Here is a 56792-nt window from a genome sequence, read left to right on the forward strand (position 1 = left end):
CGATGTCCTGGTCTCCTGCAAGCTGGCGTTCCCGTCCCATCGTCCAGGCTCCATCCTATGCGGATGAAGCGGCGCTTGCTGCTGTCGAAGCTCGTCTGCATCGATACCCCCCGCTGGTTTTTGCGGGTGAAGCCCGCCGCCTCAAGACGCGCCTGGCCGCAGCATCGCGCGGAGAAGCCTTCGTTCTGCAGGGCGGCGCCTGTGCCGAGAGCTTCGACGAATTTACCGCTGACATCGTGCGCGACACGTTCCGTGTTCTGCTCCAGATGGCCGTCGTGCTGACGTTTGCCGCCAAGGTCCCGGTCGTGAAGATCGGCCGCATGGCGGGGCAGTACGCCAAACCGCGTTCGTCCAATACCGAGACGGTCGATGGCGTGACGCTGCCCTGCTACCGTGGTGATATCATCAACGGTCCCGAGTTCACGCCCGAGGCCCGTATTCCCGATCCCGCCCGTATGGAGACCGGATATTTCCAGTCCGCCGGCGTGATGAACCTGCTGCGTGCCTTCGCGCATGGCGGTTATGCGAATCTGCATCAGGTTCATCGCTGGAACCTCGGATTCGTCGAGCGTTCCCCGCTGGCCGCCCGTTATCAGGATCTGGCCCATCGCATTGACGAGACGCTGTCCTTCCTCCGCGCCTGCGGTTTCGACGGTTCGGCCGCGCAGATCGACGAGACGGAGTTCTACACGTCTCACGAAGCCCTGCTGCTGCCCTATGAACAGGCCCTGACCCGCGTGGACAGCACGAGCGGCGATTACTACGACTGCTCGGCGCATTTCCTGTGGATCGGTGACCGTACCCGCCAGCCGGACGGTGCGCATGTCGAGTTCCTGCGCGGCGTGCAGAACCCGATCGGCATCAAGGTCGGGCCGACCACGACTGTTGCGGACCTCGAAAAGCTGCTCGAAATCCTCAACCCGAAGGATGAAGCCGGCCGCATCACGCTGATCTCGCGCATGGGCAAAGACAAGGTGCGCGAGCATCTGCCGCCGCTGCTCGATGCCGTGAACCGCACGGGCCGCACCGTGACCTGGCTGTGCGATCCCATGCACGGCAACACCACGACCACGGCCAGCAAGATCAAGACCCGCTCTTTCGACAACATTCTGGGCGAGGTTCTCGGCTTCTTCGACGTGTTCGAGGCCATTGGCCGTCGTCCGGGTGGCATCCATCTGGAAATGACGGGTCAGGACGTCACGGAATGCATTGGCGGCGCACAGTGCCTGACTGAGGCCGATCTGGGCGGCCGCTATGAAACATTCTGTGATCCACGCCTTAATGCCGAACAGTCACTTGAAATGGCCTTCCTTCTTGCTCAGGAATTGACGGGACGAGCAGGAAAGAAAGAATGACCGCCTCCGATCCCCAGAATACTCCGCAAGTCGCGCTCCAGCGCGCGCTTGGCACACTCGGTCCGCTGGACGAGAAAACAATCGAAGCGCGGACGGATGCCTATTTCGGGCGAACGCGGCACATCGTGGAGCATTTCGGGGATTCCCGCGTCACCTATGCGGTGTTCATCCGCCGCCCGGTGATCGCGGCCTGCGGGCTTGTCGTCCAGTGGCTGAAGAACGTGGCGAAGGCCCAGGGCTTCGAACTGGACTGCCGGGAGATGTATGCCGAGGGCGAATGGGTCGGCGCGGGCGAACCGCTCCTGTACCTCACCGGAAGTTTCACCCGGCTGGCCCCGCTTGAGACGCTGGTGCTCCAGCGGATCGGTTCCACCTGCGTGGCCGCGCATAACGCCTATCAGATGGCCATGGCTCTGCCGACCATCCCGTTTCTTGCCATGGACGCCCGGCACTGCGCGGGTTTCGAAATGCAGGAACAAATGGCCTATGCCGCAGGTGTGGGTTCCCGCGCCGCGCAGAAGGAAGGGGCCCGCGGTTTCATCGGTAATGCCAATGACGCCACGGCCGGTTTCTTCGGCCTCGATGCCGGTCTGGGCACCATGCCTCATGCCCTGATCGGCTATGCAGGCTCCACGCTGCGTGCGGCGGAGATGTATGACGAGGTTTATCCGAACGATCCGCTGACGGTTCTGGTGGATTACTTCGGGCAGGAAATCACGGATGCGCTCGCCGTGTGCCGCCGCTTCCCCGAGCGGGCTGCGAAGGGCCATCTGAGCGTCCGGCTCGACACACATGGCGGTCGCTTCCTTGAAGGACTGGACCCCCAGACCTCATATGGTGTGCTTGAGCGTCATACACCCGGCACCATCCGCCGCTACCGTTCCGATCAGGAACTGCGCGATCTGGTGGGAACGGGTGTGTCGGCCGCAGCCATCTGGCGGATGCGCGAAGCTCTGGATCATGCCGGTTTCCACCATGTGAAGATCGTCGCATCCTCCGGCTTCAACGTCGCCAAATGCTCGACGATGCGGGACGCTCATGCCCCGATCGACGTGATCGGCAGCGGGTCCTTCATTCCCGACCGCTGGTCCGAAACCTATGCAACGGCTGATATCGTGGCCTATGACGGGCAGCCCCGCGTCAAGCTCGGACGCGAGTTCCTGCTCCAGAAGGCCCGTGACAGCCAGGAGACATCATGACCGACGATACGATTGACCCTGTCGAAGGCGTACCCGGAAACGGCGCACAGCCGGGTTCGTGGAGTGTACGCATCATCGACCTGTCCGGCGCGTCGGAAGACGAGGACGACACGGTCGAAGTCGTGAAAGACTTCATCGACCTGATGCACGCCAATGCTTATGCCCGTGCCTATGTCCGCGACAGTATCGAGCGCTGCCGCACGCCGGGCGCGAGCAGCAAGGAAGTGCTCGAAAACTGGTTCGCCTTCGGTGAAAATGCCGAAGTCGTGGATGCCGGCGAAGACGGCTGGAAGTCGTCCACGGAACTGGAAGACTTTGCGGCCAGCCGCGCCACCCCGATGGAGCGTGACTGGCGTGCCATCGATCCGCGCCGCCTCGTCGATGACGAGGAAATCAATGGTCCGCCGGATGATGATGACGACGAGGATGACGAAAACCGTCACGAAGTGATCCGTCACTGAAACCCCGGTGCAGGGAAGGGGCATGGTCCCCTTCCTTCGCACGGTCCTTCATAAAAACCTGCTCTGGCAACGCGGCGCATCATGCGGCATTAAGGCGTCATGAAACTGCGCTTCGCTCCGTCCCCCACCGGTTACCTGCATGTTGGCAATGCGCGCCTTGCCGTCGCCAACTTCCTTTTCGCGCGCCATAACGGCGCCAAGTTCCTGCTGCGGATCGATGATACCGATACCAGCCGTGGCAAGCCCGAATATGAAGAAGCCATTGGCAAGGACCTGTCATGGCTGGGGCTGAAATGGGACGAGTATGTGCGCCAGTCCGAGCGTCTCGACCGCTATGCCGAAGTCATTGAAAAGCTGAAGGCGTCTGGCCGTCTCTATCCCTGCTTCGAGACGGAATACGAGCTCAACGCCAAGCGCGAAGCCCGCATCCGTGCCGGCAAGGCGCCGATCTATGATCGCGCGATGCTCAAGCTCACGGCCGATCAGCGCGCCCGCGCCGAAGCCAACGGCAAAACGCCGCACTGGCGCTTCCGCCTCAGCGATGGCAGCCGCAAGTGGCAGGATCTCGTCATGGACGAGTGCTCGGTCAAGCTGACGGCCATTTCTGATCCGGTTCTGGTGCGTGGGGATGGGACGATCCTCTACACCCTGGCCTCCGTCATCGACGATCTCGACATGGGCATCACCCATATCGTCCGCGGCGAAGACCATGTGACCAATACCGGCGTGCAGATCGACATCGCCGAAGCCCTCGGCGCAAAGCCCGACCATTTTACCTTCGCGCATCTGCCGCTTTTGCTGGATTCCGGTGGCGGAAAGCTGTCCAAGCGGTTTGACTCGCTGGCGCTGAAATCCCTGCGTCAGGACGGGCTGGAGCCGATGTCGATCGTCTCCTATCTCGCCCGCGTGGGCTCCTCGGATGATCCGCAGGTCATGACGATGGATGAGGCCATTGCGGCCTATGACATCTCGCATGTCTCCAAATCGGCCGCCCGCTTCGATATGACGCAGCTTCTCGCCCTGAACCGGCGCGCTCTGCACAACCTGCCGTTCGAAGCCGCAAAGATCCATCTTCCGCCCGAAGCTGACGAAACGTTCTGGCACGCCGTGCGTGGCAATGTGGATCTGTCCGCCGAAATCCCGCATTGGTGGGATGTGGTGCATGGCACGATCATTCCGCCGTCCCAGCCGGAAGACCGCGCCTTCCTTCAGCAGGCTCTCGACACCCTCCCGGCCGAGCCGTGGGGCGAGGACACCTGGAAGGACTGGACCAACGCGCTTAAGGAACTGTCTGGCCGCAAGGGCCGCAGCCTGTTTATGCCGCTGCGTCTGGCCCTGACGGGGGAGGATGCAGGACCGGAACTGCATGTCCTGCTCGGCCTGATGGGCCGTGAGCGGACGGTCGCGCGCCTGCGGGACGCCATTCAGGCCTGATCCTGTTGCCCGTCGCGCCGTTCAAAAAGCATGACGGGCTTTTTTTTCAGATTGCCCTGACGGACCAGAACGCCGTCCAACTCTCACCCGGTTTCAGATGCAGCAGACCGGGCTTGCATGAAAAATCATCCGCAAATCCCGCCGGTGTCGCATATCCATACCAGGGTTCGATGCACAGGAATTCCGCGCCCGGCTTTGTCCACAGACCAAGTTCCCGGAAGCCGCCCCAGACGAACCGGATGCCATGCCCGTCCGGATCCACCATATCCACGGACCGGCTTTCCGGCTTCTCCAGAATGAGGGCGTCTTTTGCGAACAGCGCATCCGTCAGGGGAAGAATATTCTCCCTGACCGGGGTATGGAACTTCTCCGGCAGCATCAGCCCATCGGCACCGATCCGACGGACGGGCAGAGGCTCGTCATATTCGAAGACCAGCCTGTAGCTCTCTTTCGCTACACCGTCCTTCAGCGGCCAGCGGAACGCCGGATGCGCGCCCAGCGAAGCATGGAGTGTCTGGCTGCTGTCCGGGTTGTGCAGGTGGTACGAGACCCGCAGCGTGGCGTTCTCGATCAGATAGACCACCCGCAGATGGAACGCGGCAGGGAAGAGGGCGCGGCTTTCCGCGTCGTCCACGAGCTCCAGCGTGCAGCCTTCCGCCGTTCGCGAAATCCATCGGAACGCCCGGTCCCGCGCCAGTCCGTGTTGTTTGAGATGCACGGGCTGTCCATTGAGCGTGGCCCGATCATCGGGGAGTTTACCGATGATCGGGAACAGGATTGGCGAATGTTTCGGCCATGCCGGCCCCGCGTTCCAGAGCAGGTCTTCCGATCCGCTGCGCAGGGCGACCAGCTCGGCGCCATGACGTCTCACCGAGGCCTTCAGCAGGCCGGTGCCGAAATCATGTCTGTCATCCGTCATGTGTTCAGTCATGGGATGTCTCCTGTCGGGGGGTAGGATCAGGTGCCTTGGGCGTATCACCCGGTTCGGTCGTATGGAAGCGACGGAAGTCGACCTCCACCCGGCCATCCGGACGATTTTCGATCATATCCGAAAAACGGTATCCGTGTTTCACATGTCCGATCTCATAGGCGTGACGGGCAAAAACGGTCTGGGAGGAAATCTCGTCCGTACCGTCCATCGTGATGATGATTTCCGCGTTCTGGCCAATCAGTGTTTCTGCAGTGAGGCCGTAAAGCGGGCTGTGGTCATCGATCAGATGCGTCGCGTTCAGGCTGATCCGGAAGATCGGCATGTGCGACTGCACCAGTGTCAGCCGATCGAACCGGCGCACCAGACGTCCACGCTCATCGGGCATCAGCCGCGTCAGCGTCATTTCGATATTGGCCGAAAGAATCAGCGTACGGCGCTGGTTGGCCAGGCGGATCGTCAGTGTTGGGATCACGTCGTCATAGGAGACGACCGCCACATGGCTGAACAGCACCCGTGCGCGGGGGCGCGAGAAACGGGCAAACACCAGCCCCGTCGCCAGGGCATTGAGCATCATGCCCGCCAGAACTTCGAAAGAGACGATCGTGTTTGTCAGTCGCCCGACGGGGGCCATGGTGCCGTAACCGACGGTCGAAATGGTTTGCACGCTAAAGAAGACATCATCGAGGAAATCGCCGTGCGGGACACCGCTCACACTGTGCGGGATGACGTAATACATCAGTGCAAAGGCGACATTGATGACCAGATACAGACCCATGGATGCCCAGAAGAAGGCAAACCAGCTCATCGTCATCAGGGTATGGTAGAGATCACCGAAAACCCCGGCATCCAGACCGGTCCGGATGATGTCGCTCCGGCCGTTCTCTTCGAGAACATGGGCCCGGATTTTGTTGGCGGTCTCGACGACCGTTTCATGCGTTTCAGGATGGACTGGCACTCCAGGATCGGGTCGGGGTTCCATCCGTTTCCTATGGCGCCAGTGGATCATGGGATCAGCTCCTGTTCCTGCGGGCGCTGCTCAGTTCGCTGACAACGCCGTGAAGGGTGCGAAGCTCCTGTTCCGTCACTTCGCCTCGGGTGAAGAAATGACGCAGGTTCCGCACCATGCCAGGGCGTTTCTGCTCATTTCGAAGGAAATTCGTCTCGTCCAGATCGCGGATGAGATGGGACATGAAATTCTCCATCTCCCCCTTGGTCGCCACATGCGTCTCATTGGTCATGAGTTCGCGGGGCGGCGTCATGTCTTCCGTCAGGAACCACTCATAGGCCATGATGAGAACGGCCTGCGCGAGGTTGAGGGACATGAATTTCGGGTTGAGCGGATAACGGACCAGCGTATCGGCGCGGGCCATGTCCTCGTTGTCCAGTCCGGCGCGTTCTGGTCCGAACAGGATACCGGTGCGCAGGCCGCGATTGGACGCAACGCGCAGTTCGGCCGCGGCTCCGCGCGCGGTCATGACCGGTTTGACCACATGGCGCGGGCGCGGGCAGGTCGCGAAAATGCGGTGCAGATCGGCGACCGCATCATCCACGGTCTCGAACACCTGAGCTGCATCCAGAATCCGGTCCGCGCCAGAAGACGCATACCAGGCCCGTTCCTGCGGCCAGCCGTCGCGCGGGGCCACGATGCGCAGATGGAACAGGCCGCCATTCGCCATGGCGCGCGCGGTCGTGCCGATATTCTCGGCAAGCTGGGGGCGCACCAGGATCACAACCGGATCAAACTCACCAATAGGGCCGATATTGGCCCCGCCGTCACGTCCGGTCATGGTTATGCCTTCCGCCATGTTGTGCCACCAGGGCCGTCTTCAAGAGTAATGCCATCGGCGGCAAGCTGCGCACGGATGGCATCGGCACGGGCGAAATCGCGGGATTTGCGGGCTGCAAGACGCTCTTCAATCAGCTTTTCAATGGCACCGGCATCCACACCGGACTGGAACCACTCGGCAGGCGTGACATTGAACAGGCCCAGCAGCTTTCCGGCTGCCAGCAGGCTGGAGGCCGCGTCCTGATCACCCTGTATGGCGGCGTCCGCCAGCGGATGCAGCGCGGCAATGGCCAGCGGTGTGTTCAGGTCATCGCACAGCGCATCCATAACTGCGGCCGGGACGGTGGCGTCGGCTTGAGCGTTTCCGCGTTCAAGCGCCCGGTACAGCCGGTCCAGAACCCGGCGTGCTTCCTCAAGCTTTTCCCAGCTGAAATCCAGCGTGGAGCGGTAATGCGCGCCCAGATAGAGCAGGCGTAGCGGTTCGGCGGGCGAGCGATCCAGCACTTCGCGGATCGTGAAGAAATTGCCGAGCGATTTCGACATCTTCTCGCCGTTCGACAGCAGCATCCCGTTATGGACCCAGTGCGTGGCGAACTTGCCGTGCGGGTAGCAGCACATGGACTGCGCACGCTCGTTTTCATGATGCGGGAACAGCAGATCGTCGCCGCCACCATGGATGTCGAAGCTCTCGCCCAGATAACGGTGAGACATGGCCGAGCATTCGATATGCCAGCCCGGACGACCACGCCCATACGGGCTGTCCCAGCCCGGCAGATCCGGCTCGGATGGCTTCCACAGCACGAAATCGCCCGGATCACGCTTGTATGGCGCGACTTCAACACGCGCGCCCGCAATCATGTCATCGAGCGAACGCCCGGACAGCGACCCATAGGACGGGAAATTGCGCACCGCGAACAGCACATGCCCTTCGGCCACATAAGCATGGCCGTTCTCGACCAGGCGCCCGATCATTTCCAGCATGTCATCGATATGATGGGTCGCGCGCGGCTCGATATCGGGTGGCAGGATGAAGAGTGACGCGAGATCTTCATGAAAGGCCTGCGTCGTGCGCTCGGTCAGGGCGGAAATGTCCTCCCCGTTCTCCTTCGCGCGTGCGTTGATCTTGTCGTCCACGTCGGTCACGTTGCGGACATAGGTCACACGCGGATACATCGTGCGCAGCAGGCGGATGAGGATATCCGCGCACATCATGGCGCGCAGATTGCCTAAATGCGCGCGGTCATAGACGGTCGGTCCACAGAAATAGACGCGCACATTCTCAGGATCGAGGGGCGTGAACGGTCGCTTGTCGCGAAGATGGGTATCGTGCAGGCGGAGCACGTTTGAAGCAGGATCGGCCATACGCCGATCAATGCGCCAGCCTTGGTTCAGGTGCAACAGGCTTTGTTACTCTTGTCGGCGCCTTTGACCCCTGTAATAGGGGGCGCATGAGCAGTGCCCTTTCCAGTCCGCCGACCGATCCGACAACTCCGCGCAGTCACGCGCTGGCCCTGCTGCGCGTTGCCCTCCCGTTGGCCCTGTCGCAGCTTTCCGAAATGGCCATGGGGGTCACGGATACGATCCTGCTCGGTGGCCTCGGTGTAACGGAAGTCGCGATTGGTGGCCTGTCGAGCACATTCTTCTTCACGACAATGGTAACTTTTCAGGCCATTCTCGGTGGGGCAGGGGTGCTTCTGTCGCATGGCCGCGGTGCAGAGGATCACGGGCAGGCTTCCCACGATGGCCGGAGCGTCATGAGTGCGACGCTGCTGCTGGCCATTGCGGTCTTCATCCCCTGCGCGCTGCTGCTGGCTTTCTCAAAGACAATCTTCGGCGCGATTGGCGAGCCAGCCGAGGTCGTCACGCATGGCAGTCGTTTCATCGATATTCTGCTGCTGTCGCTGTTGCCCGATCTGGCGGTCATCGGCGTCCTGCGTGTCGCGCTGCCTGCGCTCGGAGCGGAAACGCTGCTGCTCTGGATCATGCCGGCCATGGCGGTCTGTAATGGTCTGACCAATGCGGCTCTCATTCATGGCTGGGCCGGGCTGCCAGCCATGGGGCTTTATGGTTCCGCGACGGCCACGACGCTGACCGGCTGGGTCGTCAGTTTCGCGCTTTTCGGACTGTGCCTGACCCATCCGCGTGTCCGGGCGGTCCTGAAGCCGGCCGCCGTGCAGTGGCCTGTCGTAAAGGAACTGCTGAAGCTCGGCGGACCGATGATGATGGGGGCGGCGGCCGAGATCCTGATGTTCCAGATCACCAGCCTGCGCGCCGGTGAACTCGGGACACACAGTCTGGCCGCCCATCAGGTAGCGCTGAATGTCAGTTCGCTGCTGTTCATGGTGTGTCTGGCGATTGGGCAGGCGACCAATGTGCGCGTGGCCTACTGGCGTGGTGCGGGCCGTATGGAGCAGAGCCGTCGTGCGGCCCTGACCGGCACGGGCATCGTCCTGATGTGGAGCCTCGCCACATCTTCGCTTCTGCTGATCTGGCCGGAGAAGATCCTGCCGCTTTATTTCTCGAATCGCGCGCCTGATCCCGAGACCACGGCACTTGTTGTCATCCTGCTACGGACCGCCGGGCTCTATCAGATCGTGGATGGCCTGCAATGCGTGTTCAGCGGTGCGCTTCGGGGCTGTGGTGATGCCATTACACCCATGCTCATTGCGGTAGCGAGTTACGGTCTGATTGGTCTGGTTTTCGGAGGATGGCTGGCCTTCCACCAGCATGTCGGTGTGGAAGGCCTGTGGATCGGTATGGCGCTGGCGCTGGCCACGACCTGCGTGGCCTTCGGGATCAGGCTGCTGCGCGTGATGCGCAAGCCCGTCCCTGCCAGATCGTGATGAAATAGATCAGCAGGCCCAGAGCCGAGAACACAGCTCCGCCCCAGCCAACTGATCCTAGTCCCAGCCCGGAACTGACCAGTACGGCACCCAGCCAGGCGCCAAAGGCATTGGCCAGATTGAAGGCTGAATGGTTCAGAGACGCCGCCAGCGTCTGCGCGTCTCCGGCAACTTCCATCAGGCGCGTTTGCAGGGCGGGAGACAGCATAATGATTCCGGCCGGGACCAGGAACGTGACCGGCAGCATGGCGTAGGGCGAGGGCAGCAGCAGCCAGAACCCCAGCATGAAAACAATGCTTGTCGTCAGCGAGACGATCACCGTCCGGTCAATGCTGCGATCCGCCATGGTTCCGCCGAGCGCATTGCCCGCCACCATGCCGAGACCCCACACAACCTGATAGACCGCCACAAACCAGCCCGGCAGATGCGTCACCTGCGTCAGTCCGGTCGTCAGGAAGGTGTAGATCCCGAATAGGCCACCAAATCCGACTGCACTGGTCAGCAGCGTCAGCAGGACCTGCGGTCGCTTGAATGCGCCGAGTTCCGCCAGTGCCGTTGCACCGGGATGCGGTTTGTCCCGGGGCGCGAAGAACCAGATTCCTGCGAAGCACAACACGCCCAGTGCTGCGATGCTTCCGTAAGCCACGCGCCAGCCCACATGATTGGCGGCATAGGTGGAGAGCGGTGAGCCGATCACCGTCGAGATCATGATGCCTGACAGCACCTGCCCGACGGCCCGCCCGCGCCGGGCCCGCTCGACCATTGACGCACCGATCAGGGCCGAAACGCCAAAGAAAGCTCCATGAGGCAGCCCCGTAATGAAGCGCATGAGTTCGATACCGGTAAAGCCCGGCATCAGGATGCTGCCAACATTACCTGCGATGAACAGGCATAGCAGACACAGCAGGAGCGTGCGGCGGGGCAGGCGTGCACCGATGATGGCAATCAGGGGCGCGCCGATGACAACGCCCATCGCATAGGCCGAGATCGCCCAGCTTGCCTGCGAAATGGTGATGTTCAGGGAATGGGAAAATTCCGGCAGCAGTCCCATCATGGCGAATTCGCCGGTTCCGATGGTGAAAGTTGCCAGCATGAGGGACAGCATGGCCGGTCCGACACCGTGGGGTGGGCGCACCCTCTCGACGTCGGGAGGTTCGATGGAGTCCATAAGAAGTAGGTCCGGGAATGGAGGTCAGGACCGTGCTGCCATTGCCGGAGCCTGAAAAGCGGTAACGGCTTCCCGAGAGGGAGAAGCCGTTACGGACAGATCAGTTCTCGGTTGGCAGACGGATGGTCTGCCCCGGATAAATGTCATCCTTGGATGTGACAAGCGGTTGATTTGCATCAAGGAGTTCATCGCCCGTGACATCCTGCGGCAGCTTCTGTGCCACCTCGTCCAGAGTCTTGCTGGTCTTGATCTCCAGGAATTCCGGATCGGGCGTGCCGGGTGGCACGGCAATCTCGGCCTCAACCGCGGAGACGCCCGCGACGTTGCCGGCCGCCAGGATCATCTGGTCGCGTTCCTTGGCGCTTTCAGCCTTGCCACGCAGATAGATGGTGCGGTCATCGATCACCAGATGGGACATGTGCATCTGGGCGAGGCCAAATCTCTTGAAGGCACGCTTGATGACGCTCTCCCCGGGCTTGGGGGGCAGCGGCGCGTCAAGGGACTGGACCAGTCCTTCGAGGGAGCCTTCGCCGACACGGCCGGCCTTGGGATTGAAGCGATAGATTTTCATACAGGAAACTCGAAAAAGCGTGTTGCTCCCCCGGGGAGAGCTTCTTCAGAAGCACAGGGGGAGTTCCGGACCGTTAGCGCAGCCGGACATAAAGTGGTTGCGCATTTTCCGAACCCCCACTGCAAGAAAATCACAGGGCTCGCAAGCAGGTTTTGATTGACCCCGACCGGGGACTCCTGTAGGCGCGACGGCACAGCCGGAAACGTGGACGTACCGGCCGGACCATCAGTGCGGGATTCTGCATCCCGCCGGCCCGGCATCTGGGTGCGCGCCCGTCCTTTCCAATCCGGGGAAGGGCCTACCGGCACAACAAAACGGACCGCCATGCAGCATGGGGCGGTTCTGATGAGTACAGGGGTCAACCCATGTCAAAGCGTCTTGAGAGCAAGTACAAGATCAACCGCCGCCTCGGCGTCAACCTGTGGGGCCGTGCCAAGTCCCCCGTCAACCGTCGCGAATACGGCCCCGGCCAGCACGGTCAGCGCCGCAAGCAGAAGCCGTCCGACTTCTCCATCCAGCTGATGGCCAAGCAGAAGCTCAAGGGCTACTACGGCAACATCAGCGAGAAGCAGTTCCGCAAGTATTATGACGAAGCTGTCCGTCGCAAGGGCGATACGTCCGAGAACCTGATCGGTCTGCTCGAGCGTCGTCTGGACGCCGTCGTGTACCGTCTGAAGTTCGCGATCACGCCGTTCGCTTCGCGTCAGTTCATCAGCCACGGCCACGTCACGGTCAACGGCAAGAAGGTGAACATCCCGTCCTACCTCGTGAAGGAAGGCGACGTCATCGAGGTTCGTGACTCCTCCAAGCAGCTCGCCATCGTGCTCGACGCTGTGCAGACGGGTGAGCGCGACACGCCGGAATACGTCGAAGTCGATCACCGCCAGATGAAGGGCACGTTCCTGCGTACCCCGGTTCTCTCCGATGTGCCGTACCCGGTGCAGATGGAACCGAACCTGGTCGTCGAGTTCTACTCCCGCTAATTCGATCCCGGGCCCACCGGCCCGGATCAGAAAGCGACCGGAAAGCGCCGGATGGGATCTCCCATCCGGCGTTTTTTCGTTCTGTGGAGAGCGGGGTGCCTTTCATGTTGCGCCGAGCTACTGCTGATCGTTACCATAGTGTGATATTGGCAAAGGATCCGGGGATGCGTCCTTTCATGGCTGCGGGACTGTGCACAATTCTTTCGGCGCTTCTCTGCTCGCCGGTCCTGTCCCGGGGGATCAACACCTTCGTTCCCCCAGTGCATATCGCGGTCAATCTTCCGCCAGCTTATACCGTGACCTCCGCGCAGATATCGAGAAGTTCCGGGCATTATGTAGATGCCCCACAGGCACGGGTCATGGCTCCGCCTCCCATCCGTCTCACGCGTGCGGGAAAAGCGTGGCAGTTTCTTCGCAGTATTCTGCCTGGCGGCTCAGGAGTGGCGTCTGACAACGGCAGTCTTCATGATCCCGTCTCCGGGAGCGCCATCGGGAAATTCGGGGAAGCCTATGCAACGTCTGGCCCGATGGGAACCGGGATCGCACCTCATGGGAACACCGTGGATTAGACGGTTTGTCATCAAACCGGTATTTCCCTGAAGAGGAGCCGTCCCATCCCTTGACGGGGCAGGGGTCCTTCTGCACATTGCCGCCTCCCGATGGAATAGGCTTCGATCAGGGTTGTCCTCTGCTTCTGCTGCCAGGTGATCTGCCTGTCTGGGCACCATGAAGGTTCCAGTCCCGGGTTTTTCTTTTTACCGGAGGCATCATGTCAGAGGCGTTGAGCGCAGAAATTAACCGCGAGATCGCCCGTCGGCGCACCTTTGCCATCATTTCCCATCCGGATGCCGGTAAGACGACCCTGACGGAACGTATCCTGCGTGCGGGTGGCGCCATCCAGATGGCCGGCAATGTCCGCGCCAAGGGCGAACGCCGTCGCACCAAGTCCGACTGGATGGGCATCGAGCGCGATCGTGGCATTTCCGTCGTGACCTCGGTCATGACCTTCGAATACGGCGACTGCGTCTTCAACCTGCTTGATACGCCGGGCCATGAAGACTTCTCCGAAGATACCTACCGCACCCTGACGGCCGTGGACTGCGCGGTCATGGTCATTGACGCCGCCAAGGGCATCGAGGATCGGACCCGCAAGTTGTTCGAGATCTGCCGTCTGCGCGACATCCCCATCGTCACCTTCATCAACAAGATGGACCGTGAAGCTCAGGACTGCTTTGCGCTGCTCGACGAGATCGCCAGCACGCTGGCTCTCGATACGTCCCCGGCGACCTGGCCGATCGGACGTGCGGCAAAGTTCATCGGCACATACGATCTGCGGACGAAGAAAGTGCATACCAAGGAGCCGGTCGGCGAGGAGGATCCCCGCATCATCCAGATGCGTGAGGAAGTCGAGCTTGCCGAAGCAGCCCTGCCGGAATTCGATCGTGAGTCCTTCGATGCCGGTCATCTGTCCCCGGTGTTCTTCGGCTCGGCCATGAAGGAAATCGGTGTCACGGATCTGCTCGACGCGCTCGTCGCCTATGGTCCGGCCCCTCGTGCCCAGCAGACCGAGACCCGGGAAGTGAAGGCCAGCGAGGATCAGGTCACGGCTCTGGTTTTCAAGATCCAGGCCAACATGGACCCCAACCACCGTGACCGGATGGCCTTCGCACGCGTTTGCTCCGGTCGTCTGACCCGAGGCATGCGCCTCAAGCATGTCCGGACCGGAAAGCAGTTCGCCCTGCATACGCCGCAGTTCTTCTTCGCCCGTGATCGCCAGCTTGCCGAAGAAGCGTTTGGTGGTGACGTCGTTGGTATTCCCAATCACGGCACCCTGCGGATCGGCGATACGCTGAGCGAGAGCGAAGAGCTGCGTTTCACCGGTGTGCCGCACTTCGCGCCCGAAATCCTGCGTCGTGTCCGCCTCGATGACGCGATGAAGGCCAAGAAACTGCGTCAGGCTCTGGTGGAACTGGCGGAGGAGGGCGTCGTCCAGCTCTTCCGGCCGCAGGACGGTCTGTCGCCGATTGTGGGCGTGGTCGGAACGCTTCAGCTCGACGTGCTCCAGTCCCGGCTTCAGGGTGAGTACGGCGTGGCCATCGGCTTCGAGAGCACGCCGTATTCCCTGGCCCGCTGGATTACCGGCGACCGCGCCAAGATCGAGGCATTTCAGGATCTGAACCGCTCTGCCATGGCCGACGATCTGGACGGAGATCCGGTTTTCCTGGCGACGTCCTCCTTCATGATGCGCCGGACCATCGAGATGAACCCCGATCTGGAGTTCCATGACATCAAGCAGATCGGCATGGCTTCGGTCTGAAACGGAAAAACCCCGCTCTGCAAGGAGCGGGTTTTTTCTTACAGCCCCATCAGGGACAGGATGTCGGCGAAGGATCGGAGCGATGCGCCTTCGACAATCAGCGTCCGGCCGATCTGAAGCGCCTTCTGTCGTGCAAGCAGACGCTTCTGTTCCGTGGTGCACAGAGCATAATCCGCAACCTGCGCGAACCCGACGGTCCGGCGGATCATTTCCAGCCCGCAGAACCCGGCCGCATCGCGCAGGACTTCGCTCAGGAAGGTTTCGATGAGGGCTGATCGGTTATCGGGGCCGGACAGCGCCCACATATCTCCGCAGCCTGCCCGAAGGCCGGTTCGCAGTTCTTCGGAAAATTTCTGCCAGAAGGTCAGCATCTCTGTTCGGATTGTGTCCGCCTTGTGCGGCGCCGCGCAGAGATGCAGCGTCAGATTGCCCAGATAGAGCCCGCAGTCAAAGCCGATGGGCCCCATCGTTGCGAACTCACCGTCAATGACCCGCACATCCGTGCCATCCAGCATGATGGAGCCCGTGTGCAGGTCCCCGTGCAGCAGGGCCTGCCGGGCTGTCAGGAAGCGGCCCTGAAGCCGTTCGACGGCCTGATGCAGGACTTTATCGGTCTGAAGCGCCTTCACATCATCCTGCAGGCCTTCTTCCGGCTCCGGATTGCGGTCGCAGACACGATACGGGTCCGTCAGGATCAGATCGACCGTGATGCGGGTGAGAGCGGTATTTCCGGAAAACTGTTCCAGCAGATGCGCGCCGGTCTCAAAGGGCTGACTGACCCAGCCCGTCGCCTGCACGGTGCGGGCGACATACGATCCGATCACAGCGGAAAACCCCGGAGCGGCCTGATCCGCGATCAGGGCCGAACGCAACACGTCATGGTCCGTCAGGCATTCCATGACGAGCAGGAACAGGTCCGGATCATAAGCGAAAAGTTCCGGCATCAGTCCCGTAACGGCAGGGGCGACGGCCTGCATGTAGCGCGACTCATAAAGGGCGCGTTCCAGAGGCATGGGCCAGTCCGGTGCCACGCGCACATGGGGGAGAGCCTGCTTGCAGCACAATGCTCCCACCGGGCCATGCACCAGGAATACCGTATTGAGATTGCCGTCACTGACTTCGCGAATGCTCCAGTCGTCCGCTCCGCCACCCAGACGCTCCGAGAGGTCAGGCCGTTGCGCCAGCCAGTCCCGCAGGGCCCGGACATCAAAGATACGGTAGGTCATCGGTTTTGCTCCAGCATGGCGAACAGGGTGGGGACGAGCCGCGCAGGCAGTTGCGTGTCAGGCTGGATCAGTCTCAGGGCCTGATACTCCGCATTGCCAAGGCGATGGCACCGCTCCTGCAAAGTCTCGAAATCCACTGTGATGGCGATATCCATCCCCACGTCCACGATATGCGTCTGCGGATGCTCACAGGCCAGAAGACAGGCTCCAACCTGACAGTCTGTATCCGTCAGACCCAGTTCTTCGTGACATTCCGCCAGAAGCTGGGCCGCCAGATTGATCTCCGCCTCGCCCTCGCGGCTTTCCACATTGCCCGCCGGAGCGCCCTGCCAGTAGCCGGGAAGATAGATGGAGTGTTCCGACCGCTGTCCGATCACGATCCCGTCGCGGGTCCGCAGCAGCCCGACGACTGCCAGCGGACGCAGCATTTGCGGGCCATAAAGATCCGGCTCACGCATCTGGGCAAGAACCCGGCGGTATTCGGACCAGTGGCCATTGATGATGTCAGGCCCGATCACATCCGCACAGAAAACGCGGCCGTTATACAGGTTGGGATACTCAGCAAGTGCGGCATCCCAGTGCGACATGACGCGGGCTTCGATTTCGGGAGAAAGCGCCGGCATGGAACGTCCGACCCGCACGACGAGGTCGGGATTCAGAGGCGTTACAGGCCATTCTGGCGGGGAAGGGGACATCTGACGCTCCGGACCGAGACAGCGGAAAAGGGGAGGGCTCTTTCATGAACCGGAATATCCGGCCCCGCAACGTGCCGTCAGGGCATTTCAAGCCGGACCGAAACCGGACAGTGATCTGACAGCCCGGCAGGTACCGTATCGTTTTTATAGGTCATGACCCGCAGGCTGTCGGGTACGAGCCAGTCCCGCGCGGCATTTCCCAGCAGGATGTGATCGATGAAATACTCCCCGCCCCAGCAGGGATTGGCCTTGCCCGCCGTCGTGAGCGTCACGGGCGTTTCGGCCTCAATCTGCTGCATCAGCGGATCATGCAGCGTCAGACGGCGGTTGAAGTCACCCAGAACTGCATAGGCCTCGCCCTCATCCTGCCGCTCCAGCATCCAGTCCTGCATGATGCGGACCTGCTGATACAGGGTCGGGCAGGAGTGCTGGCGCTGGTTCAGCGGCTGGTCCCAGCATCCCGTCTTGAGATGCACGACCAGAAGCCGCAGGTTTGCAGCGCCATCGCTGATGGTGACATCCAGGCCGCCGCGTAACTGATGCGCTGCTTCTGGTCCGGCCACATTGAGGGGCGACAGTTCCTCATTGACCGTTACATGCAGATCGCGCCGTACGGCCACGCCAACCCGCTGCACGACAGGATCGGGCGTGAGAACGATCTGATAGGTTTTGGAGCTGAAAACACGGGAAGCGGCGATCGGGCCGTCCACTTCCTCAAACGCCACGACATCCGGGTCCAGATGCCGGGCATAGGCCGCGAGTTTCTGGAAGTCGCGGTGCTCACCACCTGGAACATCATCCGGCAAAGCCGGATCTCCGGACGGGCGCAGTGTCAGCCAGTCCATGTTCCAGGTCGAGAGTTTAAGGGTATGGGCAGAAGAAAAAGCCGTGCTGGCGGCAAAAACAAGCCCGGCCAGCACGGGGATAACAGTCTGCCTCAGGCTGCCTGTCCTTCGGTGGTGCCGATTTCCTCAAGTACGTTTTCAACCGTGCGCGTCTTGCGTGTTCCCTCGTCAAGAATAAGGATCTCGCCCTTGGGAATGTCGTAGAACCAGCCCTGAAGTTTCAGTTCACCCTGTGCCAGTGCTCGGACAACCGTGGGGTGCGTCCGCAGATGTACGAGCTGAAGCAGCACATTGTATTCGGCGAGCGAGCGGATGTCTTCCGGCCCGGCATCCTCGGCCTTCAGGTCGCCCAGAGCCGCCCGGGCTGCCTCACCATGACGCATCCAGCTCTTGACCGTCGGCAGGCTGTCCAGTTTCGGCGAGTTCAGATCCATCAGCGCGCCCATGGCGCCACAGTTGGAGTGACCGCAGATGATGACGTTCTTCACCTTGAGCGCGCCAACCGCATATTCAATGGCGGACGACACCCCGCCCAGCATCTCGCCATAGGCCGGCACGATATTGCCGACATTGCGCACGATGAAGAGTTCGCCAGGCTCCGTCTGGGTAATGAGACTGGGGCTGATCCGGCTGTCGGCGCAGGTAATGAACAGGGTGGACGGAGACTGGCTGGAGGCTAGGCTCTCGAACAGTTCCGCATTTTCCGGATAGACGTCCGTTTCGAATTTCCGGACGCCGCCCAGCAGTTTCGCCAGAGTATCACGACCACAGGCCATGGTGTTCTCCTTCATCTTGAACTACCGGGCAGTTAGAAGGCTTTGTCAGGGCAGGTAAAGCATGATTCCGGTCAGCCCATGCTTTGTAACCGCCCTGACATACCATGACGTGTTTTCTTATGCAGATTCCAGTGTCTTGCGCAGCATGGCAAACACCGCCTCCGAGTCCGCATTCGGCCCCCCGGCCTGCGCCATGTCCGGACGGCCACCGCCACCTTTTCCGCCCATCAGGGCCGAAGCCTCCCTAACCAGCTTCACGGCATCCAGACGGTCCGTCAGGTCCTTGGTCACAGCGATCACGATGCTGCCACGGCCATCGGCATTGGACATGAGCGCCACAACACCGGAGCCGATCTGCTTGGAGATGCTCTCCGCCAGACCCTTGAGTTCCTTCGGGCTGACATCGCCCAGATCACGCGCGGAAAGCGTGATGCCGTTGATATTTTCGGTGGCACTGGTGCCTTCGCCAGTCGCGAGCTTGCGCTGCAGGTCAGAAACCTGAGCGGTCAGGGCCTTGCGCTCTTCCAGAAGCGCCGCCACGCGGGAGGCGGCATCGGTGACCGGAACCTTGAGCAGGTCAGCAATCTGCTTCAGACGGCTCTCGGTCTCCAGCGCAAGTGCTTCAGCAGCGAGGCCACAGACGGCCTCGATCCGGCGCACGCCAGCCGAGACGCCGCTTTCCGAGACGATCCGGAACGGCCCGATCTCACCAACGCGTCCCACATGCGTGCCACCACAAAGTTCGATGGAATAGGCCGGACGATCGTCGTCGCCCTTGCCCATTGAGACCACGCGGACCTCATCGCCATATTTCTCGCCGAATAGGGCCATGGCACCTTCCGCCACGGCTTCTTCCTGCGTCATCAGGCGCGTTTCGACCGGGGCGTTCTCGCGGATGCGGGCATTGACCTCGGCCTCGACCGCCGCCAATTCCTCATCCGTCAGCGGACGCGGCTGGCTGATATCGAAGCGCAGACGCTCCGGCGCATTCAGGCTGCCCTTCTGCGTGACATGCGTGCCGACCTGCCGACGCAGGGCTTCATGCAGCAGATGGGTTGCGGAGTGATGGCCACGAACTGCCGTGCGGCGTGCGTGATCGATCTCTGCATGAACCGCCATGCCCGGCTTCAGCGTCCCTTCGACAACCTTACCATAATGCACAATCAGATCGCCGTTGCGCTTCTGCGTATCGGTGATCTCGACCCGCACGCCCGGAGCCGTCAGTGTTCCATGATCACCAACCTGACCGCCGCTTTCGCCATAGAACGGCGTCTGGTTCAGCAGGATTGCGACCGTGTCGTCACCAGCAGGCGCCTCGGCCAGTTCGTCATTGCCACGGAAAACGCCCTGAACTTCCGCATCGGCCTTTTCGGACACATAACCGAGGAACTCGCTCGGACCGTGTTTGTCGCGCGCGTCGAACCACACGGTCTCGGCCGCGGCATCGCCCGATCCGACCCAGGCCGCACGCGCACGCTTGCGCTGCTCGGCCATCGCCGTCTCGAAACCGGCTTCATCAACCGTGCGGCCCTTTTCACGCAGTGCATCCTGCGTCAGATCCAGCGGGAAACCGAACGTGTCATAGAGCTTGAAGGCTACGTCGCCCGGAAGGGCTTCCTTGTCGCCCAGACGGTCCAGCTCGTCGGACAGCAGCGTCAGGCCACGTTCCAGCAGGGCGGTGAAACGCTCTTCTTCGCCCTTCATCGTCTGTGCAATCAGGGCCTGATGCTGGACGAGTTCCGGATAGGCTGCACCCATCTGCTGGATCAGCGCCGGCAGCAGGCGATAAAACACCGGCTCCTTTGCGCCCATGATGTGCAGATGGCGCATGGCGCGGCGCATGATGCGACGCAGCACATAGCCGCGACCTTCCTTGGACGGCAGCACGCCATCAGCGATCAGGAACGCGGTGGAGCGCAGATGATCGGCCACAACGCGATGGCTGGCCTTGAACGGACCATCCGCGTCCTGGTGCATGATTTCGGCCGAGGCTTCGATCAGCGCACGCATCGTGTCGGTGTCGTAGTTGTCGCGCTTGCCCTGCATGATCGCGGCAAAACGTTCCAGCCCCATGCCCGTGTCGATCGACGGCCGCGGCAGCGCATCGCGCGAACCATCCGGCTGGTCGAGGAACTGCATGAACACCAGGTTCCAGATCTCGACGAAGCGGTCCCCATCTTCATCCGCGCTCCCCGGGGGGCCACCGAATACACTGTCACCATGATCGTAGAAGATCTCGGAGCACGGACCACACGGTCCCGTGTCACCCATGCGCCAGAAATTGTCGGAGGTGCCGATGCGGATGATCCGGTCGTCGGACAGGCCGGCGATCTTCTTCCACAGATCGGCTGCATCCTCGTCCTCCGCATAGACGGTGGCGAGCAGCTTGTCTTTCGGAAGACCGAAATCGCGCGTCAGCAGCGTCCAGGCGAATTCGATGGCTTCAGGCTTGAAGTAATCCCCGAAGCTGAAATTACCCATCATTTCGAAGAACGTATGGTGGCGCGCCGTATATCCAACATTGTCGAGATCGTTGTGCTTGCCCCCCGCCCGCACGACCTTCTGCGCCGTGGTGGCGCGCGAGTAGGGGCGCGTTTCCTGGCCGGTGAAGACGTTCTTGAACGGCACCATGCCAGCATTGGTGAACAGCAATGTCGGGTCGTTCTGCGGCACCAGGGATGCCGAAGGAACGATGCGGTGGCCCTGCGAACCAAAGTATTCGAGAAAGGCCGATCTGATATCGTTGGTGCTGGTCATGATGAGGGAGCGTCAGTTCCGGGAAGACAGGGAAATAATCTGCCTGTCCTTAGACTATTGTGACCGCCTTGGAAATGCAGCCCTCAGTCATTGCGGCCATGCGGTCCGGTGCTGTCGTCGGGAAGAACGGACAGGTTGGAGGTGGCTTCCGGCATTGCGCCGTCAGTCTGCGCCCGGAAGACGAGGCGTCGCGAAAGATTGAAATTGGCGATCATGCCGCACAGTGCACCTGCGGCAAGTGCAATCACCGGATGACGAACGGTCAGCGGAACTGTTGCATACAGCAAAAAGACCATGCCGCGGTTGAGGAGAAATCCGAACGAATTGGCCAGCAGGAATCGCAGCCACTGCAGAACCATGTGTTGGTTCGAGCCTGCCGAGAGGCGGAAAGTCCAGAACCGGTTGAGAAACCAGTTTTCGGTCGCCGCCACGAAATAGGCGATCAGGGTTGCTGCGGTCAGTCCCAGAGGTGCCCGGAGCAGCGACACCGTTCCCCAGTCCACAAGAAACCCGAGACCGCCCACCGCCCCGAAACGCAGGAACTGATCAATGATTTCCGGTCGGTTGGATGGATGGAAAATGCGGCTGAGTGACAAGGAGCATGTCTCCGGGGTGTCGGGGTGCGCCCGCTCTAGCCTGTAGGGAAAGCCAGCCGCAAGGAGAGTTTCGTTTCCGGCATGATGGCTGCCCAAAGAAAAAGGCGCCCCGAAGGACGCCTTTCTCAAAACCGAAGTCGAAGACCCCGGCGGTCAGATCATGTCTGAATTACTTCAGGATGATCTCGACGCGACGGTTCTGCGGCTCGCGGGTGTTCGGGCCGGTCGGAACCAGCGGCTTGGACTCGCCGTAGCCGTGGATGTCGATGGCAGCAGCCGGGACACCGTCACGGATCAGCTCAGCCTTCACGCTGGAAGCGCGACGGTTGGACAGACCCAGGTTGTACTTCTCGCCACGGGGACCCGGGTGAGCAGCAGAGTTATCCGTGTAGCCGTTGACTTCGATGCGCGTCGTCTGGACGTGCGTGGAAGCCTGGGCTGCCTGGGCAACGATCTCACGGGCGCGGCCCGTCAGGTCAGACTTGTCCCAGTCGAAGAACACGAGATACGTGCGGGCCGGGGTCGGAGCCGGCGGCACAACAACCGGAGCCGGCGGCGGCGGCGGCGGAGCCGTGTCGAAGGCATAGCGCAGGCCCAGGATGAACTGGTGCGAGAAGCGCTGGTCGAAGTTCACGTTGCCCTTGTGAACGCCGGAAGCGTTGTAGGCCGTGGAACGATACGGACCGTTGACGAAGTCCTGACCGATGAAACGGTATTCCGTCGTGACGGCCAGACCCGGAACGTTCGGGATGTCGTAGGCTGCACCGACGATGCCCTGGTACGCGAAGCTGCCCTGCGTGCCGCCCATGCGGTCAACAGCGCCGTTCACGTAGTTGGTCGTGGTCGGGTTGTAGTGCTGCCACAGATAGCCGGCACCGACACCGACGAACGGCGTGACGGGGACGTTCAGGCCGAAGTTGGCGAGATCGATGTCATACAGCACGTTGACGAGGCCACCATAAGCCTGGTCGGACCCGTGGGTCATGCCGTTAACAGCCGTCGGGCGACGGTGGTTGATCTGGGAGTAGTTGTACAGACCCTCGACTTCAACGCGCAGGCCGTTACCGAAGCCCCAGCCGAATGCACCGAAACCGGTGAAGCCGTCGTGGTGGCGGTAGCGGGAGCTCGAAGCAGCGTTGCTGCTCGTGCCGTCAGCCTGCGTCGTCGGCGAGAAGGAGCCGTGCTGCTGCTGAACCAGGTTGTAACCACCGCCGATGTTGACATAGGGGCCGGTGATCGTGCTGGCCATGGCAAGCGACGGTGCGGCGACCATCGACGTCATGGCAAGGAGTGCCGTGCGGAGACGCATGTTTTCGTCCTCTTAGTGACTAACGTTCGAGCCGTTGGAAAATGCTTTCACCAACGGACCCAGCGCGATGCATAAGCGCATATAGAGCTCAGAGTTCCCCGGGACAAAGCCAGTCAGGGTCTTCAGGCTCTACTCGGGGTAGGGGAGTGACATAAAAGCCACATTCCATTTCGCCCGCTTCACGATCTACGCCTCGCGTCTACGTTGCCTTAGCTCATGGTTCCAGCAGAAGCCAGAGGCTGGAGCAGAAATCAGCTATGCAAAAATGGAAGCAAAACAGGCATTTAGCTGCGATGTGACGGAATTTTAACATTCCTCACGGACGGCAGCCTTCGCGGATGAGCAGATTACGCACTGTTTCTGAAGAAATATCACGGGTCGTGAAGGCCTTCCCGATCCCGCGCAGCAGAACGAAGGCAACCTTCCCGTCCTGCATTTTCTTGTCCCGAGTCATGTGGCGCAGAAGTGTGTCGGCAGAGAACGACTCCCGGAACCAGTCAAAACTCACCGGCATGTCGAGACTGCGCAGATGACGGTCCAGTCGATGCAGGTCTTCGACGGGCGCGTACCCCAGTTCTACCGACAGGGCCATGGCCAGATGAATCCCGATCGAGACCCCTTCGCCGTGGAGGAGGCGTCCGTCATATCCCAGTTCCGCTTCCAGGGCGTGTCCGAACGTATGCCCCAGATTGAGCAGCGCCCGGCCACCGACAGAGGCCTGTTCCTTTTCATCCGTCGCCACAACCGCCGCCTTGAAAGCGCAGGCCCGACGGACCGCTTCCGCCAAGGCAGCGGGATCGCCGTCCAGCACCGCGTGTCCATGGGCTTCGCACCAGGCGAAAAGCTCCGGATCGGCGATGAGGCCGGATTTGACGATCTCGGCATATCCCGCAACGCGCTGGCGACGGGGCAGGGTCGCCAGCGCGGAACTGTCAGCGAGAACCGCGATGGGCTGATGGAACGCCCCGATCAGGTTCTTGCCCGCTGCGGCATTGATTCCTGTTTTGCCGCCGACGCTGCTGTCCACCTGCGAGAGCAGTGTGGTCGGGATCTGCACGAAGGGCAGTCCGCGCAGGGCCGTAGCCGCGACAAACCCAGCCAGGTCGCCCACGACTCCGCCTCCCAGAGCGACAATGGTTGTCTTGCGCTCGATGCCCGTGGACAGAAGCTGGTTCATGACATCGCCGTAGCAGGCGAGGGACTTGCTTTCCTCGCCACCCGGAACCGAAATCACATCCGCGCGGATGCCGGTTTCCTCGAACGACGCGAGAAGCCGCGGCAGATGCAGGCCAGCCACGGTCATATCCGTAATAACGACGACGCGCTTCTGAGGCAGGTGCGGGGCCAGCCGGGCGCCGGCCCGCGAAATGAGATCCGGTCCGATCAGCAGATCATAATTATGATGGCTGAGGGAGACATGCACTGTCTCCGGCCTGCGATATTCTTCCAGGACTTCCCGTACGCGCTGCACGCCCTGTTCCACCGTGTCATCTCCACAATCGATAATGATGTCCGCCTCGGCGTAGACGGGGTAACGCAGCCCGACCAGCCGCTCCAGCACCTCATCCGGGCGTCCCTGCGCCAGAAGCGGACGTCCCGCACGTCCGGCAACCCGCTTGACGAGGACGTGCACCGGCGCGCGCAGCCAGACCGAAACCGCATGACGGCGGACCAGATGGCGCGTCTGTGCATCCATCCAGGCTCCACCGCCCGTAGCGAGGATGCAGGCTGGGCCGTCGAGGAGTCGCTGGATGACGCGGCGTTCGCCGTCCCGGAACGATGCTTCGCCATGGCGGGCGAAGATTTCGGGAATCGAACAGCCGGCCGCTCTTTCGATCTCGATATCGGCATCCACGAACGGCAGTCCGCAGATCTGGGCAAGGCGCCGTCCAATGGTGGTTTTGCCGGCCCCCATCATTCCAACGAGCACAACCGTACGTGACGGTATGCCATCGGGCGAGAAAAAGGGTTCCGGCTTGGCTGAAAGGGGGAAAGGCAGGCGTGACATGCCCTGCTACCTATCATAGGAGAAGGAACACGTCCTGCCCTCACTTCGAGACCTTTTTCAATGGCAAATCTTGATCGTTCCCTTTTCCGCCTGCCGATGATCGGCGGGGCTGTTGCCGTCCTTCTTGTTCTGGGCGCTGGCGGAGCGTTTCTGCGTCTGGGCATGACCGCCACCCCACCCGCCCAGACCATGGTTCACAAAGATCTGTCCGGAGGCGCGTTCGCAGCTTCCACCACTCCGCAGGCCGCGCTCCCGGCTATGCCGCCCGTGCCGGCAGCCGGACCGATGCCGGCCGCCCAGCCGGCTCCGGCACCCGCCACGGTTCCGGCTTCCGCCCCCGTTGCGGCTGCTCCGGCCGCCCCCGCTGTCCAGTTGACGCCTTCCACGCCGCTGCCGACGATGCCGGCTCCCAAGGCAGCGCCGGCCCAGCCGATGCCTGCTGCTCCCGTCGCACCGACTCCCGCGCACTGATCCGTCCCTCATGGCGCGCTGCAGTGACGTCCAGGGGGACAGCAGGCATGTCGAGGCTTTTCTGGAGATGCTTGCCGCCGAGCGCGGCGCGGCACTGAAAACCCGACAGGCTTACGCCTCGGACCTCGCCGATTTCGCACTCCATTGCGTGCCGCTCTCCCTGTCTGAAGCGCGGGGAGAGCATGTCCAGTCCTATCTTGCGGAACTGTCCCGTGCGGGCCTGGCGGCCCGGACCGCCGCACGCCGCCTGTCCTGCCTGCGCCAGTTCTACCGCTTCCTGATGCTCGAGTCGGTACGTGAGGACGATCCGACCGAGCGTCAGCAGGCTCCCAAAATCGCATCGTCCCTTCCCAGGCCTCTGGACGAGGACGAAATCCGCCTTCTGCTGGAAACCGGCACGCGCGGTCATGAAAACGAACGTCGGGACATCGTCTCGCGGGCCGCACTGGAGCTGCTCTACACGACCGGTCTGCGCATTTCCGAACTGCTTGCCCTCCCTGTGTCCTGCGTGCATGTCCGCGGACCGATGCTTCTGGTGCGGGGGAAAGGCGGCCGGGAACGGCTGGTGCCCTTATCCCAGAGTGCGCGGGCGGCGGCGGATCAACTCGTGCATTTCGATCGCGATCTCGGCAGTCCCTGGCTCTTTCCGGGACGCAACCCGCAGAAACATCTCACGCGGCAGGGATTCGACAAGATCCTGCTCGCTTGTGCCCTGAAAGCCGGACTGGACCCCGACCGTGTCAGTCCGCACGTCCTGCGGCATTCGTTTGCCAGCCATCTTCTGGCGAATGGAGCTGATCTGAGGGCGCTCCAGATGCTTCTGGGCCATGCCGATATCGCCACCACGCAGATCTATACGCAGGTCATGTCCGAGCGCCTGCGACAGGCCGTGGCGGCGCATCATCCGCTGGCACGGAAAGCCGGGGCCCCGGTCGATGCGGACTGAACCGATCATTCCGCATGCCGCAGGGACTGTTTCCGGACGCGCAGGCGTGCTATCGGGCTGGCCATGCGCCAATTCCTAGATTTCGAGAAGTCGGTCGCCGAACTCGAGACCAAGATCGACGAACTCCGCCAGATGGGCAGCCAGGGCAAGGACTCCGGCACCAGCGGCATCAATATCGATGACGAGATTGCCCGTCTGTCCGAGAAGGCCGACAAGCAGCTCCGCTCGACCTATGCCAAGCTGACGCCGCTGCAGAAAGTGCAGGTGGCCCGTCATGCCCAGCGCCCGAAGGCTCTGGATTATGTGCATCAGCTGCTAACGGACTACACGCCGCTGGCGGGTGATCGCGCCTTTGGTGACGATGACGCCATGATCGGTGGTCTGGCCCGTTTCCGCGGCGAGCCGGTTGTCGTCGTTGGCACCGAGCGTGGCCACGACACCGAAACGCGCCTGAAGCACAATTTCGGCATGGCCCGTCCCGAGGGCTACCGTAAGGCGCAGCGCCTGATCGAAATGGCTGGACGTTTCGGCCTGCCGGTCCTGAGCTTCATCGACACCGCTGGTGCCTGGCCCGGAATCGACGCCGAAGCGCGCGGACAGGCGCAGGCCATCGCAAAATCGATCGATGTCTGCCTCAAGGCTCCCGTACCACTGGTCGTGACCGTGATCGGCGAGGGCGGCTCTGGCGGTGCCATCGCCATCGGTGCGGGCGACCGCATCCTGATGCTCGAGCACTCGATCTATTCCGTGATTTCGCCAGAAGCGGCAGCGTCCATCCTGTGGCGTGATCCGAAGCTGGCTCCGGCAGCGGCCGAGGCACTCAAGCTGACAGCACAGGACCTTCAGTCCCTCGGCGTGATCGACCATATCATTCCAGAGCCTCTCGGTGGCGCCCAGCGCGCTCCGGAAGAAGCTGTCAAGGCGGTTGGGAATGCGATTGCCGAAGAGCTTGTTTCCCTTCAAGGACTCACCGGACCGGCGCTGATCCAGAAACGCCGTGACAAGTTCCTCTCCATGACGCGCGCTCCTCTGCACTGAGGAAGCCTTCAAAAGCCGCTGCTCCCCCGCAGCGGCTTTTGTTTTTTCAGGCTGGCAGTTTGTGCGCGGCTTCACCGGCCAGCGGCTCGCGTCCATGCGCCATGATGAGATCATGCAGCGCCAGTGCCGCTTTCCCGACCAGATCCCCGTCATAGCCCTTGGCGACCAGCGCCACACCGCTTGCGCCATCCGGCAGGTGGTAGGGGTAGGACCCGAGATCGATCGTCGGGAATGTTTTCTGCAACGTCGCCAGATCGGCGGCGAAGTCCCCTTCCTTCAGGCCTGCGGCATGCCAGCTTGCGGAAACGAGTGGCGCGCCCTTTTCCAGCTGCGGCACCAGCCACGCGACCATCGCGGCAAAGATCGACGGTACGCCAGCCATGACATGGACATTGCCAATGCTGAAGCCGGGCGCCACGGATACCGTGTTAAGGATCGGCGTTGAACCTTCGGGTAGATAGGCCATGCGCTGGCGGGCGGCGTTGAAGCGGTCCGCCCCCAGTTTCGCCTCAAGCAGCCGGAAGCTTTCCTCATGCCGGACCAGCGGCGCCCCCATCGCGGTTGCGACGCATTCGGCCGTGATGTCGTCATGCGTTGGTCCGATGCCGCCGGACGTGAAAACGATGTCGAAGGCCGCGCTACATTCGCGAACCGTCCGTACGATCCGGTCTTCGATGTCGGGAATGACCCGGACTTCCATGAGCCGGATTCCCTGTTCATTCAGGGCCTGAGCCAGAACCCGCGTATTGGCGTCCTGCGTGCGCCCCGAGAGGATCTCGTTGCCGATGACGAGAAAACAGGCAGTTTTTTGAAGCATCTGTCCGCTCCTGATAGTCTTCGCCACAGAACGTAACGGCTCGCCCCGCGTTGTCGAGGACAAACCCGCTCCGGACTTTCGTTTTCATCAGGAGGAACCATGACCAGCATCCCGCTTCACCAGCCCGAATGCATTCTCGATCTGCGCGCGACGCTGGGGGAGGGGCCTGTCTGGATTGAGGGCGAAAAAAGCCTGTATTTCGTGGATATCCCCGAAGCAAAGATCCATCGCTTCACACCCGCCAGTGGTGCCCATCAGACATGGTCCGCGCCAGATCGCGTGGCGTTCCTGCTTCCTGTCGCGGACGGGACATTTCTGGCCGGGATGCCGGACGGCCTGCGCCGTTTTGATCCACGCACGGGCAACTTCTCCGAGCACACGATCGTGGAAGCCGGGAAGCCCCGCAACCGGCTCAATGATGGCTGTGTCGATCCGCAGGGGCGTGTCTGGTTCGGCACCATGGACGATGGCGAGGAGAACCCGTCCGGTTCGATCTATCGCGTCGTTCACGACAGCAAGGGACTGAACATTACTCATCACGACGAAGGCTATACCGTTTCCAACGGTCCGGCCGTCTCCCCGTGCGGCAAGGTGCTGTATGTCTGCGACAGCCCGGAACAGACGATCTACGCCTTCGATATCGAAGCAGATGGCGATCTCGCAAACGAGCGTGTCTTCGCCCGGCTGGAGCACGGCTATCCCGACGGGATCGTGACCGACAGTGAAGGGACTATCTGGTGTGGAACCTGGGGTGGGGGCCGTGTGGCGCGTTTCAAACCGGATGGTACGGAACTGCCGCCGATTCCCATGCCCGTCACGAATGTCACGAAAGTCGCTTTTGGTGGCGATGACCTGAAAACGGTCTTCGTGACGACAGCGCGCAAGGGGCTGGATGCGGAGACGCTGGCGAAAGAACCGCAGGCCGGCTCCCTGTTTGCTTTCCGCACGGACGTTGCCGGTGTGCCGCAGCAGGTCTTCCGTCTGAACTAGCCCAGAAGCTCCTGCAGAAGCGGGATCAGCGGAAGGTCAGGATCGGGCATGGCATAGCGGCCAAGATCGACGGCCGCGACCCATTCCAGCATCTGGCCTTCGCGAGGGGTGGGAACACCCCGCCAGCGCCGCACCACATAAAGCGGCATCAGCAGATGGAACGGCCCGGCGTTTTCGCTGACGAAGGTGAAGGGTGCCAGACAGGCCCCCGTCAGATCCAGCCCTAGCTCCTCGCGCATTTCCCTGATCAGCGCCTGCTCAGGCGTTTCGTCGCGCTCGACCTTGCCACCGGGGAACTCCCAAAGTCCCGCAAGACGCTTCCCTTCCGGGCGTCGGGCGAGAAGGATCCGTCCCTGCGCGTCGAGCAGGGCAGCCGCGACGACCAGCAATGTCCGCGGCTTTGGCGGCTCCGCAGCGAGGGGAGCGGGCGCGGCGGGAGGCGGGGGAGCCTCAACCGGTTCCTGCGTCTTCGCGAGGAACGTCGCACGGGGCAGTTCGAACAGATCGATCGGGCAGTCCTGTCCGCGCGAGACGAAACGGCGGCTGGATGTTCCCGTCTTCACAAAGCCGAGCTTTCCCAGAACGGCCGCTGACGCGATATTGTCCTGCGCGGCGTCGGCCGTGATCTTTTCCAGCCGCAGAACCGTCAGCCCCCATTCCACCACGCGCTCACCCGCCTGCGTGGTCAGGCCCTGTCCCCATTCCGTGGGGGCCAGCCAGTATCCGAGCGACCCGGAACGCCGGTCATCGGAGAGCACGAGCGCGATCGCGCCCAGAAGCGCTCCGTCGCGGGTAATGGCAAAATGATGCGCGCTGCCCTGGGCGCTGTCGCGACGGGTGGAGTCGATCCACTGTTCCGCCAGTTCGCGGGGATAGGGGAAGGGCAGGCGACTGAGCATCCGGACGACGCTCCAGTCGTTGATGAGACGATGGATTGCCGGGGCGTCACCCGGCTGCAGGGAGCGCAGAACGAGTCTCCCTGCCTTGAGTTCTGGTGTCATGTCAGGACGAAGACACCTGATCGCCCGCCGGCTTGTCGGCCGGAACGCCACACCGGGCCAGAAGCCTGCGCAGCATGTTGATGACCGGGAAGACTTCCTGATTGTGGTCGCCGCCCAGTTCGTTCCAGGCCGCCTGTTCCAGCTCCACGATATCCCGGTCTTCCTTGAAGATCCGCTCCGTGAATGCGACGAGGAATGGCCAGGCGATATCGAGAACTAGCTTTGCCTTCGGGCGGCGGATCGACAGCAGCCCGAATACACGGCAGGTCTTCTCTTCAGCGTCCTGCGGTACGTACACGATCCACAGATCCATGACCGGCGGCTCGTCACCCGTCGCGATGCGCAGCGTCTGGTACGGATATTCCGTCCGGATCGTCATGACATCCTTGTGGGCGTATTTCTCGCTCGCGTCGCGACGCTCACCGAAGATGAACGTCTCGCCCCAGGGCTGCTTGCCGCCAGTGCGTGCGAAGCTGTAGCGCGCCTCGACCAGCGTGGGCTCGTCCCTGCCGCCGAGGAAACGCGGCTTCATCTGGCCCATCTGCTTCATGTGCATGAACTGATGGTTCATATCCATCAGGTTCTCATGCATGAAACTGTAATGGCAGGCGACTGTCTCGCCGAAACGGCGCGTCTTGTATTCGGGGTTGCCTACCGAGCCCAGCTGCGGAAACGGCGTGCTCTCGGCCTTTGCGGGGTCGCCCGGGAAAATGAAGATCAGCCCGCCTTCCTCGCGGCACGGATAGGTCCGCACGCCGTTCGGCAGCTTGCCCTTCCCCAGATAGGGCACGTCGATGCAGCGTCCCGAACGGCCATAGGCCCAGCCATGATAGCAGCACTGGACCGCTTCACCACTGACTTTGCCAAGGCTGAGCGGAACCTGCCGGTGCGCACAGCGATCCTCGAGCGCGAATACGGTGCCATCCATCGGGCGTACGAGCGCGATCGGCTGCCCGGCATAGCGTGTGCCGATGGTCTTGCCGCGTTTGAGCTCGCGGGACCAGGCCACCGGATACCAGTAGTCAGGATTGGACAGGATGCGCCGAAGATCTCCGGTCTTTCGGATTACATCTTCCACGGGAGAATATTCACCGATATTCGGGTCGATTACCCGATCCGTGTCCGGAGATGTGCTTTCGGCAGCAGCAGAAGAGGCAGAAATAGTCTGCGACATGAGTATCCTGATCCGTGATGAAACCGCGACGTCGTCTTGTTGAGAATGAACTTAACAGGCAAAGCCCCACCACAGGAAGAGATCATTCTTCACCGGTGCAGCGCGTCTTTCCCGCAACATGCGGCACAAAAACCACCTTTTCGGTGTCATTGAAACATCATCTGGCAATGCTGGCGCTTTGCGGGCGGCGCAGGCACGTTTAGGAGACCGCTTCCCAAAGTTCATAAATCCCAGATTCCGGAGTTTCGGCCACGGTGCGAACCAGATCCCTGCTTCTTTCCTCCATCGCACTGTTTGCAGTCAGTCAGTCAGCCCTGGCTGCGGGTCATACGCCTCTTCAGGCCGCCGACGATGCAGCGCCGGTTACGGCACATGCCCGCACGCATGTGGCCGCGCGCCATGCCGGGAATGCCGCTCAGGTCGCGGGAGGCAAAAACACGCCGACCCGAAACACGCCTGCGCGCCGCAAGGCCGAGGCACTGGAATCCCATGCAACGGAAAGTGTCGCTGTTACCGGCCGTCAGCTGACGGGACGTGACGCCGAGCAGGCCGTCTCCAAGGCGATCATGCGCCAGTATGTCCCGGGAACCAGTGCCTACAAAATGCTCGACCGCACGCCGGGCGTGAGCTTTACGTCCACCGATCCATTCGGAATCGACAGTTTCGGCGCCAATCTCTACGTCCGCGGCTTCTTCATGAACCAGATGGGCGTCACGGTGGACGGCGTGCCCCTGAACGACCAGACCTACCAGTCCGTCAGCGGCATGAGCCTCGCCTCCGCTATCATCCCCGACGACATCCAGTCCATGCGCATGTCGCAGGGCGCGGGTTCGGTCGAACTGCCTTCAACCAACACGCTGGGTGGCACAATCCAGATTGGCTCTGCGGACCCCGAGGACAAGCGCGGCGGCAAGGTCAGCCAGTCCTTCGGCAGCTATGGCTCGTATCGCACCTATGTCCGTCTGGATTCCGGCAAGCTGAACCCGACCGGCACCAAGTTCTATACGTCCTATGCCCGCACCGATGAAGGCATGTGGATGGGAAGCGGCGACCAGTTCATGCAACAGGTGGACGCCAAGCTCGTCCAGCCGATCAATGAACGCAGCCGCATGTCCGCCTTCTTCAACTGGTCCAGCCTGGCGCAGTGGAACTATCCGGACACGTCCATCGGTATCCTGAAGAATCTCGGCTGGCGCACGCCGCATCTCTATCCGAATTACGGTCTGGCTTACGGCATCGCCAATGGGACAAGCGCACTGCCGGCCGGTTACGGGAATGTGCCGGGTATCGATGGCTCCAACATCGCCATGTATGACGGTGGCCAGGCCGAAACCAACTACATGGGCGGCCTGCATTTCGACCTCGCCCTGACCGATCACCTGACCTGGAACACCACGATCTACGGTCACAGCCAGACCGGCTATTACAGCTATACGGATTCGGACGATCCTTCGCCGAACGGGGCGCCATTTTCCGAAGAAGTCTGGCAGAACCGTCAGGAGCGTTACGGCCTCGATACCAGCCTGCGTTACAAATGGGGACGTCATACTTTCGAGGGGGGCGTCTGGTACGAGAACAACAACCAGCAGGCAGGGCTGTTCAATTATCAGCAGCCGCTTCTGGGGCAGGGCGCGCCGCTCAAGGCCGTTGGGCCCTATGATGTTTATGGTCCGGCGTTCCTCGAAGGCTACAACTTCCAGTGGACCACGAACGTCATGCAGTTCCATCTGCAGGACAGCATCCAGCTCGCCCAGGGCCTGACGCTGCATGCCGGGTTCAAGTCCATGACCGCGACGACCTCCGGGGGCGCGCAGTATAATAATGCCGACTGGACGGGAGCTGATGCCCTGCCGAACGGCTCCTTGACGGCTTCGCAGGCTTTCCTGCCGCACGTCAATCTGGACTGGCACATCAACCGCCACCATGAAATCTATGTGGATGTGGCCGAGAACATGCGGGCCTATGAGGTCTCGGCCTATGGCGTGGCGAACTCGGTCTATTCCGTGCAGGATCAGGCCACGTTCCAGGCCCAGAAGAAGTCTCTGGAGCCCTCCAAGGCCTGGGTCTATCTCGGCGGCTATCGCTACACGTCGAAGTACTTTCAGGTGAACGCCACCGTCTATCACGCCAGCCTGATCCACCCGATCCTGGCGGCCGCTGTCGGTTCCCTGACCAATCCGGTCTCGCAGGTCATCGATTTCGGCCACATCTCCATGACGGGTGCCAACGGCGACATCACCATCACCCCGATCGACGGCCTGAGCATCAGCAACAACCTGAGCTACAACAAGGGCACCTACGATCGGAATGTGGATACGGTTGGCGGCTATTACGCCCTGGCAGGCAAGAATATCGTCAACTATCCGGCCTGGATGTACAAGACATCAGTCGCTTACACCTGGAAGGGCATGACGGCGCATTTCGATGCGAACTACTATAGTCGTCGCTATTACAGCTTCATGAATGACACCTCGATCGGTGGATACTGGTTGGCTAACGCTGGTGCGCAGTATCGCTTCGGCAAGCTGAGTGTCCTCAAGGACGTCACAGCCAGCTTCAACGTCTACAACCTGTTCAACACCAAATACATCTCCATGATGGGTGAGAACGACAATCCTGCCGTGGGCGACTACCAGTCCATGGAGCGCGGTGCCGTCCGCGAGTTCTTCGGCACTGTCAGCGCGTCGTTCTGACCAGCGGGCAGGGCAGGCGGCGCTTTGGTCCGCCTGCCTTCATCGTCAGGAGAAAGCTGGCAAAGCTGCCGGGTCAGGGTCGTCGGCGTTCCGTCCCGTCAGACGGGCGCGGGCTGCACTCACAACACGCCTGCCTCGCCTCACAGTGCGTCGGAACAACTGCCGCAGAACAAGAATATTTTTTCCGGCTCCCGTCGTCAGCATCATAAACGCAAGGCTGGATGCCGCTTCGATGAAAGACGTGACTTCAAAGCTGGTGGCAAAGGTGAGAAAATCCGGAGCTATCTGTAGGCTTGCGGCAAAACCGTCATGGCCCAGTAACCACGTGGCACAACCCACAAGCAGAATAGTCCCCAGCGCAAGAATTCCCACAACGTGGGGAAATTCTTTTATCCATCTGCCGGGGCGCGTCACAAGCTGATCACGACAGATCCTGCCGACCGGCGTATCGGGGGCGGCGTAGGCCAGAAAAATCGCAGCAAACATGCAGAGAAGTATCAGGGGTGCCATGAGTGTAACCTCAGTTCTCGCCATCCGAAGAATGATAGTCCTTTTGGGATAGTCGGTTCGCAAGTGTTTTCAGATCGGCGACGCCGAGTGTGGCACGAAGGCTGTCAGGTATCAGCGCTGCGTTAAATGGTGCGCGCGTGGGAGCTTCTTCCTCCCTGCTTCCGGCCATGGTCCGGATTGTAGTCTGCGTGCCGAAAATCTGTGGGTGCCTGTTCTGCTGAAGATAGCGATCCAGTGTCGCTGCAGCGATCCAGCGGGCCTGTGTGTAGCCCTTTGCCAGAGCGGCCATGGCGAGGACGTGTGCAAGCAGGTAATCATCCGGTTTCAGGCCATGCTGCTGAATGAAGGCCGCTTCGTAGTAGTCCAGCCCCGTCGTGACAGCATTCTGCTCCAGCATCCTGTGCAGTTCAGTCCGCCGTTTCGTATCATTCGGGATCAGGGTACCCCAATTGATCGGGTCCTTTTCACGCTCTGCCTGATCGGCATCGAACATGGTCTTGAGACGCGGATTGTCTCCGGCCTGAGCCGTATTCACTGCGGTGGCCAAAAGGAAAAGCAGTCCGATGCCGTGAAGTATCTTCATGATTTTTTCGCCCTTACGATTGCGGAATCCCCAGTTCGGCACTCAGATCGCTGATGAACTGCGAGGCCACCCGGCCGGAACGACTGCCACGAGCCATGGCCCACTGAAGCGCCTTGCGCCGCAGTTCCTCGCGCGGAACTGGCAGCTTGTAATAAGCCGCATAGGCTTCGACGATCGCCAGATAATCATCCTGTGTTGCGCCATACAGGCCAATCCAAAGGCCGAATCGATCTGAAAGCGAGACCTTTTCTTCAATGGCTTCCGACGGATTGATCGCGCTTCCCGTCTCGTTTTCGATCATGTCCCGCGGCATCAGGTGCCGCCGGTTCGATGTCGCATAGATCAGGACATTCTCCGGCCGTCCCCCGATGCCCCCATCGAGCACGGATTTGAGCGACTTGTAGTCTGCATCCTGGCTCTCGAACGACAGGTCATCGCAGAACAGGATGCAGCGCCGCTTCGTGGTGCGCAGGACGGCCAGCAGTTTCGGCAGGGAAGAAAGTTCGTCACGCTGGATCTCGATCAGCGCAAGTGTGCCGCCGCCCTTTGCCCGCTGCTCCGCGTTTACGGCCGCGACGGATGCCTTCACCAGCGAGGATTTTCCCATTCCGCGCGCGCCCCAGAGCATGACATTGTTGGTGCTGAAGCCCTCCGCGAAATGCCGCGTATTGGCCATGACCTGATCCATCTGCCGCTTTACGCCCTGAAGCAGAGACAGCGGCACGCCTGAAACCTTCTCGACCGGCGTCAGCACACCCAGAGCGGCCTGCCAGAGAAAAGCATCATGTTTGTGCAGGATATCCGCGCTCGGAGGAGGCGGACTCATGCGTTCCAGACTGTCGGCAATACGTTCGAGAACACTGAGCAGGGCATGGTCGGTCATGGAAAACGGTCCCGGAACGAAAGGAGTTGAGATCAAAAGACATGGGTGCCGTGCTTGACGGGCAGCCCCCGGACGATATGGTCCCCGCCAGCTTCACTCAAGACTGGACCCTTACATCCATGAGCAGTCTGTTCATTTCTTCCGCCCAGGCCGCCGATGGTGGTGGCCTCCTGTCCAATCCGCAGGTGCTTCAGTTCGCCCCGATGATCTTCATCTTCGTGGTGTTCTATTTCCTGCTGATCCGTCCCCAGCAGCAGCGCGCCCGCAAGCTGCGCGAAGAGCAGGGTTCTCTGCGTCGTGGTGACCGGATCGTGACGGCAGGAGGGATCGTTGGTGTCGTGCAGGCGACCCGCGATGACAGCGATGAAGTGGATGTCGAAATCGCTCAGGGTGTGCGCGTGAAGATCGTCCGCAGCACGATCACGAACATCACGTCCCGCGAAAAGCCGGCTAACGATTCCTGAGCCGGTTTTCAAAAGACCCGTTCATGAAAAACGCCCCGCCCGGAAATCCGGACGGGGCGTTTTTTTATTCTGATGAACCCGGAAGGGATCAGGCAGATTTCAGTTCGGCTTCCGCGAACTCGTAGTTGGCGAGCTTGTCCAGATAGTTCGTGATGTAGTCCGGACGGCGGTTGCGGAAATCGAGGTAGTAGGCGTGTTCCCACACGTCGAGGCCCAGCAGCGCCTTACCCTGACCTTCGGCCAGCGGGTTGGAGCCGTTTGCCGTCTTCGTGACAGCCAGCTTGCCGGACTTGTCCAGAACCAGCCAGGCCCAGCCCGAACCGAACTGCGTCGTGGCAGCCTGCTTGAAGAGCTTCTTGAACTCTTCGACGGAGCCGAAGTCTTCAGCGATCTTCTTTTCCAGACCGGTCGGGATCTGACCGCCCTTGGGGGAAAGGTTCTTCCAGAACAGGATGTGGTTCCAGTGCTGGCCCGCATTGTTGAAGACCGGAGCGATCTCGGGCTTGCCGTAGGAGAACGCGATGATCTCCTCAAGCGTCTTGCCAGCCAGTTCCGGCTTGCTTTCCACGAAGCCGTTCAGCGCCGTGACATAGGCCTGATGGTGCTTGTCGTGGTGCAGTTCCAGCGTTTCCTGGCACATGCCGGCACCGGCGAGAGCGTTTTCTGCGTAGGGCAGGGGAGGAAGTTCGAAAGCCATGATGTCACTCCTTGGCAGAATAAGACGAGATGACCGTCCTCAGGGGCGGCCGCTCCCGCATATCGTTCTCATTTATGGGGAAGATTGGCAACGCTGTGTTCCATCGCACCGATGAGGGCCGAGTAGTCCTCATTCGCATGCAGACGGTTCGAAAGGGCCAGCGCCTGATCGGCAACGGCCATGCCGGGCATGAATGCGCCGACCTTGCGCCCGGCATCCAGTAGCAATCCCATGTCCTTGGACATGAGACGGGTCGGGAACTGGGACGGGAACTCGCGGTTCTGGCCCATCTTCAACTTGCGTTTGTGGTGCGGGCTGACAACAGCCACCTGTTGAAGCGTGTCGAACACGACATCACGATCCAGTCCCGCGGCCAGCCCGTAAGAAACGCCTTCGGCGATGACGTTGAGCGTGGCCCCCATCACGCCGTTCACAACCAGCTTCAGTCGTGCAGCGGAACCGGCAGGCCCGGCGTGGATCGTCAGTTTGCCGATGACGTCCAGAACCGGCTGTGCGCGCTTGACCACAGCCTCGTCACCGCCCACGAGCATGACCAGATCGCCGGTCTCGGCTTCAGGCGTGCTGCCGGACATGGGGGCATCAAGCAGGGAAAACCCATGTTCGACAGCAAGGCTGGCAAAGGCGTCGGCCTGATCGGGGGAGACGGTGGAGGTATCGAGAACGAGCTTGCTGGGTGTCAGGGCCGCAAGCGCCCCGTTCTCGCCATGCAGGGATTCGTTTTCCGCCGCATCATTGGGCACACAGAAGATGATGATCTCGGCCGCTTCGGCAATCGCACGGGGCGAGGGGAGCATTTCCGTCTCGTCCTTGCCGCCCGACGGGGCATAGGCCACAACCGGATAACCGGCTTTCCGAAGATTGGCTCCCATACGCTGGGCCATGGCGCCATAACCGATAAAACCGATCTTTGGACTGGGCATGGAAACTGGCTCCTTGTGATGCGTTGCAACAGACTCACGCATCATAGGTGCCAGAGTTTCGCAGAGTCCGGAAATTGATCATGGCGCTTTTTCGCTATCCTCGCCCCCTGCCATCCGAAATCACGCCGAGAGACATGTATCTCTCGCGGCGCAGCCTCATCGGCGGTGCGGCAGCACTGGGCGCCGTTTCCGCCACTGCTGACGCAGAAACGCTCCAGACACATCCCGGCCCGTATTCAGGAAACCTCACGCCCACGCCACACGAAGACGTGACGCATTACAACAACTTCTACGAATTTGGCATGGGTAAGGCTGACCCCGCGACTCAGTCGCAGGCTTTCCATCCTCTGCCATGGACGCTCGAAATCACCGGCCTCGTTCGCAGGCCGGTCCGCCTGGATGTGGAGCAGCTTCTGCGCTCCCCGGCGATCGAGGAGCGCATCTACCGCATGCGCTGCGTGGAGGCATGGTCCATGGTCATCCCCTGGGACGGTATCCCGCTTGCCATGCTGCTGAAGGATGCTGATCCCGATCCCCGGGCCACGCATGTCGCTTTCGAAAGCATCGTGCGGCCCTCCGAAATGCCCGGCCAGAACGAAGCCCTGTCCGGTATCCAGTGGCCGTATGTCGAGGGCCTGCGTCTGGATGAGGCTATGAACCCGCTGACCCTTCTGGCGCTCGGCATTTACGGGGAAACCCTGCCGAACCAGACCGGTGCGCCCCTGCGTCTCGTCGTTCCCTGGAAATATGGATTCAAGGGCATCAAGTCGATCCAGCGCATCCGCTTGTTGGACCACGAACCCCCGACGACGTGGAACAGGCTCGCTCCGGACGAATACGGTTTCTACGCGAACGTCAATCCGCAGGTCGATCATCCCCGCTGGAGCCAGGCAACTGAGCGGGTCATCGGCGCGCATTCCCTGTTCGGCGCCACACGGCAGCCTACCCTGATGTTCAACGGTTACGGGGAACAGGTCGCGGATCTTTATCGTGGCATGGATCTGCGGAAAAACTTCTGATGTCGCCACATTCCACGCATGCCGTCCCGGGGGTGTCTGGCATCCTGAAACGGCACTGGCGCCTGGTCCTGTATCCGGTTGGCATGATCCCGGCAGTGTGGCTCGTCTGGCAGGGGCAGCATGGTGCGCTGGGTGCCGATCCGGTCAATGTCTTTGAACGCTCACTGGGGCTCTGGGCGTTCCGGTTTTTGCTGGCCTGCCTCGCCCTTGCGCCGCTGAGGCGCTTCACAGGCCTGAACTTGCTCCGATATCGTCGCCTGACCGGTTTGCTGGCGTTTTTCTATGCCAGTCTGCATCTGCTGGCCTATGTCGGCCTCGATCACGGTTTTGACTGGTCAGTCCTGTGGGTGGACATAACACACCGCTATTTCATCATTCTGGGAATGAGTGCGCTTGTCCTGCTCATTCCGCTTGCCCTTACGTCCAATGCCCTGTCCATGCGTCTGCTCAGGCGACGCTGGAAGTTTCTGCACCGGCTGATCTATCCCGCCGCAATTCTGGCGGGCATCCATTTTTTCCTGTCCTTCAAGACCCTGAACAGTGTGTCTGCTCCTTATCTCGCAGCACTGGCCCTGATTCTGCTGAGCCGTTTCCTGCCGCGTTCACGGACAGGAAACGGTATCTAGTCACAAGGTAGGCTGCTCACGCTGCCGGTCGCAGGGCCGCGCGGATTTTCGGAGAGAGTTCCGTCAGGGCCGAGCGGCGCTGCGTCAGCATGTCGGCCGGGATGGGGCGGGTCGGGAAGTGACATCCGTCCGCCAGAAGCAGTCCGTCCGGCAGATGGGTGATTTCGCCGGGCCGGAAATCAAGCCGCGAAAGTGGAATGCCGCATGCCCCGAGCACTGCGATATGCGCGCTGATCCCGAGCGTCAGGACCAGCTTCAGCCTGTGCATGTTCTGCAGTTCGGTACACAGGGCGGCGCGGCACTCCTCAAGTTCGGAAGGAAGGGCCAGCGGCTGGGGAGAGAGAGGCTGCATCACGGTGGTGATGCGCCCCACGATCGCGTCCGGCGATGCAGGCGCTGCATCGAAAACGATATTGTTGGCCCGTAAAAAGGAGCCCAGAGTCTCCACGGCGTCTTCCGGATCGAGGCACACGATCAGCATCTCGGCTGAAAGTGGCCCAATCCCTGACCGGTCCCCTTCCGCAGCGGAAAGAGGCGGGGGCGGGGAGGCGGTCGGTCCGGTAGAAGCCCGAGGTGTCATGAATCGCTGGTCTCGTCACTGTTGATGTCGGCAGGATGACGGACAGGTCCCTGTCTGGGGGGATTGCGCGGTTCCGCCTGACGGCGCGTGAACGAAGGCGCAATGTCGGCCAGTTCCACGAACAGGTCAGCCTGACGGCGCAGGTCGTCCCCGATCATGGGAGGCGTCGAGCGCATCGAGGAAATGACCGTGACCCGGACTCCGCGCGCCTGTACCGCTTCCACGGCGCGCCGCAGGTCGGAATCACCGCTTACGATCACGGCATGATCGAGACGGCCGGCCTGTTCCAGAAGATCCACTGTCAGTTCGACATCCATGTTTCCCTTGATACGCCGTCTTCCTGAATGATCCGTAAACTCCCGGGCATTTTTCAGCACGAGATGATAGCCATTATAGGCCAGCCAGTCGGTCAGGGGGCGAAGGGGGGAGTAGTCGTCCGTTTCGGGCATTGCGGCGTAATAGAAGGCACGCTGGAAAAGGCACTGGCTTTCAAATAGGTTGCGCAGGCTGCGGAAGTCGACTTCAAACCCCAGATTGCGGGCTGCGTGATGGAGGCTGGCGCCGTCGATGAAAAGGGCTGTGCGTTCGTTCTGGCGCAGAAGCATAAGGGTAATCCTGGTATGTAAAATATGTTTCCCTGTACGACAGGGGCAGAGACTGCCTTCCAGCTGCGAACGAGCTTGGATGCACTCAGGTTCAATTCCGGAGGTGAGGCAGGTGCGGATTGCAATCGCATGAAGCGCATGTTATTGCCAGCATTCTCTCTTATTTTATTCCTTGTCTTACCCGAAGGGGGCCTGTCGCATGGCGCGCGTAACCGTCGAAGATTGCATCGAGAAGGTTCCTAACCGTTTCGAACTGGTTCTGCTTGCTGCACAGCGTGCACGCGGTCTGTCGCGCGGTGAGGAAATCCGTCTGGATCGTGAAAACGACAAGAACACGGTCGTCGCCCTGCGCGAAATCGCCGAAGACAAGGTGAGCCTGCCGGTTCTGCGCGAAGGCATCATCCGCTCCCTGGCCCGTGCACCTGAGCCGGAGCCCGTTGATGAGGAAGTGCTGGATCTCATTCCGACCGACCAGAACATCTTCGGTCTGCAGGATGTCTCCACCGAGGAAGAGCACGCCCACATGGCAGAGAACATGTCTGCTGACGAGGCTGCCGCGATCGAAGCTGAGCTGGGTGGCCGGGGTCGTCGCTGATTTCTGCCCAAGTCTACTGAAAGGGGGATATGCTTCATGCCTGATGCATCTTCCCCGACTGCGCCCCCGCCCGTAGCGAGCGGGGACTTCAAGCCGTCCATCGCCGGACTGCTCCGACGGATCGAAAGCTACGATCCGTCCGTCGATCTGACCCGGATCGAAGCCGCCTATGATGTCGCCGCCAATGCCCATAACGGGCAGCGCCGCGACAATGGTGACGCTTACATCACTCATCCCATCGCAGTTGCAAACATCCTTGCCGGTTTCCGTATGGATGCAACCTCGATCATGGTGGGGCTGCTCCACGATACCGTTGAGGACACGGGTGTTTCCTGTGACTCCCTTAAAGCCCGTTTTGGCGAAGATGTTGCAGCCCTTGTCGATGGGGTGACGAAGCTCACGCGCCTTGAGCTCCAGTCTGATCGTACCAAGCAGGCGGAAAACTTTCGCAAGCTCGTTCTCGCCATGTCGCGGGATATCCGTGTCCTGATCGTCAAGCTGGCCGATCGTCTGCACAATATGCGCACGCTGCATTACGTTCAGCGGACCGACCGCCGGCAGCGTATTGCCCGTGAGACGATGGATATCTATGCGCCTCTGGCCGAGCGCATCGGTATGGATCGGGTCAAGACAGAGCTTCAGAATCTTTCCTTCGCCCAGCTTGAGCCTGAAGCCGATGCGACAATCCGTGCCCGCCTGAACTTTCTGCGCGGGCAGGGGGCGGATGTTATCGAACAGGTCCGCCAGGAGTTGATGGCCCTGTGCGCCGAAAGCGGGATCGACAAGGTTGAAGTGACGGGGCGTGAAAAATCGCCCTATTCGATCTGGGAAAAAATGCAGCGCCGGAATGTGGCGTTCGAGCAGCTTTCGGACATCATGGCGTTCCGTCTGCTCGTTCCCACACGTGACGCCTGCTACATGGCGCTTGGCGCGATTCACGGCGCTTATCCGATGATCGCCGGGCGCTTCAAGGATTACATTTCCACACCCAAGGCCAACGGATACCAGAGCCTTCATACCGGCGTGACGCTGCGTCATCCGCGCAACCAGAAGATCGAGGTCCAGATCCGGACCGCCGAAATGCACGATCTGGCTGAAAACGGTGTGGCGTCGCACTGGGCCTATAAGGAACATGCAACGCCGAGCGAGCGCGAAGCTGCGGCCCTGTCTTCGGCCTTCGGCGCGCCGACCCGCAAGCTGCGCTGGGTTCAGGATCTGCTGGAAATCCTCGAGGACAGTCAGGCTCCCGACGAGTTCCTCGAAAACACCAAGCTTGAACTCTATCAGGACCAGGTTTTCTGCTTCACCCCCAAAGGGCAGCTGATTTCCCTGCCCCGTGGCGCAACGCCCGTCGATTTCGCTTATGCGGTACACAGTCAGGTTGGCGACACCTGCGTAGGGGCTAAGGTCAATGGCCGTCTGATGCCTCTGCGGCACGAACTGCAGAATGGCGATCAGGTCGAGATCATGACGGCTCGTGGCGGTACGCCATCGCCGTCGTGGGAGCGGTTCGTCGCAACCGGCAAGGCCCGTGCCCGCATCCGGCGCTTCGTGGCGCAGCAGCAGCGTCAGGTCCATCTCGATAATGGCCGTGCCGCCATTGCCAAGGCGTTCCGTCAGGAAGGCGTGGACGGGTCCGAAAAAGTCCTCGACGGGATTCTCAAGGAACTGCGTCAGGCGTCGGTGGAAGACCTGTACGTCTCGGTCGGAAATGGTCAGCTTGGCCCCAAGGATGTGGTCAATACGGCCTATCCGGAGCTGCGTCAGAGCGTCCGTGCGCCGAGAATGGTGCCCGGCCTTTCTCCCCGTTTCGGGCAGTCCCTCATGCTCGGCGCCGGACATGCCGGGTCCAAGGCTGCTACGACCCATTCAGGCAGTACGATCAAGGGAATCGGCTCTGGTATCGCCATCAGTTTTGCCGGTTGCTGCCGTCCCCTGCCGGGTGATCCGATCGTCGGGATCATCGCTCAGGGTAAGGGCGTCACCATCCACCGTCGTGGCTGCCAGAACCTGTCCAGCTTCGCCGATACGCCCGAGCGTTTTCTCGAAGTGGACTGGGACTACGAGGCTCTCGGCCGCCGTCAGGGCGCCGAGCCCTATACGGCCCGCCTGTCCGTTGTCGCAGCCAACGAACCTGAGGTTCTTGCAACGCTCACCAACGTGGCCGCCAAGCACAATGGCAGTGTCATTAACCTCAAGATCGTCAACCGGCAGCTCGATTTCATGGAAATCCTGGTCGATCTTGAAGTGAAGGATCTGCGTCATCTCTCGTCCATGATCGCGGCGTTCCGCACGGCGGTGGGCGTCATGCAGGTCGAGCGGGCCAAGGGATGACGTTATGATCCTCGGCATGGGGACGGACCTGTGCATGATTTCGCGCATTGAAAAAAGTGTCGAACGCTTTGGGGATCGTTTCCTGAATCGTGTTTTTACCGAAGCCGAGCGCGCCTATGCCGACCGCTTTACGGGTACCGCACGCATGGGCAGCTACGCCAAGCGCTGGGCGGCCAAGGAAGCCTGTGCCAAGGCTTTGGGAACGGGCTTTGCGAACGGGGTCATGCTTCAGGATATCGGAGTCTGCAATGGCCCGGGCGGTGCGCCGGAACTCCTGCTTTCAGGTGGAGCGGAAGAGGCCCTGAAGCGCCTGACCCCGTCAGGGCAGGGCGCCCAGTTGCTCGTCAGTATGAGTGATGATCCGCCCTTTGCCCTTGCGCAGGTCATCATACAATCCGTCCCCTTGGCGGGTGTGCAGTCCGCTCCGCATGCATCCGTCCGGATTGAACCGCTCGCCAATGCCGCCAAGCTGCGTTAAGAGCGTCTCATGACCAAGGAGAACAGGCCCGTGCAGGGTTCAGAAAGTGCCGGCGACAAGCCCGCGCGCCGCGAAGAGACGCTTGGCGAGAGCATCCGCTATTTCTGCGTGCTGCTGCTGGCTGTATTTGCCGTACGATCCCTCGTGGTGGAGCCTTTCAACATCCCGTCCGGCTCGATGATTCCGACGCTGCAGATCGGCGATTTCGTTCTGGTCTCGAAGTTCAGCTACGGCTATTCGCGCTTCTCGTTCCCGTTCTCGCCAAATGTCTTCAGCGGACGAATTCTGGGGGCTGAGCCGCATCGCGGTGATGTCGCGGTCTTCCGTTTTACGCGTGATACGTCCGTGGACTATATCAAGCGCATCATCGGCCTGCCTGGCGACCATATCCAGGTCACGGGCGGCAAACTGATCCTCAATGGTATCGAAGTTCCCCGCACGGCGCTCGGGCATTACGAAGTGCTGGACGAGAACAACCGTCTCCTCAGCGGCGACCGTTACCGCGAAAGCCTCCCGGGAAGTGCGGGACGCCCTACCGTCGAGCATGACATCCTCAAGCTGACGGATGAGGGATTCGCCAACGACACGCCGGAATACGTCGTGCCTGAGGGCTCCTTCTTTGCCATGGGCGATGACCGTGACGACAGTGCCGACAGCCGCTTTCAGGGCGATGGGCCGGATGATCTCGGCTTCGTTCCGATGCAGAACCTTGTCGGCCGTGCGCCCATCGTTCTGTTCTCCATGGATATGCGTCATCCTGCCTGGCAGTTCTGGTACTGGCCGACCGAGATCCGCTGGAACCGTTTTCTGCATTCCGTCACATGAAACTTTCTCACACAGAAGCCCTGGCCTCGATGCAGGCCGCCCTGGGGCATGATTTCAAGAAGCCGGAACTGCTGAGCGAGGCCCTGACGCACCGTTCTGCCGTTTCCGGTCGCGACCCCCGTCGTGCCCGCCGTAACCAGCGCCCCAAGGGCAGCGGATCGAACGAGCGTCTCGAGTTCATCGGTGATCGCGTCCTCGGCCTGCTGATGGCCGAGTGGCTGCTGGAGCGCTATCCAGACGAGCAGGAAGGGGCCCTCGGTCCCCGTCATGCCCATCTGGTATCACGGACCGTGCTGGCTGAAATCGCCGATCAGGTTGGTCTCTCGGCCTCGCTCCAGATTTCCCCGCATGAGGAAGATGCCGGTATCCGGCGGCTGTCCAGCATCCGGGCGGACGCGATGGAAGCCCTGCTTGGTGCGCTGTATCTCGATGGCGGTCTGGAACCGGCCCGCCGTGTTGTGCGCCAGTACTGGCAGTCCCGCATCGAAAGCGCCGACCGGCCCCACAAGGAGCCCAAGACGCTGCTGCAGGAATACATGCTCTCGCAGGGGCTGCCGCTTCCGCATTATGAACTCCTGTCTTCGGACGGCCCGTCACATGCGCCGGTCTTTCGCGTCAGCGTCACGACGATGGGGCATACGGGAACGGGAGAAGCCGGCAGCAAGAGGCTGGCAGAAAGCGCAGCGGCAACCGCCCTGCTGAAACACCTCGGTCAGAATGTGGCGTCCTGAGATGTCATCAACAAAGGATCAGAACATGACCACGCGCTGCGGTTTCGTGGCTCTCGTCGGCGCCCCGAACGCGGGGAAATCCACCCTGCTTAACCGGATTGCCGGAGCCAAGCTGTCCATCGTCAGCCCCAAGGCCCAGACGACCCGTTTCAGGACGCTCGGCATCGTCATGCAGGACAATGCCCAGATCATCCTCGTGGACCTGCCCGGCATCTTCAAGCCGCGCCGCCGCCTTGACCGGGCGATGGTCAACGCTGCCTGGTCCGGCTCTCAGGATGCGGATCTGACCCTGCTGCTGGTGGATGCAAAATCCGGCCTGCGCGAGGATGTTCGCGAGATCATCGCCAAGCTGGCCGAAAGCAAGAATCGCATCTGGCTCGTTCTGAACAAGACGGACCTCGTCGAGCGCGGTGAACTCCTGCCCCTGACGCAGGAAATCAGCGGTCTCATCACTGTCGAGCATGTCTTCATGCTGAGCGCCCGTTCGGGCGAGGGCGTGAGCGATCTGATGGCCCGTCTGGCTGCCGAACTGCCCGAAGGTCCTTTCCTCTATCCCGAAGATGACCTGACGGACCTGCCGGACCGTCTGCTCGCCGCCGAACTGGTCCGTGAGCAGATCTTCATGCAGACGCATGAGGAAATTCCGTATCAGGCCACCGTCGAGACCGAGAGCTTCAAGGAGCGTCCGGACGGATCGGTCCGGATCGAGGTGACGATCTATGTCTCCCGTCCCGGGCACAAGGCCATTCTGATCGGGGAGGGTGGTCACAAGATCAAGTCCCTCGGCGCACGGGCGCGGATGGAGCTTCAGGAGCTTCTGGACCGCAAGTGCCATCTTTTTCTGAACGTCAAGGAACGTGCGGGATGGGACGAGGAAAAGGCCCGGCTGCGCGCCATTGGTCTGGACGACTGAAAAAGACAGGTGCCGGAGCGTTTGAAATCCGGCATCCTGACATCGCTTGTTCCAATCCCGCCACGTCTGTATGACAGGCGCACGTCAAGACACATCCAGCCAGAGACGGGCATGATGACCGAAAATCGAGAACAGAGCCCCTCCTACAAACGCGTCCTGCTCAAGGTGTCCGGTGAGGCACTCATGGGCGACGGACCGTCAGGGGTGGACCCCGTAATGGTGGACATGGTTGCCGCCGACATCGCTGACGTGGTGGCTTCCGGAGTGGAAGTCTGCCTTGTCGTCGGCGGTGGCAACATCTTCCGCGGCCTTGCTGCCGCAGCCAAGGGCATGGACCGCGCACAGGGTGATTATGCCGGTATGCTGGCCACCGTCATCAATGCGCTGATGCTGCAGAACGCGCTCGAGCGTCGCGGCATGGAAACGCGCGTCATGACCGCGATCCAGATGGCCGCCATTGCCGAGCCCTATATCCGCCGCCGCGCCGTGCGGCACATGGAAAAGGGCCGCGTCGTTATTTTCGCAGCCGGTACCGGCAATCCGTTCTTCACGACGGATACGGCAGCCGCCCTCCGCGCCAACGAGATGGAGTGCGATGCGCTCTTCAAGGGTACGCAGGTGGACGGCGTCTATTCCGCCGACCCGCGCCGCAACCCGGACGCCCAGCGCTATGACCAGCTGACCTATCTCGAAGTCCTGGCCCGTGACCTGAACGTCATGGATGCCGCGGCCATCAGCCTTGCGCGTGAAAACAGATTGCCCATCGTGGTCTTCAACATGCATGCTCCCGGCTCCTTCGGGGCCGTGATGCGTGGGGAAGGGCTCTTCACCAGGATCATCGAAGCGGACTGATCTCCGCATTTTCAACGAAATCTTCAGGCTCTCTCCTGAAAGCCACGTCGAACTGAAAGGAACAGCTCATGTCCGCTGCCCTGAATGACCTTCTCGCCGATCTGACCCGCCGTATGGACGGTGCGATCGAAAGTCTGCGCCGGGACCTTTCCGGTCTGCGTTCGGGCCGGGCCAGTCCGAACCTTCTGGAGCCGGTGCGCGTCGAAGCCTATGGCTCGGAAGTTCCGCTGTCGCAGGTCGGGTCCATCGCTGTTCCCGAAGCCCGCATGCTGACGGTGTCTGTCTGGGACCGCACGGTTGTCGGCGCTGTCGAGCGTGCCATCCGGGACAGTGGCCTTGGCCTCAATCCATCCACGGACGGTCAGACGGTCCGCGTTCCCATTCCGGCCCTGACCGAAGAGCGCCGCAACGAACTGGCCCGCGCTGCCAGCCGTTACGCCGAGAACGGCAAGATTTCCGTGCGTGGCGTGCGTCGTGACGGCATGGAGCAGACCAAGGCCCTGGAAAAGAAGAGCGAGATCAGCCAGGACGACATGAAGACCTGGACCGACGCCATCCAGAAGCTGACGGACCAGTACATCAAGAAAGTGGACGATATCCTCGCGGACAAAGAACGCGAGATCAAACAGGTCTGATTGCGCATTTGTCTGCAGGATCTCTTCCCCGTCACGACCGTGTCGTCTCTTCTTCATCCGGGGGCGGCGTGAGCGTCGTTCCCGTCCATATCGCCATGATCATGGACGGGAATGGCCGCTGGGCCCGCGCGCGCAAACTCCCTGTGGCCGCAGGGCACCGGCAGGGTGCGGAATCCGTACAGCAATGCGTTCGCACGGCCATCCGGCAGGGCGTACGATACCTGACGCTCTATGCGTTTTCCTCGGAAAACTGGCGGCGCTCCGCAGAAGAGGTGGGGGATCTGACATCCCTGCTGCGCTTCTATCTGCGTCACAAGATCAATGAACTGCATGCCCAGGGCGTGCGCCTGCGGATCATCGGTGAGCCCGAACGCTTCGAGGGTTCCCTGCGTGAAGAACTGCGCCGCGCCGAAGACCTGACACTGCACAACACGACCCTGACCCTCACGCTCGCGCTCTCCTATGGGGGGCGTGCGGATATCGTGCAGGCTACCCGCCGTCTGGCTGAAGATGCCGTCGCCGGCAAAATCTCGGTCGAGAGCATCAGCGAAGCCATGCTCGACGATGCGCTCCAGACCTCCGACATGCCCGATCCCGATCTGGTCATTCGCACCAGCGGCGAGTGTCGTCTGTCCAATTTCCTGCTCTGGCAGAGCGCCTATGCGGAGCTGGTTTTCATGGATGTGCTCTGGCCCGATTTTGGCGAAATCGAGTTTCTCGAAGCCCTCTCGCGCTTTGCAAGCCGCCAGCGCAGGTTTGGTGGCCGCCCCGCATGAGTGCCTCCTCCAGATGGTCTGACCTGCGCCTGCGCCTGCTGTCCGCTGCGGTCCTGATCCCGGTTGCGGCGTTCTGCATCTGGCAGGGTGGGCCGGTCTATGACGCCCTGATTCTGCTGGCGATGCTCGGTCTGGCCTGGGAGGGTGAAACCCTCATTCGCCAGCCCCTGAAGACGTGGCGCGGCTGCCTTCTGCTGGCTTGGCCCGTCATCTCCGGTCTGGCAGCCCTGAAAGGGGAGTGGAGCGCAGCCTTCTGGATGATCTGGCCCACCCTGATCTTCGGATTTCCGGCCAGCGTGCCTGTCGTTGTTGCCATCATCGGGGGCCTGTCCCTCCTGTGGCTGCGGCATCTGCCGCTCGGAATGGCATCCGTTCTGTTCGTCATCTCCGTCGTGGTCGCGAGCGACAGTTTCGCCTATTTGGCTGGTCGTGTTTTCGGCGGCCCCAAGCTGGCTCCTTCAATTTCACCGGGCAAGACACGCTCCGGCGCAATAGGGGGGCTTGTTGGTTCGGCGCTGGCCGGTGGTCTGGTCGCCTGGCTGGCCGTACCGGGTACGCAGCTTGGCGGCCTGGTCTGCGGCGCTGTCCTGAGTGTGTTTTCCCAGAGCGGAGACCTTCTGGAGAGCGCCGCCAAGCGTCGTCTCGGCGTCAAGGATTCAGGGCGTCTTATTCCCGGCCACGGTGGTCTTCTGGACCGCTTCGACGGTCTTCTCGCGGCGGCACCTGCCGCAGCGCTGCTTTCGCTCGCGGTTGCCACGCAGCCTTTCTGGTCCATCCTGCCTGCAGATCTGACTGGCGGTTCTGCACACCCACCCATTTTTCAGGGGAGCTCTTCTCATGACTGACGGTTCTGCGCGCTCAACACGCCGCCGCATTACGGTGCTCGGCAGCACCGGCAGTATCGGAACTTCAACGGTCGACCTGCTCGCCCGGATTCCGGATGAGATCGAGGTGCGGGCCCTTGTTGGCGGATGCAACGCCGCCCTGCTGGCCGAACAGGCCCGTCGCCTGAATGCCGAAGTTGCCGTCATTCATGACGAAAGCCGTCACGAAGAGCTGAAATCCTGCCTCGCCGGGACAGGTATCCGTACTGCGGCTGGCCGTCAGGCCGTCATTGAGGCCGGTGCCATGGAAGCCGACTGGACCATGGCAGCCATTACGGGCGCCGCGGGCCTCGAACCCACGCTCGCTGCCGCCCGCAACGGTCATGCCGTGGCGCTTGCGAACAAGGAAGCGCTTGTCTGTGCCGGCGACGTCATGCTGCGCGCCGTCGCCGAAGCCGGTGCGACGCTCCTGCCGGTCGATTCGGAACATAACGCCATCGCCCAGTCGCTTGGCGGCTGTGACATGGAGAGCGTCGAGAAAATCATTCTGACGGCTTCTGGCGGTCCGTTCCGCAAATCCTCGATCGAAGAGATGCGTGCCGCCACGCCCGAAAAGGCCCTGAAGCATCCAACCTGGACGATGGGTGCGAAGATCACGATCGATTCCGCGTCCATGGCGAACAAGGGTCTGGAAGTTATCGAGGCAGCCCGTCTCTTCGGCCTGACCGAAGACCGGATTGACGTTCTGGTCCACCCGCAGTCGGTCGTGCACGGGTTGGTGCAATTCCGCGACGGCAGTCTCGTCTCCCAGATGGGCTCGGCCGATATGCGTATTCCCATTGCCCACACACTCGCGTGGCCGAAGCGCATGGTGACGCCCTGCGAACGTCTTGATCTTGCCGCTTATGGCCGTCTGGAGTTCGAAGCGCCGGATGAAGTGCGCTTCGCCCCTCTGCGTCTTGCCCGTCAGGTTCTCCGGGCTGGTGGTGCGGCGCCAGCCGTTTTCTCCGCCGCGAACGAAGTTGCCGTAGATGCGTTTCTGAACCGGCGCATCGGCTTCCTCGGTATCGGCGAGACAATCGACGCTGCGCTGCAGGCCATGGATGAAAATCCGGAACTCAGGACCCTCGATGACGTGCTGCAGTGGGACGCGCGGGGCAGGGCCCTCGCCGAAGCCCATATCCTGCGGCAGAGTGGGGGGCTGCGAAACGATGTGAGCGAGAACGCCCTGAATGCATGATCTTCTGCGGACCATTCTGGCCTATGTCCTGATTCTGGGGATCCTGGTTTTCATCCATGAACTCGGGCATTATCTCGCGGCGCGCTGGCGTGGTGTGAAGGTCGATACCTTTTCCATCGGTTTCGGGCCTGCCCTGCATCGCTGGTACGATCGTTCGGGCACGGAGTGGCGCATCAGTGCCATTCCCCTGGGCGGGTTCGTCAAGCCGCATGGTTTCGAAGGTCCGGAAGACGCAACCGACGAACAGAAAGCCGCCTGGATTCCGGGCCGGACTTTCCATGACAAGCCCGTAGGCTCCCGGGCCATCGTCATTCTCATGGGGCCGGTCTTCAATTTCATCTTCGCGATCCTGGCCTTCACGGTGCTGTTCGCGGTGGTGGGCAAGCCCGAGATCCACGGAGATATCTCGCAGGTCACGGCCGGAAGTCCGGCAGACCGTGCGGGTGTAAAGCCCGGTGATGTGATTACCCGGATCGGCAATACGCATATTCTCGGTGCCGAGGATGTCATGGCGACCGTCGCGTCCCATCCCGGTCAGCAGACGGTTCTGGGCATCCATCGTGGCACGGAAGATCTCAGCCTTCCGGTCACGCTCGACACCCTGAAGAATGGTGGCCACGACATGGGCAGCCTCGGTGTTGCGTTCGCCATCTCGAGGGGACGTCCCGTTTCCCTGCCTTCGGCCTTCATCATGGGGATGCAGGAAACCTGGGACAAATCGGTCATGACGCTTCAGGGCGTCTGGCAGATCCTCAGCGGGCAGCGGAGTGCGAAGGAACTGGGGGGGACGATTCGCATCGCGCAGCTCTCCGGTCAGGTCGCCAGTTACGGTCTGGCCAGCATCATTTCCTTCATGGCGCTGCTTTCGATCAATCTTGGCCTGATCAATCTTTTCCCAATTCCGGTGCTCGATGGGGGGCGTCTCGTGTTCTATGTCTGCGAGGCGATCCGCGGCCGCCCGGTTTCACGCAGGGTGCAGGAGGTGAGCATGCAGGTCGGAATGGCTCTGATCGGCGCTCTTTTCCTCTTTTCAACGGTCAACGATCTGACCAACATCGGACTGTTCCACTGGCTCTTTCACGCAGTAAGCTAAATATTCTGAAAAGACTTGTGATACAGTTGAACACGTCAGGGCATCTTGCGCGGGACAGGGGTTATCGGATACCTCCGCCAATGGCGTAACGTGTCAGTCGCCTGCAAAAAATATGTTACAAGGAAAGCCGGTTTGTCAGGATCACGGTCAAGAGGTTCCCGGTCTTCGAACAAGCGTCTGGTGCTTCTCGCATCAGCCTGTCTGCTGCCCGTCGTCCTCGGAACGGCTCAGGCGCGTTCCGTTCGTCATCAGGCCCCGGCATCAGCCCCCGGTGGAAACATCATTCAGGCCATCTCGGTCAAGGGGAACACCCGGATCGAGACGAGCACGGTGCTGTCCTACATGGTTGCCCAGCCGGGTGACACGTTCAATCAGGATGACCTCGACCGCTCGCTGAAGACACTTTACGCCACGGGTCTGTTCAAGGACGTGACGCTGCACCGCGACGGCAACACGCTTCTGGTGGACCTGGTCGAGAACCCGATCGTCAACCGTATCGTGTTCGAGGGCAACCACGCGCTGAAGGACGAGGATCTCCGCAAGGAAATCAGCCTGCGTCCCCGCGCCGTGTTCTCTTCCCAGACGACTGCCGCCGACCGCCAGAAGATCCTGAACCAGTATGCCGGCAAGGCCCGCTTCGGTGCGACCGTCACGCCGCAGATCGTCAAGCTGTCCCACAACCGTGTGGATGTGGTCTTCAACATCAACGAAGCCCAGCAGACGCTCATCAAGAAAATCGTCTTCGTCGGCAACCATGCCTTCAGCGAAGCACGCCTCTCCCAGGTCATCTCGTCCAAGGAGACGATCTGGTACCGCTTCTTCTCGTCCTCGGATGAATACAACCCCGAGCGCGTGAAATACGATGCAGAGTTGCTGCGCCGCTTCTACCTACATAACGGCTTCGTCGATTTCCATATGGTGGATGCCACGGGCGAGCTGGCTCCAGACCACAAGTCGTTCTACATCACCTTCACCGTGCATGAGGGCGACCGTTACCGTCTGGGCAAGATGGATGTCCGCTCCAGCGTGCGCCATGTGACGCCCGAAATGCTGCGCCCGCATGTCGAGCTGTTCCCGCACCAGATATATGACGGCACGGCGATCCAGAACAACACGAAGAACATGCAGGAATGGCTCCAGGCATCGGGCCATCCCTTTGCCATGGTCCGTTCGGAGATCGCCCGGAATCCGGAAAAGCACATCGTTGACCTGCTGTTCGACGTCACCGAAGGTCCGCATGTCTATGTCGAGCGTATCGACATCAACGGCAACACCATCACCCATGATGACGTGATCCGCCGGAACCTGCCGATGGCCGAAGGGGATCCGTACACTCCGTTCGACCGCAAGTATTCCAAGCTTGGTCTTCAGGATCTTGGATATTTCAGTTCGGTCTCCGTTGACCAGACGCAGGGTTCTGCGCCTGATCGTGTGAACGTATCCGCGAACGTAGTCGAAAAGCCGACCGGTGAGTTCTCTCTGGGTGGCGGTTACTCGACGGACGTCGGTATTCTCGGTAACGCCTCGATCAAGCAGCACAACCTGCTCGGAACGGGTGTGGACGCCGGTATTTCCGGAACGGTCGCCTACTATGAAAAGCAGGCCGACATCTCCATTACCGATCCGTACTTCCTGAACCGTAACCTTGTGGCCGGTGCGGATTTCTATTTCATCCAGAACAACTACCAGACGTATCAGAGCTATAAGGAATCCCAGTACGGCATGAGCCTGCGTCTGGGTTACGCCTATAACAGATACCTGTCGCAGTCCTGGAACTATACGCTCGTTGACCGTCAGGTCGGCAACTTCTACGACGCCGCTGCCGTCGCCGAAGATCCGAGCCTGATCCAGTGGGTGCCCTCGATTTACGTCCAGCAGTCCGCCGGCTGGTCGCTGCTCTCGCAGCTCAGCACGTCCGTGACCTATGACCGTCGTGACCGCCGCATGAACCCGCATTCGGGTTACATGTTCAAGGTCGGTGGCGACTTTGCCGGTCTGGGCGGCAACTCGAAATATGCCCGTGTGAAGGCGGATGGTGCCTATTACCTGCCGCTCGATGACCTGACCGGGAACCATGACTGGACGTTCCAGTTCAAGGGCGGCGTCGGTTACATGGGTGACTGGAGTTCGAGCGGAAACCGCAACATCATCGATAACTTCTATCTCGGTGGTGAAAACCTGCGAGGCTTCCTCCAGGGTGGTGTCGGCCCGCGTTCAGGCCATCTCAAGATCAACGGTGTCTATATCCCGGCCCAGGGTCAGGAAGATCTGCTCGGTGGCCGCTTCATGTATACGGCCTCCGCACAGCTCAACTTCCCGCTGCCCATGGGGGACGATCTCGGAATTTCGGGTCGTGGCTTCATTGATGCCGGCAGTCTCGCAGGCCTGCGCGTCAAGCATCTCTATACGAACCGCACGAATGACGGCGACAACTACACCCCGATCACCGGTGACAACCTGATCCCGCGTGTTTCCGGCGGTCTTGGCGTGTCCTGGAAGAGCCCGTTCGGTCTCGTCAACATCGATGGCGCCGTGCCGATCCGCAAGGAACATGGTGACCGTCTCTATCCGCTGCGTTTCGGTTTTGGCCAGCAGTTCTGAACTGTTCGCGACCTTGCCGTCCTGTTTCTCAACCCCTTGCCAAGAGGTGGTCATGACCCTCAATTCCCTGATGCGCACGGTTTCGGCCGGCGCGCTTCTGGCAGCGACGATTCTCGTCTCCGCTCCGGGCGCCCATGCCCAGGCTTCCGGTGGCAATGGTGGCTGGTTCGTTCCCAAGGCTGCTCATCCTGACGCCCCTCCGCCGCGCCCTGTCCAGCGCCGCGTTCCGGAAGCCGCGCCCGATGAGGAAGAAGACTCCGCACCGGCCGAGCAGCAGCAGGCTCCGCCGATCCTGCCGCTGCCGCCGATCCCGGCTCCCCCGAGCATCGCAAAGGCCTCTCCGCCGCCGGCCGCCGTCATTGGCGTGATCAATGTTCAGGCTGTCATGCAGATTTCCAGCGCCTGGCAGGAAATCCAGCAGGTTCTGGGTGCCCGCCGTGACCGTCTGGCGCAGGCCGTGCAGCGTGAGGAAGCCGCCTGGCGTGGCGAGCAGCAGAAGCTTCAGGCCCAGGCCCGCAGCCTGACATCCGACCAGATCCAGCTGCGCGAGCGTCACCTGCAGGAACGCCGTGCCAAGGATCAGCACGATTTCGGCAATCAGGCCCGCATCATCCAGGAAGCGGCACAGGTTGCCATGCACCAGATCGAGCGTGAGCTGGAAGAGCCGAATGGCATCATCGCCGCCGTTGCCGCTGCCCACAACATGAACCTGATCCTGCATGCGGAGCAGGTCGTGCTTCACGTCGGCGGTCAGGACATCACTGAGGAAGTGGGCACGCAGCTTAACAAGACGCTGCCGCATGTCTTCATTCCCGATGATGGCGTGGACCCCGAGCAGCTTGCCCGCTCCGGCAAGATGCCCACCACGGCTGACGAACAGCGGCAGGCCCAGGGACCGCAAGCTCCCGGACAGCAGCAGGCTCCGGCGTCCGCACCGAGCGAGTCTGTTCTGCGTCAGCATCACTGAGGCGACGGGCCGTGTCTGACATGACAGCAAGCGAAAGCCGCCCAGGCGACAGCCGTTTCTTTCAGCGTTCCGGACCTTTTGGTCTGGAGCGTCTGGCAGAGGTCTCGGGCAGCGAAATCATTCCGGCCGCATCGGGGAAGGGACTGTCCGAGTTTCGCGGCGTTGCGCCCCTGCATGTTGCGGGCCCGGATGAAATCAGCTTCCTCGACAACCGCCGTTACCTGCCGCTTCTGGCAGAAACCAAAGCCGGAGCGGTTATTCTCTCCCCGGCCTTTACCGACAAGCTGCCGCCCGATACGGCGGGGCTGGCCTGCAAGGCGCCTTATCTGGCCTGGGCGCGTGTGGCCACCCTGTTCCATCCGGCTCCCGCTTCCACGGGTGTCCGCCATCCGAGTGCCTGGATCGCGGAAGACGCCGAAATTGGCGAAAATGTCGAGATCGGTCCTTTCGCCGTCATTGGCAGCGGTGTTCGTATCGGCCGTGACAGCATCGTCGCAAGCCATGTCAGCATCGGCCAGAGCGTCGAGATCGGTGAGCGTTGCCGGATCGGCGCTCATGCCGCCATCTCCCATGCCCGGATCGGTGATCGCGTCACGCTCTACCCTGGTGTGCGTATCGGTCAGGACGGTT

The 56792-nt window shown here is 61.3% G+C and carries 55 protein-coding genes (2 of these 55 cut by a window edge); 31 read left to right on the forward strand and 24 right to left on the reverse strand.

Annotation, left to right across the window (positions count from 1 at the left end; translation table 11 throughout):
- From KP701_RS07695 to gltX, 4 genes are all read left to right on the forward strand, one after another.
- Positions 1-1355 carry the 3' portion of a class II 3-deoxy-7-phosphoheptulonate synthase gene (locus KP701_RS07695; RefSeq protein ID WP_215746714.1) on the forward strand. The gene continues 37 nt to the left of window position 1, outside the view, so 1355 of the gene's 1392 nt are visible here — the last part of the coding sequence; its start codon lies off the left edge, out of view; it ends in the stop codon at positions 1353-1355.
- Positions 1352-2554: a nicotinate phosphoribosyltransferase gene (locus tag KP701_RS07700; protein ID WP_215746619.1), complete on the forward strand. Its 1203-nt coding sequence runs from the start codon at positions 1352-1354 to the stop codon at positions 2552-2554. Before KP701_RS07695 ends, KP701_RS07700 begins: the two co-directional genes overlap by 4 nt.
- Entirely contained in the window at positions 2551-3015 is a 465-nt protein-coding gene (locus tag KP701_RS07705) for a hypothetical protein (RefSeq protein ID WP_215746620.1), read from the forward strand. Before KP701_RS07700 ends, KP701_RS07705 begins: the two co-directional genes overlap by 4 nt.
- A 99-nt stretch (positions 3016-3114) precedes the next feature.
- A complete protein-coding gene (gltX, locus tag KP701_RS07710) occupies positions 3115-4449 on the forward strand; it encodes a glutamate--tRNA ligase (RefSeq protein ID WP_215746622.1) in 1335 nt (444 codons plus the stop codon).
- A 46-nt stretch (positions 4450-4495) separates the two neighbouring features.
- Here gltX and KP701_RS07715 read toward each other — a convergent pair whose 3' ends face one another.
- From KP701_RS07715 to cysS, 4 genes are read right to left on the reverse strand one after another with little or no spacing between them, the layout of a single operon-like run.
- Positions 4496-5380, reverse strand: a complete 885-nt coding sequence (locus KP701_RS07715) for an aldose 1-epimerase family protein (RefSeq protein ID WP_252345479.1) — start codon at positions 5378-5380, stop codon at positions 4496-4498.
- Positions 5373-6359 (reverse strand): ion channel, encoded by a 987-nt coding sequence (locus tag KP701_RS07720; RefSeq protein ID WP_215746623.1) that lies wholly within the window; start codon positions 6357-6359, stop codon positions 5373-5375. Before KP701_RS07720 ends, KP701_RS07715 begins: the two co-directional genes overlap by 8 nt.
- A gap of 31 nt (positions 6360-6390) precedes the next feature.
- Positions 6391-7167: an RNA methyltransferase gene (locus tag KP701_RS07725; RefSeq protein WP_215746625.1), complete on the reverse strand. Its 777-nt coding sequence runs from the start codon at positions 7165-7167 to the stop codon at positions 6391-6393.
- Between the two features lie 2 nt (positions 7168-7169).
- Positions 7170-8528, reverse strand: a complete 1359-nt coding sequence (gene cysS / locus KP701_RS07730; protein WP_215746626.1) for a cysteine--tRNA ligase — start codon at positions 8526-8528, stop codon at positions 7170-7172.
- Between the two features lie 86 nt (positions 8529-8614).
- Between cysS and KP701_RS07735 the strand changes: the two genes are divergently transcribed.
- On the forward strand, positions 8615-10009 hold the full coding sequence (locus KP701_RS07735; protein ID WP_215746627.1) for an MATE family efflux transporter: 1395 nt from the start codon (positions 8615-8617) through the stop codon (positions 10007-10009).
- Here the strand turns inward: KP701_RS07735 and KP701_RS07740 are convergent.
- Both KP701_RS07740 and KP701_RS07745 read right to left on the reverse strand, forming a co-directional pair.
- On the reverse strand, positions 9963-11177 hold the full coding sequence (locus tag KP701_RS07740) for an MFS transporter (protein ID WP_215746628.1): 1215 nt from the start codon (positions 11175-11177) through the stop codon (positions 9963-9965). The genes KP701_RS07735 and KP701_RS07740 overlap by 47 nt on opposite strands.
- A gap of 100 nt (positions 11178-11277) precedes the next feature.
- Positions 11278-11748 carry a BON domain-containing protein gene (locus tag KP701_RS07745; RefSeq protein ID WP_215746630.1) on the reverse strand — a complete coding sequence of 157 codons (471 nt, stop codon included), beginning with the start codon at positions 11746-11748 and terminating at the stop codon, positions 11278-11280.
- Between the two features lie 365 nt (positions 11749-12113).
- On the opposite strand from KP701_RS07745, the gene rpsD reads away from it, so the two are divergent.
- From rpsD to KP701_RS07760, 3 genes are all read left to right on the forward strand, one after another.
- A complete protein-coding gene (gene rpsD / locus KP701_RS07750; RefSeq protein WP_011253300.1) occupies positions 12114-12731 on the forward strand; it encodes a 30S ribosomal protein S4 in 618 nt (205 codons plus the stop codon).
- Positions 12732-12895: 164 nt separating this feature from the next.
- Complete coding sequence (locus KP701_RS07755) at positions 12896-13300, forward strand: hypothetical protein (protein WP_252345480.1); 405 nt, start codon at positions 12896-12898, stop codon at positions 13298-13300.
- Positions 13301-13500: 200 nt separating this feature from the next.
- A complete protein-coding gene (locus KP701_RS07760; RefSeq protein WP_215746631.1) occupies positions 13501-15048 on the forward strand; it encodes a peptide chain release factor 3 in 1548 nt (515 codons plus the stop codon).
- A gap of 38 nt (positions 15049-15086) precedes the next feature.
- Here KP701_RS07760 and mtnK read toward each other — a convergent pair whose 3' ends face one another.
- From mtnK to aroB, 8 genes are all read right to left on the reverse strand, one after another.
- Positions 15087-16274, reverse strand: a complete 1188-nt coding sequence (gene mtnK / locus KP701_RS07765) for an S-methyl-5-thioribose kinase (RefSeq protein WP_215746633.1) — start codon at positions 16272-16274, stop codon at positions 15087-15089.
- Complete coding sequence (locus tag KP701_RS07770) at positions 16271-16969, reverse strand: hypothetical protein (RefSeq protein ID WP_215746635.1); 699 nt, start codon at positions 16967-16969, stop codon at positions 16271-16273. Before KP701_RS07770 ends, mtnK begins: the two co-directional genes overlap by 4 nt.
- A 77-nt stretch (positions 16970-17046) precedes the next feature.
- Positions 17047-17889: an endonuclease/exonuclease/phosphatase family protein gene (locus KP701_RS07775; protein ID WP_371818915.1), complete on the reverse strand. Its 843-nt coding sequence runs from the start codon at positions 17887-17889 to the stop codon at positions 17047-17049.
- Positions 17890-17906: 17 nt separating this feature from the next.
- Positions 17907-18590, reverse strand: a complete 684-nt coding sequence (locus KP701_RS07780; RefSeq protein WP_215746718.1) for a carbonic anhydrase — start codon at positions 18588-18590, stop codon at positions 17907-17909.
- Between the two features lie 117 nt (positions 18591-18707).
- Complete coding sequence (alaS, locus tag KP701_RS07785; protein WP_215746636.1) at positions 18708-21347, reverse strand: alanine--tRNA ligase; 2640 nt, start codon at positions 21345-21347, stop codon at positions 18708-18710.
- An 83-nt stretch (positions 21348-21430) separates the two neighbouring features.
- The gene (locus KP701_RS07790; RefSeq protein ID WP_215746637.1) at positions 21431-21943 is read right to left on the reverse strand and encodes a GtrA family protein; all 513 of its coding nucleotides are present in this window, start codon (positions 21941-21943) and stop codon (positions 21431-21433) included.
- 169 nt (positions 21944-22112) lie between these two features.
- Positions 22113-23252 carry an OmpA family protein gene (locus KP701_RS07795; RefSeq protein ID WP_041112059.1) on the reverse strand — a complete coding sequence of 380 codons (1140 nt, stop codon included), beginning with the start codon at positions 23250-23252 and terminating at the stop codon, positions 22113-22115.
- Between the two features lie 316 nt (positions 23253-23568).
- Positions 23569-25260, reverse strand: coding sequence for a 3-dehydroquinate synthase (gene aroB, locus KP701_RS07800; RefSeq protein WP_215746638.1), 1692 nt, complete (start codon positions 25258-25260; stop codon positions 23569-23571).
- 60 nt (positions 25261-25320) lie between these two features.
- Between aroB and KP701_RS07805 the strand changes: the two genes are divergently transcribed.
- From KP701_RS07805 to KP701_RS07815, 3 genes are all read left to right on the forward strand, one after another.
- Entirely contained in the window at positions 25321-25731 is a 411-nt protein-coding gene (locus KP701_RS07805) for a hypothetical protein (RefSeq protein ID WP_215746640.1), read from the forward strand.
- Between the two features lie 10 nt (positions 25732-25741).
- Positions 25742-26677: a tyrosine recombinase gene (locus tag KP701_RS07810; protein WP_215746641.1), complete on the forward strand. Its 936-nt coding sequence runs from the start codon at positions 25742-25744 to the stop codon at positions 26675-26677.
- 63 nt (positions 26678-26740) lie between these two features.
- A complete protein-coding gene (locus KP701_RS07815; protein WP_215746643.1) occupies positions 26741-27715 on the forward strand; it encodes an acetyl-CoA carboxylase carboxyltransferase subunit alpha in 975 nt (324 codons plus the stop codon).
- 46 nt (positions 27716-27761) lie between these two features.
- On the opposite strand, the gene KP701_RS07820 is transcribed toward KP701_RS07815, so the two are convergent.
- Positions 27762-28532, reverse strand: coding sequence for a molybdopterin-binding protein (locus KP701_RS07820; RefSeq protein WP_215746644.1), 771 nt, complete (start codon positions 28530-28532; stop codon positions 27762-27764).
- 99 nt (positions 28533-28631) lie between these two features.
- Here KP701_RS07820 and KP701_RS07825 point away from each other — a divergent pair, with 99 nt between their 5' ends.
- A complete protein-coding gene (locus tag KP701_RS07825; protein ID WP_215746646.1) occupies positions 28632-29522 on the forward strand; it encodes an SMP-30/gluconolactonase/LRE family protein in 891 nt (296 codons plus the stop codon).
- Here the strand turns inward: KP701_RS07825 and KP701_RS07830 are convergent.
- Positions 29519-30523 carry a bifunctional GNAT family N-acetyltransferase/(deoxy)nucleoside triphosphate pyrophosphohydrolase gene (locus KP701_RS07830; RefSeq protein ID WP_215746647.1) on the reverse strand — a complete coding sequence of 335 codons (1005 nt, stop codon included), beginning with the start codon at positions 30521-30523 and terminating at the stop codon, positions 29519-29521. The two genes, KP701_RS07825 and KP701_RS07830, sit on opposite strands and share 4 nt — an antisense overlap.
- A gap of 1 nt (position 30524) precedes the next feature.
- Positions 30525-31697 (reverse strand): aromatic ring-hydroxylating dioxygenase subunit alpha, encoded by a 1173-nt coding sequence (locus KP701_RS07835; RefSeq protein WP_252345481.1) that lies wholly within the window; start codon positions 31695-31697, stop codon positions 30525-30527.
- 479 nt (positions 31698-32176) lie between these two features.
- Here KP701_RS07835 and KP701_RS07840 point away from each other — a divergent pair, with 479 nt between their 5' ends.
- The gene (locus KP701_RS07840) at positions 32177-34390 is read left to right on the forward strand and encodes a TonB-dependent receptor (RefSeq protein ID WP_371818921.1); all 2214 of its coding nucleotides are present in this window, start codon (positions 32177-32179) and stop codon (positions 34388-34390) included.
- 45 nt (positions 34391-34435) lie between these two features.
- On the opposite strand, the gene KP701_RS07845 is transcribed toward KP701_RS07840, so the two are convergent.
- From KP701_RS07845 to KP701_RS07855, 3 genes are read right to left on the reverse strand one after another with little or no spacing between them, the layout of a single operon-like run.
- Positions 34436-34900, reverse strand: coding sequence for a hypothetical protein (locus KP701_RS07845; protein WP_215746649.1), 465 nt, complete (start codon positions 34898-34900; stop codon positions 34436-34438).
- A 10-nt stretch (positions 34901-34910) separates the two neighbouring features.
- Positions 34911-35483 carry a hypothetical protein gene (locus KP701_RS07850; protein WP_215746651.1) on the reverse strand — a complete coding sequence of 191 codons (573 nt, stop codon included), beginning with the start codon at positions 35481-35483 and terminating at the stop codon, positions 34911-34913.
- A gap of 13 nt (positions 35484-35496) precedes the next feature.
- Complete coding sequence (locus KP701_RS07855) at positions 35497-36366, reverse strand: ATP-binding protein (RefSeq protein ID WP_215746652.1); 870 nt, start codon at positions 36364-36366, stop codon at positions 35497-35499.
- A 119-nt stretch (positions 36367-36485) separates the two neighbouring features.
- Here KP701_RS07855 and yajC point away from each other — a divergent pair, with 119 nt between their 5' ends.
- Positions 36486-36830 carry a preprotein translocase subunit YajC gene (gene yajC, locus KP701_RS07860; protein WP_215746720.1) on the forward strand — a complete coding sequence of 115 codons (345 nt, stop codon included), beginning with the start codon at positions 36486-36488 and terminating at the stop codon, positions 36828-36830.
- An 88-nt stretch (positions 36831-36918) separates the two neighbouring features.
- Here the strand turns inward: yajC and KP701_RS07865 are convergent, their stop codons facing one another.
- Entirely contained in the window at positions 36919-37527 is a 609-nt protein-coding gene (locus KP701_RS07865) for a superoxide dismutase (RefSeq protein WP_011253320.1), read from the reverse strand.
- Between the two features lie 68 nt (positions 37528-37595).
- Positions 37596-38468 carry an NAD(P)-dependent oxidoreductase gene (locus tag KP701_RS07870; RefSeq protein ID WP_215746654.1) on the reverse strand — a complete coding sequence of 291 codons (873 nt, stop codon included), beginning with the start codon at positions 38466-38468 and terminating at the stop codon, positions 37596-37598.
- An 80-nt stretch (positions 38469-38548) separates the two neighbouring features.
- Between KP701_RS07870 and msrP the strand changes: the two genes are divergently transcribed.
- Together msrP and msrQ are read left to right on the forward strand one after the other, a co-directional pair.
- Positions 38549-39487, forward strand: coding sequence for a protein-methionine-sulfoxide reductase catalytic subunit MsrP (gene msrP, locus KP701_RS07875; protein ID WP_215746655.1), 939 nt, complete (start codon positions 38549-38551; stop codon positions 39485-39487).
- Positions 39487-40113 carry a protein-methionine-sulfoxide reductase heme-binding subunit MsrQ gene (gene msrQ, locus KP701_RS07880; RefSeq protein ID WP_215746656.1) on the forward strand — a complete coding sequence of 209 codons (627 nt, stop codon included), beginning with the start codon at positions 39487-39489 and terminating at the stop codon, positions 40111-40113. Before msrP ends, msrQ begins: the two co-directional genes overlap by 1 nt.
- A 16-nt stretch (positions 40114-40129) precedes the next feature.
- Here the strand turns inward: msrQ and KP701_RS07885 are convergent, their stop codons facing one another.
- Together KP701_RS07885 and KP701_RS07890 are read right to left on the reverse strand one after the other, a co-directional pair.
- On the reverse strand, positions 40130-40693 hold the full coding sequence (locus KP701_RS07885) for a hypothetical protein (RefSeq protein WP_215746657.1): 564 nt from the start codon (positions 40691-40693) through the stop codon (positions 40130-40132).
- Positions 40690-41298: an NYN domain-containing protein gene (locus KP701_RS07890; RefSeq protein ID WP_062456370.1), complete on the reverse strand. Its 609-nt coding sequence runs from the start codon at positions 41296-41298 to the stop codon at positions 40690-40692. The genes KP701_RS07885 and KP701_RS07890 overlap by 4 nt, the downstream gene beginning before the upstream one ends.
- 199 nt (positions 41299-41497) lie before the next feature.
- On the opposite strand from KP701_RS07890, the gene rpoZ reads away from it, so the two are divergent.
- From rpoZ to lpxD, 15 genes are all read left to right on the forward strand, one after another.
- Positions 41498-41893 (forward strand): DNA-directed RNA polymerase subunit omega, encoded by a 396-nt coding sequence (gene rpoZ, locus KP701_RS07895; RefSeq protein ID WP_024716831.1) that lies wholly within the window; start codon positions 41498-41500, stop codon positions 41891-41893.
- Positions 41894-41929: 36 nt separating this feature from the next.
- Positions 41930-44227 (forward strand): bifunctional (p)ppGpp synthetase/guanosine-3',5'-bis(diphosphate) 3'-pyrophosphohydrolase, encoded by a 2298-nt coding sequence (locus KP701_RS07900; protein ID WP_215746659.1) that lies wholly within the window; start codon positions 41930-41932, stop codon positions 44225-44227.
- A gap of 4 nt (positions 44228-44231) precedes the next feature.
- Complete coding sequence (gene acpS / locus KP701_RS07905) at positions 44232-44705, forward strand: holo-ACP synthase (RefSeq protein ID WP_215746661.1); 474 nt, start codon at positions 44232-44234, stop codon at positions 44703-44705.
- Between the two features lie 30 nt (positions 44706-44735).
- A complete protein-coding gene (gene lepB / locus KP701_RS07910; protein ID WP_215746663.1) occupies positions 44736-45530 on the forward strand; it encodes a signal peptidase I in 795 nt (264 codons plus the stop codon).
- Positions 45527-46261 carry a ribonuclease III gene (rnc, locus tag KP701_RS07915; protein ID WP_215746665.1) on the forward strand — a complete coding sequence of 245 codons (735 nt, stop codon included), beginning with the start codon at positions 45527-45529 and terminating at the stop codon, positions 46259-46261. Before lepB ends, rnc begins: the two co-directional genes overlap by 4 nt.
- A 25-nt stretch (positions 46262-46286) precedes the next feature.
- The gene (gene era, locus KP701_RS07920; protein ID WP_215746666.1) at positions 46287-47174 is read left to right on the forward strand and encodes a GTPase Era; all 888 of its coding nucleotides are present in this window, start codon (positions 46287-46289) and stop codon (positions 47172-47174) included.
- A 111-nt stretch (positions 47175-47285) separates the two neighbouring features.
- Entirely contained in the window at positions 47286-48026 is a 741-nt protein-coding gene (pyrH, locus tag KP701_RS07925; protein WP_371818917.1) for a UMP kinase, read from the forward strand.
- Positions 48027-48094: 68 nt separating this feature from the next.
- A complete protein-coding gene (gene frr, locus KP701_RS07930) occupies positions 48095-48661 on the forward strand; it encodes a ribosome recycling factor (protein WP_215746668.1) in 567 nt (188 codons plus the stop codon).
- 68 nt (positions 48662-48729) lie between these two features.
- A complete protein-coding gene (gene uppS / locus KP701_RS07935; protein ID WP_215746669.1) occupies positions 48730-49437 on the forward strand; it encodes a polyprenyl diphosphate synthase in 708 nt (235 codons plus the stop codon).
- Complete coding sequence (locus tag KP701_RS07940) at positions 49434-50282, forward strand: phosphatidate cytidylyltransferase (protein ID WP_215746671.1); 849 nt, start codon at positions 49434-49436, stop codon at positions 50280-50282. The genes uppS and KP701_RS07940 overlap by 4 nt, the downstream gene beginning before the upstream one ends.
- The gene (gene dxr, locus KP701_RS07945; protein WP_215746672.1) at positions 50275-51501 is read left to right on the forward strand and encodes a 1-deoxy-D-xylulose-5-phosphate reductoisomerase; all 1227 of its coding nucleotides are present in this window, start codon (positions 50275-50277) and stop codon (positions 51499-51501) included. The genes KP701_RS07940 and dxr overlap by 8 nt, the downstream gene beginning before the upstream one ends.
- Positions 51494-52594: an RIP metalloprotease RseP gene (rseP, locus tag KP701_RS07950; protein ID WP_215746674.1), complete on the forward strand. Its 1101-nt coding sequence runs from the start codon at positions 51494-51496 to the stop codon at positions 52592-52594. The genes dxr and rseP overlap by 8 nt, the downstream gene beginning before the upstream one ends.
- A gap of 132 nt (positions 52595-52726) precedes the next feature.
- Entirely contained in the window at positions 52727-55195 is a 2469-nt protein-coding gene (gene bamA / locus KP701_RS07955) for an outer membrane protein assembly factor BamA (RefSeq protein ID WP_215746676.1), read from the forward strand.
- Between the two features lie 52 nt (positions 55196-55247).
- Complete coding sequence (locus tag KP701_RS07960; RefSeq protein ID WP_215746679.1) at positions 55248-56162, forward strand: OmpH family outer membrane protein; 915 nt, start codon at positions 55248-55250, stop codon at positions 56160-56162.
- A gap of 20 nt (positions 56163-56182) precedes the next feature.
- A protein-coding gene (gene lpxD / locus KP701_RS07965) for a UDP-3-O-(3-hydroxymyristoyl)glucosamine N-acyltransferase (RefSeq protein WP_215746722.1) crosses the window boundary here: on the forward strand, positions 56183-56792 show its 5' portion. Its footprint extends 440 nt past the window's final position; the window shows 610 of its 1050 coding nt (coding positions 1-610); it begins with the start codon at positions 56183-56185; the stop codon falls past the right edge of the window.

This window comes from Gluconobacter sp. P1C6_b, assembly GCF_018811945.1.
In the GTDB taxonomy this organism is placed as follows: Bacteria; Pseudomonadota; Alphaproteobacteria; order Acetobacterales; family Acetobacteraceae; genus Gluconobacter.

Bases quoted from the DNA above. Each gene is read 5' to 3' on its own strand.
- KP701_RS07855 (WP_215746652.1), bottom strand. From the start codon at position 36,366: ATGACCGACCATGCCCTGCTCAGTGTTCTCGAACGTATTGCCGACAGT.
- KP701_RS07960 (WP_215746679.1), top strand. From the start codon at position 55,248: ATGACCCTCAATTCCCTGATGCGCACGGTTTCGGCCGGCGCGCTTCTG.
- KP701_RS07740 (WP_215746628.1), bottom strand. From the start codon at position 11,177: ATGGACTCCATCGAACCTCCCGACGTCGAGAGGGTGCGCCCACCCCAC.
- msrP (WP_215746655.1), top strand. From the start codon at position 38,549: ATGGCGCTTTTTCGCTATCCTCGCCCCCTGCCATCCGAAATCACGCCG.
- yajC (WP_215746720.1), top strand. From the start codon at position 36,486: ATGAGCAGTCTGTTCATTTCTTCCGCCCAGGCCGCCGATGGTGGTGGC.
- rnc (WP_215746665.1), top strand. From the start codon at position 45,527: ATGAAACTTTCTCACACAGAAGCCCTGGCCTCGATGCAGGCCGCCCTG.
- KP701_RS07890 (WP_062456370.1), bottom strand. From the start codon at position 41,298: ATGCTTCTGCGCCAGAACGAACGCACAGCCCTTTTCATCGACGGCGCC.
- KP701_RS07735 (WP_215746627.1), top strand. From the start codon at position 8,615: ATGAGCAGTGCCCTTTCCAGTCCGCCGACCGATCCGACAACTCCGCGC.
- alaS (WP_215746636.1), bottom strand. From the start codon at position 21,347: ATGACCAGCACCAACGATATCAGATCGGCCTTTCTCGAATACTTTGGT.
- KP701_RS07870 (WP_215746654.1), bottom strand. From the start codon at position 38,468: ATGCCCAGTCCAAAGATCGGTTTTATCGGTTATGGCGCCATGGCCCAG.
- KP701_RS07845 (WP_215746649.1), bottom strand. From the start codon at position 34,900: ATGGCACCCCTGATACTTCTCTGCATGTTTGCTGCGATTTTTCTGGCC.
- KP701_RS07715 (WP_252345479.1), bottom strand. From the start codon at position 5,380: ATGACTGAACACATGACGGATGACAGACATGATTTCGGCACCGGCCTG.
- KP701_RS07745 (WP_215746630.1), bottom strand. From the start codon at position 11,748: ATGAAAATCTATCGCTTCAATCCCAAGGCCGGCCGTGTCGGCGAAGGC.
- KP701_RS07835 (WP_252345481.1), bottom strand. From the start codon at position 31,697: ATGTCGCAGACTATTTCTGCCTCTTCTGCTGCTGCCGAAAGCACATCT.
- pyrH (WP_371818917.1), top strand. From the start codon at position 47,286: ATGATGACCGAAAATCGAGAACAGAGCCCCTCCTACAAACGCGTCCTG.
- rpoZ (WP_024716831.1), top strand. From the start codon at position 41,498: ATGGCGCGCGTAACCGTCGAAGATTGCATCGAGAAGGTTCCTAACCGT.
- KP701_RS07865 (WP_011253320.1), bottom strand. From the start codon at position 37,527: ATGGCTTTCGAACTTCCTCCCCTGCCCTACGCAGAAAACGCTCTCGCC.
- aroB (WP_215746638.1), bottom strand. From the start codon at position 25,260: ATGTCACGCCTGCCTTTCCCCCTTTCAGCCAAGCCGGAACCCTTTTTC.
- KP701_RS07825 (WP_215746646.1), top strand. From the start codon at position 28,632: ATGACCAGCATCCCGCTTCACCAGCCCGAATGCATTCTCGATCTGCGC.
- KP701_RS07805 (WP_215746640.1), top strand. From the start codon at position 25,321: ATGGCAAATCTTGATCGTTCCCTTTTCCGCCTGCCGATGATCGGCGGG.
- KP701_RS07760 (WP_215746631.1), top strand. From the start codon at position 13,501: ATGTCAGAGGCGTTGAGCGCAGAAATTAACCGCGAGATCGCCCGTCGG.
- gltX (WP_215746622.1), top strand. From the start codon at position 3,115: ATGAAACTGCGCTTCGCTCCGTCCCCCACCGGTTACCTGCATGTTGGC.
- rpsD (WP_011253300.1), top strand. From the start codon at position 12,114: ATGTCAAAGCGTCTTGAGAGCAAGTACAAGATCAACCGCCGCCTCGGC.
- era (WP_215746666.1), top strand. From the start codon at position 46,287: ATGACCACGCGCTGCGGTTTCGTGGCTCTCGTCGGCGCCCCGAACGCG.
- KP701_RS07830 (WP_215746647.1), bottom strand. From the start codon at position 30,523: ATGACACCAGAACTCAAGGCAGGGAGACTCGTTCTGCGCTCCCTGCAG.
- cysS (WP_215746626.1), bottom strand. From the start codon at position 8,528: ATGGCCGATCCTGCTTCAAACGTGCTCCGCCTGCACGATACCCATCTT.
- msrQ (WP_215746656.1), top strand. From the start codon at position 39,487: ATGTCGCCACATTCCACGCATGCCGTCCCGGGGGTGTCTGGCATCCTG.
- acpS (WP_215746661.1), top strand. From the start codon at position 44,232: ATGATCCTCGGCATGGGGACGGACCTGTGCATGATTTCGCGCATTGAA.
- KP701_RS07820 (WP_215746644.1), bottom strand. From the start codon at position 28,532: ATGCTTCAAAAAACTGCCTGTTTTCTCGTCATCGGCAACGAGATCCTC.
- KP701_RS07705 (WP_215746620.1), top strand. From the start codon at position 2,551: ATGACCGACGATACGATTGACCCTGTCGAAGGCGTACCCGGAAACGGC.
- KP701_RS07815 (WP_215746643.1), top strand. From the start codon at position 26,741: ATGCGCCAATTCCTAGATTTCGAGAAGTCGGTCGCCGAACTCGAGACC.
- KP701_RS07795 (WP_041112059.1), bottom strand. From the start codon at position 23,252: ATGCGTCTCCGCACGGCACTCCTTGCCATGACGTCGATGGTCGCCGCA.
- KP701_RS07940 (WP_215746671.1), top strand. From the start codon at position 49,434: ATGAGTGCCTCCTCCAGATGGTCTGACCTGCGCCTGCGCCTGCTGTCC.
- frr (WP_215746668.1), top strand. From the start codon at position 48,095: ATGTCCGCTGCCCTGAATGACCTTCTCGCCGATCTGACCCGCCGTATG.
- KP701_RS07720 (WP_215746623.1), bottom strand. From the start codon at position 6,359: ATGGAACCCCGACCCGATCCTGGAGTGCCAGTCCATCCTGAAACGCAT.
- KP701_RS07780 (WP_215746718.1), bottom strand. From the start codon at position 18,590: ATGGCCTGTGGTCGTGATACTCTGGCGAAACTGCTGGGCGGCGTCCGG.
- rseP (WP_215746674.1), top strand. From the start codon at position 51,494: ATGCATGATCTTCTGCGGACCATTCTGGCCTATGTCCTGATTCTGGGG.
- KP701_RS07725 (WP_215746625.1), bottom strand. From the start codon at position 7,167: ATGACCGGACGTGACGGCGGGGCCAATATCGGCCCTATTGGTGAGTTT.
- KP701_RS07810 (WP_215746641.1), top strand. From the start codon at position 25,742: ATGGCGCGCTGCAGTGACGTCCAGGGGGACAGCAGGCATGTCGAGGCT.
- KP701_RS07755 (WP_252345480.1), top strand. From the start codon at position 12,896: ATGCGTCCTTTCATGGCTGCGGGACTGTGCACAATTCTTTCGGCGCTT.
- KP701_RS07700 (WP_215746619.1), top strand. From the start codon at position 1,352: ATGACCGCCTCCGATCCCCAGAATACTCCGCAAGTCGCGCTCCAGCGC.
- mtnK (WP_215746633.1), bottom strand. From the start codon at position 16,274: ATGACCTACCGTATCTTTGATGTCCGGGCCCTGCGGGACTGGCTGGCG.
- KP701_RS07770 (WP_215746635.1), bottom strand. From the start codon at position 16,969: ATGTCCCCTTCCCCGCCAGAATGGCCTGTAACGCCTCTGAATCCCGAC.
- dxr (WP_215746672.1), top strand. From the start codon at position 50,275: ATGACTGACGGTTCTGCGCGCTCAACACGCCGCCGCATTACGGTGCTC.
- KP701_RS07885 (WP_215746657.1), bottom strand. From the start codon at position 40,693: ATGACACCTCGGGCTTCTACCGGACCGACCGCCTCCCCGCCCCCGCCT.
- KP701_RS07900 (WP_215746659.1), top strand. From the start codon at position 41,930: ATGCCTGATGCATCTTCCCCGACTGCGCCCCCGCCCGTAGCGAGCGGG.
- KP701_RS07850 (WP_215746651.1), bottom strand. From the start codon at position 35,483: ATGAAGATACTTCACGGCATCGGACTGCTTTTCCTTTTGGCCACCGCA.